The 56489-nt window shown below is 62.6% G+C and carries 48 protein-coding genes and 2 pseudogenes (2 of these 50 cut by a window edge); 15 read left to right on the top strand and 35 right to left on the bottom strand.

Annotated features, from left to right (window positions below):
* Positions 1-6 carry the 3' end of an aldo/keto reductase gene (locus MKD50_RS22555; RefSeq protein WP_252668722.1) on the top strand. 828 nt of this gene lie to the left of the window's left edge, so 6 of the gene's 834 nt are visible here — the last part of the coding sequence; its start codon lies off the left edge, out of view; the stop codon is at positions 4-6.
* A gap of 18 nt (positions 7-24) precedes the next feature.
* Here MKD50_RS22555 and MKD50_RS22560 read toward each other — a convergent pair whose 3' ends face one another.
* Positions 25-438, bottom strand: a complete 414-nt coding sequence (locus MKD50_RS22560) for a hypothetical protein (protein ID WP_115704792.1) — start codon at positions 436-438, stop codon at positions 25-27.
* A 215-nt stretch (positions 439-653) separates the two neighbouring features.
* On the opposite strand from MKD50_RS22560, the gene MKD50_RS22565 reads away from it, so the two are divergent.
* Positions 654-1232, top strand: a complete 579-nt coding sequence (locus MKD50_RS22565) for a BPSL1445 family SYLF domain-containing lipoprotein (protein ID WP_115704794.1) — start codon at positions 654-656, stop codon at positions 1230-1232.
* A gap of 109 nt (positions 1233-1341) precedes the next feature.
* Positions 1342-2241 (top strand): recombination-associated protein RdgC, encoded by a 900-nt coding sequence (locus tag MKD50_RS22570; RefSeq protein WP_115681499.1) that lies wholly within the window; start codon positions 1342-1344, stop codon positions 2239-2241.
* Positions 2242-2301: 60 nt separating this feature from the next.
* Here MKD50_RS22570 and MKD50_RS22575 read toward each other — a convergent pair whose 3' ends face one another.
* The gene (locus tag MKD50_RS22575) at positions 2302-2745 is read right to left on the bottom strand and encodes a thioesterase family protein (protein WP_252668724.1); all 444 of its coding nucleotides are present in this window, start codon (positions 2743-2745) and stop codon (positions 2302-2304) included.
* A 278-nt stretch (positions 2746-3023) separates the two neighbouring features.
* Here MKD50_RS22575 and MKD50_RS22580 point away from each other — a divergent pair, with 278 nt between their 5' ends.
* The gene (locus MKD50_RS22580; protein ID WP_252668726.1) at positions 3024-4016 is read left to right on the top strand and encodes a Bug family tripartite tricarboxylate transporter substrate binding protein; all 993 of its coding nucleotides are present in this window, start codon (positions 3024-3026) and stop codon (positions 4014-4016) included.
* A gap of 37 nt (positions 4017-4053) precedes the next feature.
* On the opposite strand, the gene MKD50_RS22585 is transcribed toward MKD50_RS22580, so the two are convergent.
* Together MKD50_RS22585 and MKD50_RS22590 are read right to left on the bottom strand one after the other, a co-directional pair.
* Positions 4054-4761, bottom strand: a complete 708-nt coding sequence (locus MKD50_RS22585; protein ID WP_252668727.1) for a FadR/GntR family transcriptional regulator — start codon at positions 4759-4761, stop codon at positions 4054-4056.
* Between the two features lie 97 nt (positions 4762-4858).
* Positions 4859-6193: an MFS transporter gene (locus MKD50_RS22590; RefSeq protein ID WP_252668728.1), complete on the bottom strand. Its 1335-nt coding sequence runs from the start codon at positions 6191-6193 to the stop codon at positions 4859-4861.
* A gap of 304 nt (positions 6194-6497) precedes the next feature.
* On the opposite strand from MKD50_RS22590, the gene MKD50_RS22595 reads away from it, so the two are divergent.
* Positions 6498-7034 carry an ureidoglycolate lyase gene (locus tag MKD50_RS22595; protein WP_252668729.1) on the top strand — a complete coding sequence of 179 codons (537 nt, stop codon included), beginning with the start codon at positions 6498-6500 and terminating at the stop codon, positions 7032-7034.
* Positions 7035-7074: 40 nt separating this feature from the next.
* On the opposite strand, the gene MKD50_RS22600 is transcribed toward MKD50_RS22595, so the two are convergent.
* Positions 7075-7596 (bottom strand): helix-turn-helix transcriptional regulator, encoded by a 522-nt coding sequence (locus MKD50_RS22600; protein ID WP_252668730.1) that lies wholly within the window; start codon positions 7594-7596, stop codon positions 7075-7077.
* Positions 7597-8144: 548 nt separating this feature from the next.
* On the opposite strand from MKD50_RS22600, the gene MKD50_RS22610 reads away from it, so the two are divergent.
* Positions 8145-8654 (top strand): GNAT family N-acetyltransferase, encoded by a 510-nt coding sequence (locus MKD50_RS22610; RefSeq protein ID WP_115704806.1) that lies wholly within the window; start codon positions 8145-8147, stop codon positions 8652-8654.
* A gap of 90 nt (positions 8655-8744) precedes the next feature.
* Here MKD50_RS22610 and MKD50_RS22615 read toward each other — a convergent pair whose 3' ends face one another.
* From MKD50_RS22615 to MKD50_RS22630, 4 genes are read right to left on the bottom strand one after another with little or no spacing between them, the layout of a single operon-like run.
* Positions 8745-9548 (bottom strand): enoyl-CoA hydratase/isomerase family protein, encoded by an 804-nt coding sequence (locus tag MKD50_RS22615; RefSeq protein ID WP_252668732.1) that lies wholly within the window; start codon positions 9546-9548, stop codon positions 8745-8747.
* A complete protein-coding gene (locus MKD50_RS22620; RefSeq protein ID WP_252668733.1) occupies positions 9545-10789 on the bottom strand; it encodes a CaiB/BaiF CoA transferase family protein in 1245 nt (414 codons plus the stop codon). The genes MKD50_RS22615 and MKD50_RS22620 overlap by 4 nt, the downstream gene beginning before the upstream one ends.
* 59 nt (positions 10790-10848) lie before the next feature.
* On the bottom strand, positions 10849-11814 hold the full coding sequence (locus MKD50_RS22625) for a Bug family tripartite tricarboxylate transporter substrate binding protein (protein WP_115704809.1): 966 nt from the start codon (positions 11812-11814) through the stop codon (positions 10849-10851).
* Positions 11815-11874: 60 nt separating this feature from the next.
* A complete protein-coding gene (locus MKD50_RS22630; protein WP_252668736.1) occupies positions 11875-12792 on the bottom strand; it encodes a LysR family transcriptional regulator in 918 nt (305 codons plus the stop codon).
* Positions 12793-13812: 1020 nt separating this feature from the next.
* On the opposite strand from MKD50_RS22630, the gene MKD50_RS22635 reads away from it, so the two are divergent.
* Positions 13813-14547 carry a response regulator transcription factor gene (locus MKD50_RS22635; protein WP_252668738.1) on the top strand — a complete coding sequence of 245 codons (735 nt, stop codon included), beginning with the start codon at positions 13813-13815 and terminating at the stop codon, positions 14545-14547.
* Here the strand turns inward: MKD50_RS22635 and MKD50_RS22640 are convergent.
* From MKD50_RS22640 to MKD50_RS22670, 7 genes are all read right to left on the bottom strand, one after another.
* Positions 14534-15634 (bottom strand): iron-containing alcohol dehydrogenase, encoded by a 1101-nt coding sequence (locus MKD50_RS22640; protein WP_252668739.1) that lies wholly within the window; start codon positions 15632-15634, stop codon positions 14534-14536. The two genes, MKD50_RS22635 and MKD50_RS22640, sit on opposite strands and share 14 nt — an antisense overlap.
* The gene (locus tag MKD50_RS22645) at positions 15627-16058 is read right to left on the bottom strand and encodes an FAD synthase family protein (RefSeq protein WP_252668740.1); all 432 of its coding nucleotides are present in this window, start codon (positions 16056-16058) and stop codon (positions 15627-15629) included. The genes MKD50_RS22640 and MKD50_RS22645 overlap by 8 nt, the downstream gene beginning before the upstream one ends.
* Positions 16059-16083: 25 nt before the next feature.
* A complete protein-coding gene (locus MKD50_RS22650) occupies positions 16084-17352 on the bottom strand; it encodes a CDP-glycerol glycerophosphotransferase family protein (RefSeq protein ID WP_252668741.1) in 1269 nt (422 codons plus the stop codon).
* Position 17353: 1 nt separating this feature from the next.
* Positions 17354-18514 carry an MFS transporter gene (locus MKD50_RS22655; protein WP_252668742.1) on the bottom strand — a complete coding sequence of 387 codons (1161 nt, stop codon included), beginning with the start codon at positions 18512-18514 and terminating at the stop codon, positions 17354-17356.
* 76 nt (positions 18515-18590) lie between these two features.
* Positions 18591-20855, bottom strand: a complete 2265-nt coding sequence (locus tag MKD50_RS22660) for a nucleotidyltransferase domain-containing protein (RefSeq protein WP_252668743.1) — start codon at positions 20853-20855, stop codon at positions 18591-18593.
* Positions 20856-20865: 10 nt separating this feature from the next.
* Positions 20866-22263, bottom strand: a complete 1398-nt coding sequence (locus MKD50_RS22665) for an aminotransferase class III-fold pyridoxal phosphate-dependent enzyme (RefSeq protein ID WP_252668744.1) — start codon at positions 22261-22263, stop codon at positions 20866-20868.
* 11 nt (positions 22264-22274) lie between these two features.
* Entirely contained in the window at positions 22275-22694 is a 420-nt protein-coding gene (locus tag MKD50_RS22670) for a hypothetical protein (RefSeq protein ID WP_252668746.1), read from the bottom strand.
* A gap of 401 nt (positions 22695-23095) precedes the next feature.
* On the opposite strand from MKD50_RS22670, the gene MKD50_RS22675 reads away from it, so the two are divergent.
* On the top strand, positions 23096-24808 hold the full coding sequence (locus MKD50_RS22675; RefSeq protein ID WP_252668748.1) for an ATP-binding cassette domain-containing protein: 1713 nt from the start codon (positions 23096-23098) through the stop codon (positions 24806-24808).
* Between the two features lie 485 nt (positions 24809-25293).
* Here the strand turns inward: MKD50_RS22675 and MKD50_RS22680 are convergent, their stop codons facing one another.
* Complete coding sequence (locus tag MKD50_RS22680) at positions 25294-26472, bottom strand: MFS transporter (protein ID WP_252668749.1); 1179 nt, start codon at positions 26470-26472, stop codon at positions 25294-25296.
* Positions 26473-26609: 137 nt separating this feature from the next.
* On the opposite strand from MKD50_RS22680, the pseudogene MKD50_RS22685 reads away from it, so the two are divergent.
* Positions 26610-26807: pseudogene (locus MKD50_RS22685) on the top strand (oxidoreductase dimerization domain-containing protein); the annotation flags it as partial.
* 91 nt (positions 26808-26898) lie between these two features.
* On the opposite strand, the gene MKD50_RS22690 reads toward MKD50_RS22685, so the two are convergent.
* The gene (locus MKD50_RS22690) at positions 26899-27531 is read right to left on the bottom strand and encodes a malonic semialdehyde reductase (RefSeq protein ID WP_115704825.1); all 633 of its coding nucleotides are present in this window, start codon (positions 27529-27531) and stop codon (positions 26899-26901) included.
* A gap of 247 nt (positions 27532-27778) precedes the next feature.
* Here MKD50_RS22690 and MKD50_RS30740 point away from each other — a divergent pair.
* A pseudogene (locus MKD50_RS30740) lies at positions 27779-27868 on the top strand (patatin-like phospholipase family protein); the annotation flags it as partial.
* On the opposite strand, the gene MKD50_RS22695 reads toward MKD50_RS30740, so the two are convergent.
* Genes MKD50_RS22695 through MKD50_RS22710 form a run of 4 tightly spaced genes read right to left on the bottom strand, consistent with a single transcriptional unit; the run spans position 27844 to position 31329 of the window.
* Positions 27844-29229 carry a TolC family protein gene (locus tag MKD50_RS22695; RefSeq protein WP_252668750.1) on the bottom strand — a complete coding sequence of 462 codons (1386 nt, stop codon included), beginning with the start codon at positions 29227-29229 and terminating at the stop codon, positions 27844-27846. The pseudogene MKD50_RS30740 and the gene MKD50_RS22695 overlap by 25 nt on opposite strands.
* A 46-nt stretch (positions 29230-29275) precedes the next feature.
* On the bottom strand, positions 29276-30454 hold the full coding sequence (locus MKD50_RS22700; RefSeq protein WP_240072640.1) for an HlyD family secretion protein: 1179 nt from the start codon (positions 30452-30454) through the stop codon (positions 29276-29278).
* Positions 30455-30946 carry a DUF3302 domain-containing protein gene (locus MKD50_RS22705; protein WP_115704828.1) on the bottom strand — a complete coding sequence of 164 codons (492 nt, stop codon included), beginning with the start codon at positions 30944-30946 and terminating at the stop codon, positions 30455-30457.
* 53 nt (positions 30947-30999) lie between these two features.
* Positions 31000-31329 (bottom strand): hypothetical protein, encoded by a 330-nt coding sequence (locus MKD50_RS22710; RefSeq protein ID WP_252668751.1) that lies wholly within the window; start codon positions 31327-31329, stop codon positions 31000-31002.
* Between MKD50_RS22710 and MKD50_RS22715 the strand changes: the two genes are divergently transcribed.
* A complete protein-coding gene (locus MKD50_RS22715; RefSeq protein ID WP_252668752.1) occupies positions 31328-32044 on the top strand; it encodes a hypothetical protein in 717 nt (238 codons plus the stop codon). The two genes, MKD50_RS22710 and MKD50_RS22715, sit on opposite strands and share 2 nt — an antisense overlap.
* Positions 32045-32137: 93 nt before the next feature.
* Here MKD50_RS22715 and MKD50_RS22720 read toward each other — a convergent pair whose 3' ends face one another.
* From MKD50_RS22720 to MKD50_RS22730, 3 genes are all read right to left on the bottom strand, one after another.
* Positions 32138-32644 (bottom strand): glycine zipper family protein, encoded by a 507-nt coding sequence (locus MKD50_RS22720; protein ID WP_252668753.1) that lies wholly within the window; start codon positions 32642-32644, stop codon positions 32138-32140.
* 306 nt (positions 32645-32950) lie between these two features.
* A complete protein-coding gene (locus tag MKD50_RS22725) occupies positions 32951-35869 on the bottom strand; it encodes a hybrid sensor histidine kinase/response regulator (protein WP_252668754.1) in 2919 nt (972 codons plus the stop codon).
* Positions 35869-36519 carry a response regulator gene (locus MKD50_RS22730; RefSeq protein WP_252668756.1) on the bottom strand — a complete coding sequence of 217 codons (651 nt, stop codon included), beginning with the start codon at positions 36517-36519 and terminating at the stop codon, positions 35869-35871. The genes MKD50_RS22725 and MKD50_RS22730 overlap by 1 nt, the downstream gene beginning before the upstream one ends.
* A gap of 449 nt (positions 36520-36968) precedes the next feature.
* Between MKD50_RS22730 and MKD50_RS22735 the strand changes: the two genes are divergently transcribed.
* Both MKD50_RS22735 and MKD50_RS22740 read left to right on the top strand, forming a co-directional pair.
* Positions 36969-38057: a M81 family metallopeptidase gene (locus MKD50_RS22735; protein ID WP_252668758.1), complete on the top strand. Its 1089-nt coding sequence runs from the start codon at positions 36969-36971 to the stop codon at positions 38055-38057.
* A gap of 73 nt (positions 38058-38130) precedes the next feature.
* A complete protein-coding gene (locus MKD50_RS22740; protein WP_252668759.1) occupies positions 38131-38298 on the top strand; it encodes an MlrC C-terminal domain-containing protein in 168 nt (55 codons plus the stop codon).
* 474 nt (positions 38299-38772) lie between these two features.
* On the opposite strand, the gene MKD50_RS22745 is transcribed toward MKD50_RS22740, so the two are convergent.
* Entirely contained in the window at positions 38773-41475 is a 2703-nt protein-coding gene (locus MKD50_RS22745) for an Hsp70 family protein (protein WP_252668761.1), read from the bottom strand.
* Between the two features lie 527 nt (positions 41476-42002).
* On the opposite strand from MKD50_RS22745, the gene MKD50_RS22750 reads away from it, so the two are divergent.
* Complete coding sequence (locus tag MKD50_RS22750) at positions 42003-42218, top strand: SymE family type I addiction module toxin (RefSeq protein ID WP_252668762.1); 216 nt, start codon at positions 42003-42005, stop codon at positions 42216-42218.
* 362 nt (positions 42219-42580) lie between these two features.
* On the opposite strand, the gene MKD50_RS22755 is transcribed toward MKD50_RS22750, so the two are convergent.
* Both MKD50_RS22755 and MKD50_RS22760 read right to left on the bottom strand, forming a co-directional pair.
* A complete protein-coding gene (locus tag MKD50_RS22755) occupies positions 42581-42916 on the bottom strand; it encodes a hypothetical protein (protein WP_252668763.1) in 336 nt (111 codons plus the stop codon).
* 159 nt (positions 42917-43075) lie between these two features.
* A complete protein-coding gene (locus MKD50_RS22760; RefSeq protein ID WP_252668764.1) occupies positions 43076-44629 on the bottom strand; it encodes an SIR2 family protein in 1554 nt (517 codons plus the stop codon).
* Between the two features lie 167 nt (positions 44630-44796).
* Between MKD50_RS22760 and MKD50_RS22765 the strand changes: the two genes are divergently transcribed.
* Positions 44797-45957 carry an IS30 family transposase gene (locus MKD50_RS22765; protein ID WP_252668765.1) on the top strand — a complete coding sequence of 387 codons (1161 nt, stop codon included), beginning with the start codon at positions 44797-44799 and terminating at the stop codon, positions 45955-45957.
* An 84-nt stretch (positions 45958-46041) separates the two neighbouring features.
* On the opposite strand, the gene MKD50_RS22770 is transcribed toward MKD50_RS22765, so the two are convergent.
* From MKD50_RS22770 to MKD50_RS22800, 7 genes are all read right to left on the bottom strand, one after another.
* The gene (locus MKD50_RS22770) at positions 46042-47229 is read right to left on the bottom strand and encodes a ribonucleotide-diphosphate reductase subunit beta (RefSeq protein WP_252668766.1); all 1188 of its coding nucleotides are present in this window, start codon (positions 47227-47229) and stop codon (positions 46042-46044) included.
* Between the two features lie 156 nt (positions 47230-47385).
* On the bottom strand, positions 47386-50325 hold the full coding sequence (locus tag MKD50_RS22775) for a ribonucleoside-diphosphate reductase subunit alpha (protein WP_252668767.1): 2940 nt from the start codon (positions 50323-50325) through the stop codon (positions 47386-47388).
* A gap of 490 nt (positions 50326-50815) precedes the next feature.
* On the bottom strand, positions 50816-51436 hold the full coding sequence (ampD, locus tag MKD50_RS22780; protein WP_252668769.1) for a 1,6-anhydro-N-acetylmuramyl-L-alanine amidase AmpD: 621 nt from the start codon (positions 51434-51436) through the stop codon (positions 50816-50818).
* Positions 51433-53070, bottom strand: a complete 1638-nt coding sequence (locus MKD50_RS22785) for a sigma-54-dependent transcriptional regulator (protein ID WP_252668771.1) — start codon at positions 53068-53070, stop codon at positions 51433-51435. Before MKD50_RS22785 ends, ampD begins: the two co-directional genes overlap by 4 nt.
* Positions 53071-53094: 24 nt before the next feature.
* A complete protein-coding gene (locus MKD50_RS22790) occupies positions 53095-55257 on the bottom strand; it encodes a sensor histidine kinase (protein ID WP_252668772.1) in 2163 nt (720 codons plus the stop codon).
* Positions 55254-55571 (bottom strand): PP0621 family protein, encoded by a 318-nt coding sequence (locus MKD50_RS22795; protein WP_252668773.1) that lies wholly within the window; start codon positions 55569-55571, stop codon positions 55254-55256. Before MKD50_RS22795 ends, MKD50_RS22790 begins: the two co-directional genes overlap by 4 nt.
* Before the next feature lie 5 nt (positions 55572-55576).
* Positions 55577-56489: the 3' portion of a cytochrome C assembly family protein gene (locus MKD50_RS22800; RefSeq protein WP_115704851.1), read on the bottom strand. It continues 35 nt past the right edge of the window; the window shows 913 of its 948 coding nt (coding positions 36-948); the start codon falls outside the window, past its right edge; its stop codon occupies positions 55577-55579.

Raw genomic sequence — 56489 nt, forward strand, 5'->3', positions numbered from 1 at the left:
CTCTGAGCCGGCGACCGGCCGCGGTCAGTTCTGGCGGGCCAGGTAGCGCTCGCGCTCGACGTAGCGCACCAGGTAATTGCGCGCCTTGTCGCGGGTGTCGGCGGTGACGCGCGCCGCCGCCTGGCGCGCGCTGCTCTTGCCGTGCGACGACGACATCTGTGAGTCGAGATAGCTGCGGAACGACTGGTGCATCGCGTCCAGTTCCGGCTGGCATGCGGACAGAGCCAGGTCAGCCACGTCCTTGGACTGGCCTTTGGCCGACAGGTTGTCGTTGGCCTTCTTCTGCGTGCAATCCATGTATTTGGCGCGCAGCGCCTGCCATTCGCTGCCGGTGTCGGCCGCCGTGGCCGATGCCGCGGCGTCAGTGGAAGCCCCCGGAGGCTGGGAGGCGCAGGCGGCCAGCACAAGCAGCGGCAAGGCAGTGAGAAGTTTCTTCATGACTAATCAAGATGCGGTGACGGCGCAGCGGCGGTCACATGGCAGCCATAAGCCAGCCATGGGACGTATCGGGCGCAAGGCCCATTATTCTTGCCGCGAACGGTCGTCCTGCACCACCTTCGTCACAAATGGAAACGACTCGTTGGCCTGAATCATTTGCCCGGGTGATTTCGGCGCCTATGCTTCAAAGGCGACAACAACACAAAGGAGACGAGATGAAACGTCGAACCTTCCTTTCGGCCAGCGCGGGTCTGGCCCTCGGCACGCTGGCCACCGGCGCGTGCACCACCACCAAGCCCGACGCGCCAGCCGACAAGGCCGCGCGCCGGCGCGAACTGGATTCCGGCGCGGACGCCACGCTGTCGCGCCTGTACAGCTCGGTCAACGGTTCGCGCGAGCTGGGCAGCCGCGCGCGCGGCATCCTGGTGTTCCCGAAGACCCTGTCGGCGGGCTTTATCGTCGGCGGCGAGTATGGCGACGGCGCGCTGCGCTCGGGTGGCGGCACGCGCGGCTATTACCGGCTGGTCTCCGGCTCGGTCGGCTGGCAGATCGGTGCGCAGTCCAAGGCCATAATCCTGATGTTCATGACGCAGGACGCCTACGACAAGTTCGTGCGCAGCAGCGGCTGGACCGCGGGCGTGGATGCCACCGTCGCGCTGGCCACGATTGGCGCAAACGGCGTGCTCGACACCAACACCGCCCAGCAGCCCATCGTCGGCTTCGTGCTGACCAATGCCGGCCTGATGGCGGGCCTGAGCTTCGAAGGCAGCAAGATCACCAGGCTCGACCTGTAAAGCGGGGCTGGCGGTCATCCGCCGCGCGGCCGGTGTGCCGTGCGGCGGCCCACTTTTTCGCGGCCGGGCGCCGCGAGCGGATAGAATTCGTCCCTTTGGCCGAATTCCCATGTGGTTCAAGAATCTGCAGGTCCATCGTTTCTCCGCCCCGTGGTCGCCCAGCGCCGACGAGGTCGAAGCCAGCCTGGCGAAGCACGCCTTCTTTCCCGGCACCAGCCTCGAGATGCAGACGCAGGGCTGGGCCTCGCCCCGTGACAACGGCCAGCTGGTCCATACCGTCGGCCGCCAGATGCTGCTGACGCTGCGCACCGAAAAGAAGCTGCTGCCCACCACCGTGGTCAACCAGGTCACGCGCGCCCGCGCCGCCGAGATCGAAGAGCAGCAAGGCTACAAGCCGGGCCGCAAGCAAATGAAGGAACTGAAGGAGCAGGTCACCGAAGAGCTGCTGCCGCGCGCCTTCAGCATCCGCCGCGACACACGCGTGTGGATCGATCCTGACAACGGCTGGCTTGCCATCGATGCCGCCGCCGCGGCCAAGGCCGATGAAGTGCGCGGCATGCTGTTCAAGGCGCTGGACCCGCTGCCGCTGATCAACCTGCACGTCAACCAGTCGCCGGTGGCCGCCATGACCGAATGGCTGGCCGGCGATGCGGCGCCCGCCGGCTTTACCGTCGACCAGGAAATCGAGCTGCAGTCCGGGGCGGAGAGCAAGGCCACGGTCCGCTACGTGCGCCACCCGCTCGACCCCGAAGACCTGCGCCGCCATATCGCCGCCGGCAAGCGCTGCACGCGCCTGGCGATGACCTGGAACGACCGCGTCTCGTTCGTGCTGACCGACGGACTGGTGGTCAAGAAGCTGGCGCCGCTCGACGTGATCAAGGAACAGGCCGACGGCACCGCGCACGATGAAGACGAGCGCTTCGACGCGGACTTCACCATGATGGCGGGCGAGCTGTCCGGCCTGCTGGTCGACCTGACCGAGGCGCTTGGCGGCGAGCGCAAGGCCTGAGCCGCACCCTCGCAATAACGTGGCGCGGTCAGCGATTAGCGGACCGCGCCACGCCCGCGGTTATTCCACCCAGTTCACCTTCGGGAAGCGCCCGGCGAATCCCGACGGCATCGCCACCACCCGCTTGGCCACGTAGTCGAAGAAGACAAAGCCCGACTTGGCCATCGCGATCAGCGCGCCATCGGCCGGCCGCGTGATGCGGAAGATGATGTCGCCACCGTACTTGTTGAAGTCCATCACGCCCACCTCGAACAGCAGCTGGTCGCGCGCATGGGCCTCGTTGCGGTACATCGTCGCCAGGTCGGTGACGATGATGCCGACGCCTTCCTCGCGCACATCCTCGCTGCCGAATTCGAACAGGAACCGCGCCCGCGCCTCCGAAATCATTGAGATCATCGAATCATTGGCAAGGTGGTTGGCCGAATTGATGTCCGTCACGCGCACAGTGAGGTGCGTTGCGTAGCAAAGCTGGTCGGCGGGCAGGTCTAGTTTGAGGCGGGCCATGAGGGTTCAAGCAGGAAATGGATCAAGCGCCGCACGGACCGGACTGACTGAACACGCCGGCAGCGGCGGCGCCATCATAAGCGATGCCGCGGTTCGGATTGCAGCGCTGCAGCCTGCCCCTGCGCATACCCGATCCGGGTAAGTACTCCCCACCGTTTTCGTCCATCCCGCCGATGCCGCGACGCATCGCGGCCTCGTACGCTGCGCGTTGCCGTGGCCATGGCGCACTGACCCCAGGGCCGCATGCCGACACGACGTCAACCACTGGAGGAAACACCATGCAAGCCGACCGCCGCAAGGCCCTGCACTGGCTGGGAGCCGGATCCCTGGCCGCCGCCGCTTCAACCCTGGGAATCGGCCCGGCCCGGGCCCAGCAGGCCTGGCCGGCGCGTCCGGTGCGGCTGGTCGTGCCCTACCCGCCCGGCGGCGCCACCGACGTGCTGGCGCGCGCGCTGGGCGACCCGCTGGGCAAGCTGTGGCAGCGCCCGGTGATCGTCGAGAACCGGCCCGGCGTGGGCGGCATGATCGGCGCCGACGTGGTCGCCAAGGCGCAGCCGGACGGCTACACGCTGCTGCTCGGCCTGCCCAGCCTGGTGCAGACGCCCTACATGGTGGCCAAGCCGCCGTTCGACCCGCTGCGCGACCTGACCGCGATCGGCCAGCTGTGCACCTCCAGCCTGGTGCTGACCGCCAGCAGCACCATGCCGCGCACGCTGCCGCAAATGGTGGCCCTGGCCAAGTCCCAGCCGGACAAGTTTTCCTATGGCACCTATGGCATCGGCACCGGCGCCCACCTCTACATGCAGGTGTTCCTCAAGAATGCCGGCGCCGAGCTGGTCCACGTGCCGTACAAGGGCGAAGCGCCCATCGCCACCGACCTGATCGGCGGCCAGATCTCGCTGGGGACGCTGTCGCCGATGACGGTGCGCCAGCATGCGCGCACCGGCAAGCTGCAGCCGCTGGCGGTGACCGGCAACACCCGCGCACCGATGCTGCCCGACGTGCCCACCTTCCAGGAACTCGGCTACAAGGGCCTGGACGGCCCGGCGTGGCTGGGCCTGTTCACCACCGCCGGCACTCCGCAGGCCATCATCGACAAGATCTCGGCCGACGTCGAAACGGTGATGGCCGCGCCCGACATCCGCCAGCGGCTGGGCGATCTGGGCCTGATCGTCAAGACCACGCAGCCGGCGGCCTTCGCGGCGACGACCCGTGCCGACCAGGCGTATTGGGGCAATGTGATCAAGGAAAACAATATCCGGCTGGATTGAGACGGCCGGCGGGGACGGCGTCCGTTCGCAGCTGAGCTCACTCTTCCTTTTCGTCGCCGGTGGGGAAATGCACGCCGGCCCGGCGTGCCGCCAGCATGATGTGGCGCTCCATTGCGCGCTGCGCCTGCTCCGGCTGGCGCGCGGCCAGCGCCTCGATGATGGCGCTGTGTTCGGTGAAGGTGGCGTTGCGCGCGCCGCGCCGGTAGTACGGCAGGCGCTGGCTCTCGCGCATTACCTCGGCGCTTTCGCGCAGGATCTCGCGGATGACCTGGTTGCCCGACACCGTGACGATCAGGGTGTGGAACTCATAATCCAGCTGCGACGCCTCGTCATAGGCATCGGCCTCGATCGCCTGCTGCATCGTGGCCGCGTTCTGGCGCAGCTGCTCGATCTCGGCGGAGGAAATAGCCAGCGCGGCCAGCCGCGCGGTCAGGCCTTCCAGCGCAAAGCGCAGCTGGTAGATATCGATCAGCGAATGCGTGGCGGCAAAGCGCCACGGCGGCGTGGCCGCGGCGCTGTCGCCGGTGGCGGTCACATAGACGCCCTTGCCCGGGCGCGACACCACCACGCCCATGCCCTGCAAGGTTGAAATCGCCTCGCGCAATGACGCGCGGCTGATGCCGACCTTCGCCGCCAGTTCCCGTTGCGCCGGCAGCAGCGTGCCCGCGGGGAACGTGCCGTCGCGCACCCATTGCTGGATAAGGCTGACGGCCTGGTTGGCGACGGAGGCGGAAGATCCTGTCATACGTGCGGGGAAAACCAGTAAAGGGACGCTTAACGGAATGCCAGAGCGCTGGGCCGGCTGCCGGAAATTCTAGCCGACAAACCGCCCGCCCCGCCCCTTACTTGTTGACCAGTTTGGCAGGCACCGAGTATGTCAGCAGCGCGCCGCACAGCAGCACCGCCGCCAGCACGAACATCGCGGCATCGGTACTCTGGGTGGCATCCTTGATCAGCCCGATCATGTACGGGCTGATAAAGCCGGCCAGGTTGGCGAACGAGTTGATCAGCGCAATGCCCGCCGCGGCGCCGACGCCCGACAGGATCGAAGTGGGCAGGCTCCAGAACAGCGGCGACGTGGCCAGGCTGCCGCCGGCTGCCAGCGCCAGCGCGGCAAGCGACAACGCGGTGTTGTGGCTGAACACGGCGCTCAGCACGAGGCCCGTGGCCGCGCAGCAGAATGGCACGATCAGGTGCCAGCGGCGTTCGCGCATGCGGTCCGAGCTGCGGCTGACCAGGATCATCGAACACACTGCCACGCCGAACGGGATCGCGGTCAGCAAGCCCACATCCAGCACGCTTTTCACACCGGTCTGCTTGATCAGCGTGGGCAGCCAGAACGTCAGCCCGTACTGGCCCATCACCGTGCAGAAGCAGATCATCGTCATTTTCAGCACGCGCGGATCCGTCACCACGTGGCGCAGCGACATGTGCGCGCTCTTGTGCGCATTCTCCGCGGCGATATTGCGCTCGAGCAGCGCCTTCTCGTCCGCCGTCAGCCAGCGCGCGGACTGGATGTTGTTGTCCAGGTACCAGAGCACCGCCACGCCCACCAGCAGCGACGGCACCGCCTCGATCACGAACATCCACTGCCAGCCGCGCAGGCCGTTGACGCCATGCATGGCTTCCATCACCCAACCCGACAGCGGCCCGCCGAAGATGCCCGAGATCGGGATCGCGGCCATGAACAGCGCCACCATGCGCGCGCGCCGGTGCGATGGGAACCAGTAGGTCAGGTACAGGATCATGCCCGGATAGAAGCCGGCCTCGGCCGCGCCCAGCAGGAAGCGCAGCACGTAGAACTGCGTGCTGGTCTGCACGAACATCATCGCCGCGGAGATCAGGCTCCACAGGATCATGATGCGCGAGATCGTGGCCTTGGCGCCGATGCGGTGCATCAGCAGATTGCTGGGCACCTCGAAGAAGAAATAGCCGATAAAAAACAAGCCCGCGCCCAGGCCGTAGACCGCCTCGCTGAACTGCAGGTCGGCCAGCATGTTGAGCTTGGCGAAGCCCACGTTGACCCGGTCCAGGTAGGCCACCACGTAGCACAGCATCAGGAACGGCAGCAGCCGCCAGGCCACCTTGCGGTACACCGCGTCCTCCCTGGCCTGGGCGTGCGCCTGCGGTACGGCGATGCCATCCGGCCCGGCATGCGCGGTTTCAGTCGGAATCATGGAAGTCTCCTTGGTTGTTCGAGTCATCGACGCAATCCGGTCGCGGCCGGTCCGTCGTCATACCGGTCTGACCAGTAGATGCCGAATGGTAGGGAGGCACCTTGCCGGTGTCAAGGTGATGTCATGTGGGGAAAAGACCGAACGCGCGGTGAATTGGCGAAACGACGGCTGACGAGGCGCTTGTGCTCCGCGGTAACTTGCTGCAGAATCCGGCTCAACTGGTCTGACCAGTTGAGCCATTCACGGAATCGCTCGCGCGGCGCTCAGCCGTTTGCCGGCGATTCCCAGATCTGGAGACTTATTGATGGAAACCACGCTTGCGCGCATGGCAGGCGCCCGCATGCGCCTGCATCCGCAGCCGCTGAACCCCGTCGCCTTTGCGCCGTTCGGCGATGTCATCGAGACCCGCCCCGCAGGCGATCCCGGCGCCTTTCCGATCAACGGCGGCATGGTCACGCGCCACCATGACCTGGCCGCGGTCGAACTCGGCGGCGGCCGTGCCCTGATCAACCTGTTCGAGGCCAGGCCCTACGCCTTGCCGATGGAAATCGCCATGCTGGAGCGCCATCCGCTCGGCAGCCAGGCGTTCATCCCGCTTTCGGAGCGCCCTTTCCTGATTGTGGTTGCGCCGCCCGGCGACACGCTGGAAGCCGGGTCAGTGCGGGCGTTCATCACCAACGGCAGGCAAGGCGTCAATTACCGCGCCGGTGTCTGGCACCACATGCTGCTGGCCATGGACGCGCCCTCATGCTTTGCCGTGGTGGACCGCGGCGGCGATGGCAACAACTGTGAAGAGCGCTGGCTGGCGCAGCCGCTGCTGCTTGAACTGCCAGGCGCCTGACAACGCGAAGGCATGGCGCGGTACCTGCCCCCGCGCTGCCTCAGGCCACCAGCTTGCGAAGCCGTCGCTCCATCGCCGGGACGATGTTTCCGGCGCTCCTGGCCAGATTGACCTGCATCGCGGCCGCAGCGACGTCCCTGAGCGAGGGCTCGATCTCGTAACCCTTGTCGCTCATCCACGAGAGCACTTCCCACAAATGCCAGAGGGCACTTGCACCTTCGTGCACCGGCGGGGGAAAGGAAGCCGGATGGCCGAGCATCAGCTTGCGCATGTTCTGGCGCGACATACCGAGGGTGTCGGCAATGTCCGTCAGGCCAACCAGGTCCGGTGCCGCTTCGATCAGCGTGGCGGACGGCATGGTCCGTCTGGCATCGGTGAGCGCACTGACAATGGCGTCGGCCGCAGATTCCGCTTCCCGGTCGAACGCCAGCGCAATCCGGCCCGCCACGCCCGTGCCCACCGTTGCATCGTCGCATCCGGCTTCGTAGAGTCGTTCGACCAGCGTGTCGGGATCGCTGTCATCCGCCGACAACTGGTATCTCAAGGTGAACGCGTATTCCATGGCGGTGGTTTCTCCTTCAGTTCGACCGATATCACGACTTCGTGCCGATGCAAGCAGTTGTCCACGATCTGGCGGATCCGAATGGCGTGGTTGGATGGGCTCCTGGGTGTGCAATAGATGCTGATGACACAGAATTCCCCAGCACGGCATGCGCTGTCATGGAGCGAACAGTAGATCCGTCCCCAGGCATGGCCCCTGCCTTTCGCTGCCTCGAGGCGCCAGCCGCAAGACTCGGCATGTCTTGAGGCACCTTCAATTTCCTTCTTGGGGTGTTGAGCACGGGCCATCGATTTCTCCAAGGCTAGGGGGTTGGCCTGTGGTTGTCAAGTGACAACCAATGTCGCAAATCACCCTGCGATGCAATTGGAGAATTGTCAGGCTATGCGCAGGTCGTCGCATTAAGACGACTCTGTAAGCAAGATCTCCTGACGCAGCTTCGGAAATCGTCAACCGTTGTCCTGCGTCGGCTGGCCAGGCGCGGCTAAGCCTTGGTCGGCGTACACTGCCGCTGAACAGCGCTCACTTCTGGCCGCCCCAGCTACTTCGCCATGCCTGCCCGCTTCCCGCTGATCCATTCCGATCGCCTGACCCTGTCGCCGTTCTCCGAAAACGACGCGGCCGAGGCGTGGCCCTGCATCACCCCCACGCTAGCCCGCTACATGGACTGGGATCCATCCCCGTCACCCGAGGCGTTTCGCGAGGTATGGCAGGCATGGCTGCCGGCCATGGAAGACGGAACGGAATTCATCTTCACGGTCCGGCGGACCAGCGACGGTTGTTTCCTCGGCCTGGCCGGGCTGCATCATGCCGACACGCCGGCGCCGGAGTTCGGCATCTGGATCCGCGAAGACGCCCATGGGCACGGCTATGGCAAGGAAGCGGTGCTGGCCGTGGCCGCGTGGGCAACGGCCACCTTGCGGCCGGCGCGCTTTGTATATCCGGCCGCCGAGCAGAACTGGAAGAGCCGCCGGATTGCGGAAGCGATGGGCGGCGTGGTGGTGGACCGGCAGCCGGCGCCCAAGTTTGTGCGAGTGGTTTATTCGGTGCCGGTGAAGTAGCCGGCCCGCCGAACGGCAAGAGCAGCCGATCCGTGCCGGCCAGCGAAGTGGCCCGAGGCCTTTATCGATAGCCTCGGGCCAACCGGGGATTCAACGCCCCTTCCACACCGGCGGACGCTTGCCAACGAAGGCTTCCACGCCTTCCCGGAAGTCGTCGCTGCCATAACACTGCCGCACCAGGTCATCGGTATCGGCCACCGCCGCCACGGTCTGGCGGCGCAACGACTCCTTGATGACCGCCTGCGTCACCGGCGCCAGTGCGCCAAGCCGCTCGCACAGCGCGGCGACTTCGGCTTCCAGCGCCTCCGGTGCATGCACGCCTTCAAGAAAACCGCAGGCCAGCGCCGCATCGGCATCGAGCACCTGCGCCAGCAACAGCATGCGCCGCACCGGCTGCAGTCCCCACGCCGCGCCCAGCTTGGCCAGGTTCAGCGCCGACAGCGTATTGCCCAGCGTCTTCGCGATCGGCACGCCGAAGCGGGCCCCGGGCGTTGCCACCCGGAAGTCGCACGCGGTGGCGATGGCCAGCCCGCCGCCCACCGCCCAGCCTTCGATGACCGCAACCGTAGGCATCGGCAGCTGCTCGACCAGCGCGATGCCCTCGTCGATGCGCGCTTCATACGCGACCCCGTCGTCGCCGCAGGAAAACTGCCGGAACTGCGCGATGTCGGTCCCCGCGACAAAGGCCTCGCCGCCGGCGCCGCGCAGCACCGCCACGCGCGCGCCGGCAGTGCCTTCCGCGGCCAGCACGCGGCAGTGTTCGGCGAGCTGCCCGTACATCGCCCACGTCATCGCATTGCGCGCGGCCGGGCGGTCGAACGTCAGGGTCGCGATCCGGCCCTGCCTGGTCAGCGTGACCCGGCCTTCGCCGGCCGCCTGCTGCGGGGCGCTCATGCGCCGAACGCGCCGGCCGCGGCCAGCGACTGCTGTTCGTCCTGCGACATGCCCAGCTCGGCGAGGATCTCGCCGGTGTGCTGGCCCAGCAGCGGCGGCGGGCGCCGTACCTGCTGAGGCGTGCCGCCCATCTTCACCGCGAAGCCGATGTTGGGCACCTTGCCCTCGATCGGATGATCGATCTCGATGCGCATCTGGCGGTGCCTGCCATGCTCGCTGTCGAACGCCTGGGGATAGGTCAGGATCGGCCCGGCCGGGATGCCGACTGCCAGCAGCTGCTCGATCCAGTAGTCGGCGCTGTGCTTGCCAAAGCTCTCTTCCAGCGCGCCGATCAGTGCCTGCCGGTTGGCCAGGCGCAGCGCGACCGTGGCAAAGCGCTCGTCCGCCAGCAGGTCGGGCCGGTCCAGCGTCTTGCACAGCAGCTGCCACAGCTTCTGGTTGGTCGCGCCCATCACGAAGTAGCCATCGGCGGCCTTCATCGCCTGGTACGGGGCGCTCATGCGGTTGGCGGTGCCGAGCGGCTCGGGCTCGCGCCCGGTGCCCCAGTATTCGCAGGTATCCCACACCGAGAACGCCAGCGCCGAATCGAACAGCGACGCATCGACATACTGGCCCCTGCCGGTCTCTTTCGCGCCGATATAGGCGGACAGCATGCCGTAGGTCGCGAACAGCGCGCAGCCGATATCGGCCACCGGCACGCCCGCCTTCACCGGCGCGCCGCCCGGATAGCCCGTCACGCTCATCACGCCCGACATCGCCTGCGCCATCAGGTCAAAACCCGGCCGCGTCGCCCACGGCCCGCTCTGGCCGAAGCCCGAGATGCTGCAGTAGACCAGCTTCGGGTTGATATGGCTGAGGGTCTCGTAGTCGATGCCCAGGCGCTTCATCACGCCGGGCCGATAGTTCTCGACCAGGATGTCGGCGGTTTCCGCCAGCCGGTACAGCACCTCGCGGCCGGATTCGGTCTTCAGGTCCAGCGTGACGCTGCGCTTGTTGCGGTTCATGTTGAGGAAACCCATGCTGTCCGGGCCCTTCATCTTGAACCCCATCGAGCCGCGCGTCTGGTCGCCGCCCTCGGGCGGCTCGATCTTGATCACGTCGGCGCCCAGGTCGGCCAGCAGCATGCAGGCGTAAGGCCCGGCCATGACCTGACTGACATCGAGCACGCGCACGCCGGCAAGCGGCAGGCGCGCAGCGTTGGCTTGGGTAGTGTCGGCGCTTGCGTCGCGGGAATCCATCATCGGTTGCATCCTGGGAAAATGGTTGGTGCTGCGTGCATCGGTGCGTCGGCGGTCGCCCATCAGCTTTCAGCCTTCACGCCGGCGTCCTTGATCACCTTGGCCCATTTGGCCGATTCCGCGGTGATGTAGGCGGCGAACTGCTGGTTCGATCCGCCCGAGTCCTCGGCGCCGAAGCTCTTCAGCCGCTCCGCCACGTCCGGCATCGCCAGCACGCGGTTGACGTCTTCGTTCATGCGCTGCGCCAGCGCCGGCGGCATCCCCTTCGGGCCGACCAGCCCGTACCACGACGCCGCGTCCAGGCCCGGGAAGCCCGACTCCGCCAGTGTCGGCACGTTTGGATGGCTGGCCGCGCGCTTCAGGCGCGTCTGCGCGATCGCGATCACCTTGCCCTGCTGGACGAACGGCGTGGCCGCGGTCATGGTGTCGAAGGCATAGTCGATCTGGCCGCCGAGCAGGTCCGCCACCAGCGGGCCCGAGCCCTTGTACGGCACGTGGACCACGTCGATCTTCGCCTGCATCCGGAACAATTCCAGCGCCAGGTGCTGCGCCGAGCCGATGCCCGACGAGCCGAACGAGATCTTGCCCGGGTTCTTGCGGCACAGCGCCACGATGTCCGAAACCGTGCGCACCTTCTGTTCCGGACGGCAGGTCAGCATATTGGGCGTGACCCCGACCATCGAGATCGGCGTGAAGTCCGCGCGCGGGTCGTACTTGACGTCCAGCAACGCCGGCGCGATCGCATGGCTGTTGACATGCGCCATCAGCAGAGTGGTGCCGTCAGGCGGCTGCTTGGCCACATAGGCCGCGGCAATCGCGCCGGTGGCGCCGGGCTTGTTCTCCACCACCACGCTGGTGTTCCACATCACGCCCAGCTTCTGCCCGATCACCCGCGCCAGCACGTCCGTGCCGCCGCCAGGGGCAAAGCCCACCACGATACGAACCGGCCCCGCCACATTGGCCGCGCGCACCAGGCCGGGCACCGCCAGCCCGGCCGCGGCCGCCAGAAGAAATTGCCTGCGCTGCATTGCGTGTCTCCTCTATCGTTTGGAGTCCATCTTGCGCAATGCACCGGCCCAGGGCTATCGCTATTTTCGGGATTCAGGTTTCGCGTTTTGCGCAAGCACCTGCAGCACGCTCAGCGCCGCCGACGACAGCACCCCATGAGGCCGATGGCACAGCACAAAATGCCGCGCCGCCCACTCCCCCGCGATCGGCAACCGCACGAAGCGGCTCCCCCCCGCCACCTCGCGCGCGATCGCCTCCGGCATCACCCCGCCGCCCAGGTTCTGCGCCACCAGCGCCGCGATACTGTCGAACCCGCTCACCCGCATGCGCATCCGCAACACCCGCCCCGCATCCTCCGCCAGCCGCTCCAGCCCCACGGAAATCGCCGAACTCTCGCCCAGCACGATCAGGTCGCAGTCCAGCACGTCCTCCGTCGTCACCTTCCTGCGCTTCGCCAGCGCATGGCCGCGCGCCACCACCAGCACCAGCCGGTCGCTCCGGTACGGCGCCGTCGGCAGGTCCACCACGCCGAGGCTGCCTTCATAGATACCGATATCGACGGTGCCACGGCGCAGCGACTGCTGGACTTCCTGGCTGTTCATTTCCTGCAGGTCGATCCGGACACCGGGACATTCCGTGGCGCAGCGCTGGATGTCGAACGGCAGGAACTGGATGACGGCGGACTTTGGGGCGGCCACGCGCACCACGCCGAGGTCGCCGCCGACGAAGGACGCGGCGTCATCCTGCATGCGCTGGACGGTGTGGGTAATGCCGCGGGCGTGGGCGAGCAGTGCGCGGCCGGCTTCGGTACAGGCCATGCCGTGGGGCAGGCGCTCGAACAGGGAGACGCCGAGCTGGGATTCGAGTTCGAGGATGCGGCGGGAAGCGGCGGCTGGGGCCAGGTGGACGCGTTCGGCGCCGCGGGTGATGCTGCCCTGGTCGGCTACGGCGATGAAGAGCTGGATGGTGGTTAGGTCGAAATGGAGGCGGGACGTCACGATTATGGCGCCGATGCAGGCGTCTTGTGAAAGCAGTCAACCGATCTGGAGACGCGATATCCGCCAGCTTAGCTGGCCAAGCATTCTCTACCGGGTAGGCGACGTCAACAAGCGGGATTTTCCCCTGCTGAGATGATCGGCTGCTGGACCCCCTAGGTCGTGCGCGCCGAGCAGCTAGCTTGAAAAAAGCATCGATGACGGATTGCTGACAGCCATGTGATTTCCCAATCCATTCTGTCGAATACGTCGTTTGCATGCAGGAGCAGAAACCACGTCAGGTCGGCCGCACATGCTGGTTGCAACCGTATGTTCACTTGAATCTCCAAAGCCGACCCTTGCAATGCTCATGGAGCCTGCCGGTAAATCGCTACATTGCGTCATCGTCAGCTGGCAGCCCGTGCAGGCTGGCTGTCCCAATGCACCAGGGCCGCACGTGTGAGCCGACACAGCATGCTGTCGCTCCCGGGCTTCTACAACATCACGTTAAACGTGATGTACGGCGTGAAAACGCAACAATTCCTCGGCGATGGCGTTGAAACGCGTGACCGCAGTTTCGTCGCCGTTTAGGACGCAGGACCAGAATCCTTCTTCAAGGAAATCCGGCGGTGCCAATCGTACGACGTTGCCCCTTCGGACGTGCGCTATGGTCCAGCCTGGAGGCAACCTCGCATCAACGATTTCACAATCATCCAGTGGCACGACTGCCGGGAGCGTATCCATTGCGTTCCACACCACAGCCAACGGGACGTATGGGGGGTCGTGAAAGATCAGACCAAGAACCACAAGATCCCCGCTGACTTCAGTATCAGTCTGCCTAAGCTTTACAAGCATCGCCGTGCTCCATATGAGCTCACACCAATTGCATGGTATTTTATTCAGAATTTCGAAATAATTAATACATCACAGACTATCCTTGATTTTGAAGGAAATCAAATTTCGCCTTAATTTACGCCAGCATCATGACAAGCGAACGGATTCGATGGAATATGATGAAGTATCCATCAAAGAATGCCTATTGTCATGTTGACCAGCCGATTTCCGTCCGCTGCGGAAGTAATCGACAGACTCGATGAATGCAGGGAAGCCACTGAATTAGCCTCCCTCTCCAGACATTTATCTGAATTTTTAGGCTTTCGATATATTTTGCTTCGCACTGTGCTGAAGGGAGCGGTCACGGCCGATTCATGGATTTCTTTCAATAATCTACCCCCGGCGTTGGACGAGCAATTCAGGAATATTCTGGCTTGCCACCCTCGATATATGCCTGACAGCCTGTATGAGAACAGTGTACCTAGGCTGTGGCTTACACGAGGGGCGCAGGAAAATAAGCTGAACGAACTGATGCGGGCTGCCACAGCCGCTGGAATCGCTGCTGGAGTTACTTGCCCAGTGCATTCGCGCAATGGCGACGCGTCGCTGATTTATTGGATTGTCGGTACTGAAATCGCCGATGCAGATCTGACAGACTATATTGAAGCGCGAGTCGCCATGTGCATCCGCATGTCTCTCCATCTTCACGAGGCACTGCGACGAGTCCATCGATCCGACATGCGGCCAACGATTCGGTCTTTGACCGAGCGGGAAAAAGAATGTCTGTTATGGATTGGCGCTGGAAAATCGACCTGGGAAATTGCACAAATCTTGGGCATTTCAGAGCATGGCGTTATGCATCATGTCAGGAAAGTCATGAACAAGCTGGGCGTCAGCCGGCGGCACGACGCAGTGCGGGCGGCCCGAGCTCTTAATCTGATTTGATCAGATCGGCCACGGTATCGTCGAAAGCCGACGCGAAAGCGCCGGGTTCGTTGACGAGATCAAGGATGCCTGTTCGGTCCGGACGTGTGCCTCGTGAAGAGAGGACGGCTTCGACGAAACGGTCCTTCACTTCTAGTATGGCTTGGCTCAGAAATTCGCCGAGCCCCAGCAGACTTCGGTAGACTTCGGGCGGCAGCGGGGTGTACCCCGCGCGCAGCCGCAAATGGTGGCAGTAAAGGGTGCAGACGCCCACCTGCAGCCCATGAGGCAGAGAAGTTGCCAGGAGTCCGTCAATCGCGTGGCTGATCGTATGCTCGGCGCCGCTGCAAGGGGTGGAGCTCCCGGCGACATGCATGGCACGGCCTGAGAGATACAACGCTTGCGCAAGCAAGCGTTGTCCCTCGTGCGCGCAGAGGTCCACAGGGCGCAGCCCGCAGACGGCCCGGTATGCCGCCGTTGCAAGCGCAGCGGCGACCCCATCGATCCGCTTGGCGCCGTGGCGATGTCCGTCGGCAAGGTCAAGTTGTGCGGAGGCGTTGGAAAGCAGATCGCACATTCCGGACACCGCAAACAGCAGCGGCGCGCGGCGGGTGATCTCCGTGTCGATGACCACGGCAATCGGTACCGCGCCGGATTCCCGGACTTTCCCGCCGCCCGGCTGGGTCAGGACCGAAATGGGCGAGCATAGGCCGTCGCTAGACAATGCGGTTGGTATGACAACAAGCCGGACATCCGCCCGGGCGCAAATACTTTTAGCGGTGTCAATGATCCGACCGCCGCCGATGGCGACTAGTAGGCCGGCATTGCAGGCAATCACACGTTCAGCAAGGGCCTCGCAATCGCGGACATACATGCCGCAGGCCTGCATGTGGAGCAGCCCGCCTCGCATGATGCCGTGCAATCCCTCGCAGAGGGAGGCCGCCAACGCCCCCGTGGGACCATTCCCAGATAGCATCACCGTACAGGCATCACTGCTACGCACGCCGCCGCCCGTTGTGGCTTCGATCGCTTCATATAGTGCCGCCCGCCCATCGACAATCTCCAGCATGCCATAGGGACGGCGGCGATCGTTCTGCAATTCAATCATCGCCTCTCTCTCGGATGCGTGCCAGGATCGCCGACGTGCTATCGCCACGGTAGTACGGCGTGTATTGGAATGTTACCCCGTGACGCAAGGCGAAAGTTTCGGACACGCAAACCTGCTCGAGATAGGACGCATGTGGCCAGTCGTCGCCATGCACCACTACGCCGACATCGTTTGCCACGATGTAAGGCTTGATATCGCGGCTGTTGGATATCCAGGCATCGTCCACATGGCGGCAGGCACGCACTATCTCCAGACGGTCCCGCTCGCTGATGATCGGCACGCGCTTATAGGAGGCCGTGAGCGCGTCGCCGTTGACGACGACCAAAAGCCGATCGCCAAAAAACCTAGCGCAGCGCAGCAGTTCAACGTGACCTCGGTGAAATAGATCAAAAACACCCACAACCAGTACTGAAGAGGTAGTCATGTGGCCCTCGCTGGTGGTGCCGCGTTCAGTTGGTGTCGTGCTGCGCTCCGGCGCTCGCCATCGGTTGTCCCGCGTGGCGCACGCCAGCGTAAGCCTCGATGGCACGCGTCAAGACTCTCTGGCAAGCTTTGCCGTCCTGCTGCGCATGAAAAAAGCGGCTCGCGTCACGCCGTGCTGTGGCGTCGGTCCGCGGGTCCGTCATGTACGTACGCAGCGCGGTAAGGAACTCGGCGAACGTGTGTGCCTTGATGCCAGGCGTGACGGCGTCGTAGTCGTACATGAGGCCGCGCTTTCCTTCATAGGCTTGCTTGTCATATGGCAGGAATACGATCGGGCGGTCCAGCGCGAGGTAATCAAGATAGATCGACGAGTAGTCAGTCACCAAGATGTCCGTGGTACAGAGCTTGCCTGCCAGGCCACCCTGCACGTCGTCACGGTCGTCATACGAGATGACATCAGAGACAATTTGCGAGGCAGCATGCTTCTCCAACACGTGCCGGCGTATGACCAGCCTGAAATCATGGGCGCGCAGAAGCTCTGCAAGCGCGTCGATATCCGTATCCGCAAATGGGAACAACACGGTGTCCGCCTGGCCATCGCGATAGGTTGGCGCGTACAGGATCACGCCTGGCCGCGATGTCTCAACTTCAGTGCTACGCGTATGGAATAGCAGGTCGTTGCGCGGGGTGTTGGTGATCCAGATGTCATCCAGCGACATGTTATTGGACAATGCCATGGTGAACTGCTCGGGCGCCGAACACACCGTCATTGCGCTGTACCGTTGCACTTCGGCCCGCATCAGGCTTTCCCAGGAGTTCCGTGCTAGAAATCCGATCCGCTTGAGCGGAATGCCATGCCAAAGGTTGATGAAACGCTTGTAGGGCGCCACGAACACGTACGGATAGAAGGCGTTGACCATCGCGCCCCGGCTCGTGAAGGCGATCCGCGACGCAAAAAATGCGGACATGCCATCCTTCGATCGCGCAGCAACGACCCGTCCGGCTACGCGGCCTCTCAACCGGGCATACAGTGCCTCGTGATAGACAAACAGGACTGGCTCTAGGTCGGTGCCGCGGTGCTTCACGGCGTACTCATAGAGATATCGCGTGTTCTCGTCGTACTCTTCATAGGGCAGCACAAAGAGCAGCACATTCTTGTCACGATGCCGGCAAGTCGCTTCGAGCGCCACGAACACCAGGCGCAGAAGATAACCGAACGTGAAATGGCGAAGAATGCCGATCCACTTCATTCGTTTTGGCACGTTCTTGGCCCATGAGATGGTCTTGTACCCCATGCTATACGCTCCTCTTGCAAAGAACCGTGGTATGGATCATGACGGCCGCCGCCGAGAATACCCCCATTGCGCAGAACCCGCTCCATCCGAATTTCCTGACGGCGAACTCGGCGAAGTTGACGGCTAAGGCAATGAACACTCCCATGCCGAGTGCAAAGTAGATGGCAATCGCACGGGCATGGAAGCCATCGGGGGACGCTGTGCCAATATGAGCCATTACCGCGGAGGCATTGGCCCCGATGGTGAACGCCTGCAGCAACTGGCAAAGGCAGAGCAGCGGAAACGATGCCGTAGTGGACATCAGCAACCACCGCACCGTGGTCATAGCGGCTGCCACCCAGAGCACTCTGACACTGCCCAAGGACGTGACGAATCTGCCGGCGGTTGCAAAGAACACGACTTCTGCGAAAATGCCCACGGTCCACAGGGCGCCAATTGCCATGGCGGTGTGGCCTTGCTGACGCCACAACTGCCCTGACCCGGAGTAAAGATAGCCATTGCTTGCCTGTACCAGTGCCGCACCCCCCAAGACCAAAAGGAACCGGTGGTGCCCGAATAGCTCCCGCCATGGACGTATCATTGCGCGGCCGACTGATGTAGGTGTCCGTACGCAGGCAGGCAGCCTGCACGCCAGCATGATGGCCATTGCAAGCGCGAGCAGGACGAGTAGCGGGATACAGTTAACGCTCCACTGAGTCACGAACCCACCGGCCAGAAGCGTGCTGGCAGCGAACCCAAGCGAACCCCATAGCCTTAGCGAACCGTAGCTGCCTGACGTGCGTGCGCCGACGTGGATGGCCAGCAGTTCGGCTAACGGAAAGATGGCCGAGAGGGCGAGGTTAAACAGCACGGCAGGAACGAGCATCAGGCAGAATGACGGTGCAGCCTGATAAGCCAGGAAAGTCACAAAGGCGGTACAGGTAAGCACCAGCAGCAGAGAGCGCAGGGCACCGGTCTTGTCTGCAATGCCGGCAACGATGGGGTTCCCGACCAGCTTCGGTAGGAACGAGAGTGAAACCAGCCGGGCGACTTCGGCCGATGACAGTCCCTTTTCGGAGAGCCACAGCGGCAAAAATGGGACCAACGTTCCCTGCGCAAGGAAAAGGATGAAATAGAGCGCGGATACACCCCGCGCTTCGCGAAGGCCGAGAGGATTCGCCATGGCAACATGGGAGGGAGAACGGCGTGGCGCGTGTGACGGCATCCCCGGCTACCGCGCTGCACCGAGGCGGGTCAATTCAATTTTCAGACTTCGCCGACCATGCCGGCTTTCCGGCGGTGGCGAAGGCTTCCTCGTTCTTTCGCCATAGCAAAGGGGCGCGTTCTGACTCGATTGCGGCAAGCGACGCACCGTCATGCAGAACGTTGCCCACAAATCCACGCAGGTACAGGAGTTCGAGCATTCGCTTTGCGGATAGGCTATCGCCCATGGACTCATACCGGCCTACATATTGCTTTGCGGCCAACTTGCAGGCGTCGTCCTGACACAATGCGGCCACGCTCGCCCGATAGCGGCTGGCAAGATCCGGGGGGCCGGCGAGTACCTCACCGCAGAGGAAATCAACGATGCTGTCCGGCGTCTGGGCAGCGTATCCGCCGATAACCTCAATATTGCTGACTGGCAGAAATTCCACTGACAATGTGAGCTCCGTGCCGGCCCACTTGCCGATGGATTCGCGCACGCGCGCGGCCAGTGCCGGATCCTGGCAGAAGACCCCGATGTCAATATCAGAGGCAGGGCCGAACTCTTCGCGGGCCAGGCCACCGTGTAGAACTACCAGTACGTTACCCGCTCCATTTAGTAGACGCGGCAGGCCGTCGCGCAGAAGGGCCAGCGTCGGCGCCGCGTTCAGGCGTTGCAGCCGGCCGCCGTCTTCCGCTGCGTTGCCGACGCTGGCTCGGTTGTATTCGAGTCTATGTCTGATGCTTGCGTTGCGGAGGAGGTTCGCAAAATGGCGCCCATCGTCGGATACCCGATATAAATGCCAAATCAGTGCCGAGAGCTCTGCTCGCCGGGTCGTTATCTCCTCATCGAAGCTGTCGACACGGAAAGCGATGAATCGCAGAAGTTGTCGCAGAAACATCGCGTTCTCCAGCAGCTTGAGCGATTCGTCGAGCACATCCACCACTTCGCAGAGCTGCTGGCGCGACGCGGCCCGCATGAGGATTTCGGTCGTCATCCGATCATGGTTTGCATCGAGGTAGTGGTCCACCCGGAAGCTGACATGCAGAGGGTGTCGTGGCTGGCCGTCTGCCCCACATTGGGGGAAGCGTGCCGGGAGCACTTCGAGTTCGATGCGGTTATATTGCCCAACGGACACGGAATTTGCTCGATATCCAATCAGATCCATGATTTCGCGCTTTGGCTTCAAGAGCGCCAGAGGCGCCTTCGATTCGAGGTCCCAGCCTTCGGGATCGAAGTACGGATGGAATGCTTGTCGTACCTCGTCCGTGCTGCAAATCGCACCGAACTCTTCCACGAAAATCGGGCCTCTAGCATGTGTCTCGCGCAGCGTTGCGGATACTGGGCAATCGACGACGTCTGTCTTTTCGAAGTCCAGGATGTGGAAGGTGGTCGCGCCGGCCGTCTGCTCGACAAGGATATTCCGTGGCGCCATGTCGCCCCAGACGATGCCATTGGCGTAGAGAAAATCTAGCAACAGGCGGGCCTTGCGCAGCAGTGCGCCCCGCCCCGACGCGTTCGTCTGCGTCATTAGCACTGTTTCCAGTGTAGGATGCCTGACGAGCGGCATGACCGAATAGCACACGCCATCGCTCAGTGTACGTATGACCGCGAGTGGCCGTACGACGGCAAACGATACAGCGCCGTTGTCGTCGAGCGGTCGCACTGTCAGATGATCCTTCAGGTCGAGTCGCGCCACGATCTCCGCCACGTTCCTGAGTTCCCTTGCAAGGCGTCCGGCCTTGGCTGGATTATCGCGCTTGATGACTACCGGATTACCGCCGGGCAAACGTGATTGCCGGACAAGGCCTTCGCGCACCAAGGAATGGAGGCCAGGAAGATCGAGCGATCTATCGAATGCCGTGCCAATGTTCCAGCCGATGTTGTCAAGCCACTCGCGGACCGGACCCGCACCTTCCCAGAACCAACCGAGCACCTCGCGTGCGTCGCCATGGCCGTGCAAAAGCTCGTCGAGTTGCTCAACCGGGCGCGGACTCAAGGGCGTGCACGATGTATCGAGAGCAGCGGCCACGGCGATGTCGTAGAGGACAGGATAATGAGCGGGAAGCGGCAACGTTAGGTCATTCATCTTGCCTGGCGCCAAACGCAGCGCGCGCAGGATTTCCAGCGACGAAGCAAGATCGCCTTCCCGCATCAAAGAAGCAAGCAGCGCGGCATTCCACCGCGGAATCTGATCTTCCAGGTCGGCCAGGATGTCGCCTAGGCGGTGGCAAAGGATGTCGTTGCGGTAGTATTCAAAGCCTGGCCAGTTCTGGTTCCGGAGCAGGGTCCTGTAGGCATTCCTGTTCTTGTCATGCATGCTGTCGTCCTTAGCGGTATGCCGCTTCGCCAATGCGTGCCGCGAGTATGTCGCAGCCGCGGTCCAACTCTTCCATCGTGATCGTGAGAGGCACCTTTACGATCAGCGCGTGCCTGGTGATACGGAGGAAAAGGCCTGATCGGAAGCATGACTCCATGACCACGTCTGCTAGCCTTGGAGAGGGTGAGCCTGTAGCGTCCACTAGTTCCAGACCGCACATCAGACCGCCACCCTTGACGCGAGCGATAGTGTTTGGAAACCGTTCCGCCATCGAACAGAGCCTTTCCCACAGGTGGGTCGCCTTTACGTTAACGTCGGCAAGCAGCCCGCGCGCGAGTTCGGCACGCAACTGCGGACCGAGGAAAGCGGGAATGGCTGCCTCCGGAATGCCCACCAGTCGGTCGACCACGGCATGCGCCGCGACCAGTGCTCTAACGTCGGCGCCGTTTGTCTTCGATGCCGTGCCTTGCTCCATATGCCGGTAGCGCCGATTTGCAATAGTCAGTGCGAGGGGGCCATTGCCGGCTGTCAGCGCCTTGCCGAACGCACCGATATCTGGAGGCGCGCCGTGATACTCGGCCGCGCTCATCTTCCCCAGCCAGCCAAATCCCGTCTGGATCTCGTCATAGACCAGGCAGATGTCATGCAACGCGCATACCTGCTGCAACGCCCTCAGGTACGACGAAGAATAGGGCTGAACGCCGTTGTTCATCTGAATGGGTTCGACGATTACCGCGAAGACATTCGGCGCGATCAACTCTAGCTGATCGAGTGCTTGCCGCTCACGCGCGCTGAGGCCGTAGTCCGTGTAAATGCTGTCGGTACCGTCTGGCGCCGGCAGGTAGACGACGCTGTTGCTTTCCGCCAGGAACTTGTGTCTGCGTTGGACGTGCGAGACAGTGTATGCGGTCAGGTTTTGCCCGTGATACGACCCTTCGAAGGAAACAAGTAATCGCCGGTCGGGATGCGCCACACTGGCCGCCTTGATCGCATGTTCCACGGCATCGGAGCCGTTGCATTGCCTATGGCTAACCACAGCGTCCTTGATGCCGCCGACGCCGAGATTGATCAGCCGTTGAGGCAGGCTGTAATAGAGCTCACTGCCGAGCTTCGTGGTGTGGAATGACGGGCGATCGCTTGCGAGATAGGCAATCTGTTGCAGCTTGACCCAGGGATCGTTCTGACCGAGGATGCAGTTTACGGTCATGGATTGGAAGTCGATCAGCGGGCCGGCGTTGGTTAGTATCATTGCACCACGGCCCGAGATCGCCATCAGGTCGCTTGGCACGATGCTGTCCACGAGCATCCCGTTCTTGTTCAAATCCGAGCGCAGATCCGTATGGCTGTGGTGATAGCGTGAACTCAGGTACGAAATGCTCTCAGACGTAAAAAACTCACGGCTATACATCCCATCCCCCTTCAATTGGTTGCGGCTTTGAAGATGACACCGTTGTTAACGTAGAAGCCGTTGTCTGCCAGAAGCTCTTGGACCCGCGTAACGCCCGCCAGGATGGTCTGCCGGACATGCATGTCCTCAAGAACCATGCGTATGTCGTCGACATATTCCTCGGCTTGAGAAATCCAACTCGACCACAACAGGTGAATGTGCGCGCCTGATGACGTGATGGGTGCACTACGCCAGTGGTGCTGGAACCATTGGTTCAGCAACGCGAACTTCAAGATGTCACCCAATGGAATGCCCGGTATCGATAGGGCATGCAGCCGGTCGGCTATCTCTTCCAATGGCACGAGTCTGGCGATGTCTTCAAGCACCCGTATGTCAACATGAAGACTGTCGTCGGTCCTCATCGCCTCGATCAGGCTTTTGCGCTCTGGCATGGCACCCGCTCCTCATGCAGTTGTGGGCGGATTGTGACAGGCAGTGTTTGGATGTGGCTACTACACGATTATGCAGTGGTAGGTGTCATGACATTGAGCGATTCGATGCGGGCAACAAGGCAACAGCAAAGCCGCCTTGCCTTAGGGCCGCCACGCCCGCCGTCAACTCGATCTGTGCGTTGCTCTCGCGATGCGTCCGCATGGATTCTTCACGGCGTCGTAGCCTGCCTCCCCTGCAAATCGCGAATCGACAGAAGTTTCTTCTGCAATGTTCCGAATAATCTGACGATCATTGTCTGGCAACACACCTTAATCTGCGAGCAGGTGGTCTCAATCAGTGTGAAATGAACAAATCTGGTCCAGAGACCCCGCATGACTTCGATCTCCGAAGGTGACCCGCGATGAGGTTTCTGTTGGATTTGTATAAGGACTGGATCTTCGCCTACCGAATCGCGGTCAGAATGTACCCAGCCTTGCCAATCCATTTCTGCGGAGCAACCGTGTTTGTAGCGCTGGCTGCGGCATTATCAACGCTTGTTCCCTACCTCTTGCGTGAGACAACCAATGCTCTGTCTGTAGACGCCACGCTTGGCGCTACCGGCATGCCGGTGATTCTGGCAGCCGCGTACGGACTCGCCTGGACTACCGCGCGCGCCTTTGAGTGGCTGAAAGCGATGATCTTCGCGGCCGTCCTCGCCGGGTGTGATGCCGCATTCCACGGCGCCATCTTTGCCAGACTGATCAGGGCTGACTACCCGCGCCTGAATGCCGAGGACCCAGGCAAGCTGGTCTCAGTCATTGCGCGAAGCCGCGCCGCTTTCAGTGCAATCACGTTTTCGGTGTTCTGGGCAATCATCCCGATTGTTCTCCAGTTGGTACTTTCCAGCGTCGTTCTGTGGCAACTGACCGACGGCGCGTTCGCTCTCGGATTTGCCATCTCCGTGTTGCTTCTCTTTGCCGCGACATGGTTCCTCGCGGAGCAAAGCAAAAGCGCTCATGAAGAGATCTTCAGCGGTGCCGACATGCTGTCGAGCCATCTTGTTGAAAGACTCGGATTCATGCTGGACATCAAGCTCAACAAGGCATACGCGAGAGAAGATGCCGCGTTGCACCGCACGCTTGATGTCTATATCGGCAAGATCACCCGCGGGAACATCAGGCTCGCACTTCTTCTCGCGGCGCAAGCCATCTGCACCGGCCTCTTGCTTACGCTTTTCTCGGTGACGACTGCATACGGCGTCACGCACTCCGTACTTCGCGCGGGCGATTTCGTCATGGTTGTTGGCTACGTCGTGACACTGGCGATGCCATTCACCAACCTCGCAGGATCGCTGTCCGATTTGCGCCGCAACCATCTCGCGCTGCGCGAGGGTTTTGGCCTGCTGGAGATGCCAATCGAGCGCAGTGAATCCAGCGTACACTTCGACCATGCTGCGAAGGAAGTCTGCCGCATCGAGAACGTAATTGTCACGCAAGCCGGAAAGCAGATTCTGCGGGACGTGAATATCACTATCAGGCAGGGCGAGCTTGTCGCGCTCATCGGGCCATCGGGTGCGGGCAAATCGAGCCTGGTTCACCTGATGCTTGGACTCGTGCGCCCCTCGGCTGGCACGGTCCATCTATTTGGTGCGGACGTCAGCAAACTGTCGGTCAGCGATATCGCAAGCGAAGTCGCTGTCGCACCTCAGGCGCCGATGATCCTGACCGGCTCACTCAGGGAGAATCTGACCTACGGCTGTGACAACCTGCTTTCAGACCGCGCGCTGCACGAACTCGTTGCCTTGCTTGAGTTGAATGAGATCGCCGCAGACGGAAACGACGACATCCTGGATCGTCCGCTAGGTATTCAAGGCAGGGACCTGTCAGGAGGGGAACGCCAGCGCGTCGCGCTCGGTAGAGCGCTCGCGCGCCGCCCGGCGGTCCTCATTCTGGACGAACCCACCTCATCGCTCGATCCACAACGCGAGGAGCGCATCTTTGCGCGTGTCCGGGAGCGGGTGCCAACGCTGATCGTGGCTACGCATCGACATGCGCTGGTCCAGGCGGCAAATCGTGTATATCGCGTTGCAGACGGTAGCGTCCAAGAGCTCTCCCTGACGGTTGCAGACGCCTAACTTGAGATGTTTCTTCGGCCGTCTTGGGAAAGTTCTGATTTCTCAAGCCGAAAACAAGAACCACTCTGTAAGTGCGCCCTTCTGGTCAACAGCGGATCCCGTCCGGCGAACCGCTCAGGTTCAGTGACATGCCCATCCGCGGGCCATGGTCCTCAGGGAGGTTCGCAATGCCCGCACTGCAGGGGTTATCCGGCGCACCAGCCGGTACGCTTATCACCATCGCGGAGTTGCATCGTCTGGCAACTCTGCTTGGTTGTGGTTACGACATTGACGCCCACCATGAAGAGAACGGCCACTGGGTGGTTATCTTCACCATCGCCGATCGTCGCTACGGACTTAGTACAGTACGGGGCCAGTTGAGGCGCTGGCGCCGGCTCGAGTCTCTTCTGGCGTTCTTGAGATCACATTGCCAACACCACGACGCTATGCGTTTGCATACTGAAACATGGACTTTTACTCGGTCCGGCGTGCGGAGCACCTGACTGTCAGCGCACGCGCCGCAGTGTTGCAGCAGAAACAAGCGAGGAGATCGTACAGACAACGGCGACCGGCAGTGCTGAATCGTTGTAGGCAAGACCCGCCAGGAACGCGACAGCCCCGCCGGTCAACGTCTGCAATCCGCCCAACATGCCAGCGGCAAAGGCACGATACTCGGCGGCGACATTCATGATCCATGCGTTGGCAACGGGTACGATAAGGCAGTAACCCAGCTGGGCAGCAGCCAATGCTGCCAGGAAAAGGGGCAGCGCGTGCGCTTGGGTGATCGAGAGGAGCAATAGTCCAAGCGCGGAAAGGCCTAGACATAAAATGCCGGCCGCAACAAGGCTGCGCTCAGGTACGCGTGCCATCAACGCGCCGGAGCACAGGTAGCCGATCACGCCGACACCTGCGAAGCCGGCAAAAACGATCCCTATCTCGGTGACTGACATGTTGAAGAGACTAGCCAACAGGAATGGTTTGACCACCAATAAAGTGGTATAGCCGCCTTGAGTCGCACACAGCAGGATCAGCGGGATCCTGGCTGTGATGCAAAGACTAGTCAAATCACGAAGCGACATCGTCCCGCGGGAGGGCCGGAGATCATGAGCAGCCGCGCCGGCCGGAGGCGGAAATATTGCGAATAGCACCGGAACCGCGAGGAGAGGCATGCAGAACGCTGTAAACATTGCGCGCCACCCCCACACAGCGGCGATCCATCCGGCAGCCAATGGAGCAATGATGCTGGTCGCCTCCAATGCGGCTTGCCCGTAGGCAAATAGTTTCCTGTATCGCTCATGGGCCAAGAGGTCACGCATTAGGGCCCGGTTTCCAACTGCGCCTATTGCATTTACCGCAAACAATGCCAGCAGGGCCACCGCAAAGGCCAGGTAGCTTTGGGCAGCCGCACTCAGTAGGCCCAGCAAGCTGGCCCCTACGGCGCTCACGGTTACGCTGCGCAGTCTGCCAATATGATCGACCAGCCATGGCGCGACAAGGAAAACTGCCGCGCCCACCATCAAGGTCGCCGAGAAGAAGGCCTGAAATTTCGCCTCACTGACGGCAAGGTCGGCGCCAATCAGAGGAAGGACGGGGCTAAGCACATCGAATAGCGTCGCCACCAGTATTGTTCGGAAGACCAGGCAAACATAGACTATGGTTGTTCCTATTCTCTGGCGGTCGGTCATTTGCGGTCGGGAGAAGCCATCGCTGTTGCCAACGGCATCGTTCTCAATGGAGCTCCCAATATTGCAGTATGAGCAGTGCCATGGCATGAGGAATCGTCTCAGCGTGCCATGGCCGATCGCCGTATTTCAAGCAGCTCATGAAGGTCGTGGTCGACGCGGACACCCAGACGATCCTGGGTGCCGCGATCCTCGGCCTGACCGGCGACGAGGTGATTCACTCACTGCTCGACATCATGTATGCCAAAGCCCCCTATACGACCATCAGCCGCGCGATGCATATCCATCCCACGGTGTCCGAGCTGGTACCGACGCTGCTGCAGTTGCGGCCAGCCTGACTGGCGCAGCCAGGGCGCTTGATGCCGGGTGAGCAGGCTCGACCGCAGTGCCGCGTTCGCGCCGCGCCCCGGGCGTGCTGTACCACCTGCTTCAGAGCAGTTTGCATGCCTCGTCGAATTCCAGGCGCGGACCGCGCGGGAACAGCTTGGCAGGGTCGCCATAGCCCAGATTGCACAGGAAGTTCGATTTCACATGGCTATCCGGGAAGTATTCGAGTTGAAAGGCATTCTCCTTCGGATCCGCGGGAAAGAATTCGTGATCGACCTTGGCACTGTCGAAGCCGGACATCGGCCCGCAGTCGAGCCCCAGCGAGCGGGCGGCAATAATGAAGTACGCGCCCTGCAGGGAACTGTTCCGCCTCGCGGTGCTGAGCGCGAGTTCCGGCGTGTCGGCGAACCATGAGCGTGCGTCCGCATGCGGAAACAGCTTGGGCAGAAGTTCGTAGAACTTGATGTCATAGGCGATGATGGCGGTGACCGGCGCGGCCATGGTCTTCTCCGCATTGCCCGGCGCCAGCGCGGGCAACAGGCGCTGCTTGGCCTCAGGAGTACGCAGGAACAGTATGCGCGCGGGAGAGCAGTTGGCGCTGGTCGGCCCCCATTTCATCAAGTCATAGAGCTGCCGCAGGGTCTCGTCGCTCACGGGCCGGTTCAGCCACGCATTGTGCGTGCGTGCCTCGCGAAAGATCAGATCCATACCCTCTTCACTCAAGCGCTTGTCCATGGTTGTCTCCTTGAAACGGGATGAGGCCACGCGGCTGCCCTGCCGGGTCACCGCTTCTGTCCAGCATAGGCAACACCGCGCGCCGCTGCGCTGCCGGATTCTGCGTAAATCCGAAGGGCTTGCTTCCGCCATCGGTATGCACCGCCAAGCGCAGGGCTCCGGTATCCGAAGAGCCACTCCTGTGCCACGACAAACTGGGGGAGCAATGGGCGAGAACGCAAAAGCACTACGCGCAGGCCCCGCGCATGCCGATCACGTGATGGCCTCGGCAGCGTTCCCTCCTGGCTTCCCGTCCGTGCTCGAGGGCGAGCCCTACTGGGACGGCGGCATCGCGTCCTGCCAGTCACCGCCCAACGCCAGCAATAGCGCAATGCGCTGGTTAAGATGGTCGGCCTGCACGTTGATGAGATCCATCTCGGCGGCCACAAGTGCCTGCCGCTGCTTGAGGAGGCTCCGCGTATCCGAGGCGCCGATGCCCGCGCGCGCCGCCTCTCGCTGCACCAGTACACGGATTTCATCCACCCGCTCCCGCAGTTGCCCCGTGCGCTCGGTATAACCAGAGTCGGCCTGCAATCCCGCCTCCACCTCGCCCAGTGCCTGCAGCGCGGTGTTGCCATAGGCGATCAGGGCGGCTTTCTCTTCGGCGCTGTAGTAGTCCGCCCTGGCCTTAAGTTCTCCACCCGTGAAGATCGGAGCGAAGAACGAACCATTGAGCCCCTTGACCGGGCTGCCGGCCTGGTTGAGCAAGAACACGTCGCTACGGATGCCGGTGATGGCTGCGCTAATGGAGATCCGCGGCAGGCGCGCTGCCTGCGCCGACTGCCGCATATCGAAGGCCGCCGCAACACGGTGCGCCGACGCCGTCAGGTCGGGCCGACGCTCGATCAGGTTCGCCGGCAAGCCCGCAGCCGGTGCCGGAGGCATGGCCGGCAACTCCGGCCCCGTCGTGATTGCTCCTGCGGGATAGCGGCCCAGCAGCAGTTCCAGCGCTTGCGCCGCCTGGCTCCTGGCGAGTTCGGCTTTCCCGATGGCGTCGCGTTGCGTGCGCAGCGCATTCCGCGCTTCCAGCAGATCGGTCTCCGGTGCTACCCCGATTTCGACGCGCTGCGCGGTGATCCGCAACAGGTCTTCCTGAATGGCGGCGGTCTGCCGCAGGCGATCCTCCAGCTTCGCGTTTCGGATCAGCATGAACCATGCCCTGGCAGTGGTCGCCGCGACCACGCGCTGGGCCCAGAGAAAATCATCCCTCGTGGCCGCATATTGCGATTCCGCGGCGCGCGACTGGGCGCGGATGCGTCCCCAGAGGTCGATCTCCCAGCTCGCGCCGATCGACAGAATCTGCGTTTCCGTATTGCCCGCCCTGCCCTTCGCGCCTGCGCTCGGCAGCAGACCGCTGCGCTGGATGTCGACCAGCGCCTGTGCCTGCTGCACGCGCACCGCGGCCAGCCGGAGATCGCCGTTGTGCGCAATGGCTTCGCGCACCAGCCGCTGCAACTCAGCGTCGTCGAAGCTTGCGAGCCAGCCATTGGCGGCGGCGCCGGCCGTGGCCGCGTTCGCCCACGTGGCCTGCTCTTCCAGCGCCGGCACGGCCTGGCGTCGAAGGTCCGCGCCCTCGGGCGGTGCCTGCAGGGCGCAGCCGCAAAGCATGGCGACCGGAAGCGCCAGCAGCAAGGTCTTGTTCAGTTGAAACGTCGACATGGACTTCCCTCTTCCAAATCTCTGGCAAATCTCAAATCGAGTGAACCTAGTGAAGCTTGAACACCAGGTAGTTCAGCTTGGAACTGACGCGCAGGAAAACCATGCGGATGATGTGAAACATCTCCATATGCTTCGTATAGATCGCCCCCGCCCCGATGGCACCAACTGGAAGCATCAGCCCGCTGGATTCGTCGCGCAGATCGAGCTTGACCGCGAACCGGTTCGGCACCGCATCGGTGGCGCCGGTGTTCGGGATCATGCCGCCCTGCGCAAACTGGCCTTGAGATTGCGCCCAGACGATCGAATTGACTTTCACCTTGATGATTTCACCCGGGCTCGTCGGCAGGTAGATCTCGGCGAGATCGCCGTCCTTGACGTTGTAAAGCTCGTTCTGGTTGTAGAAGGCAACGACCTCCTGCTGATCCTCGACAAAACTGAACGCCGGCGAGAACGGAAACGGCACGAGCATGGTGCCCACGCGCACCTGCAGGTTCACGACCTTGCCATCAGAGGGCGCCCGGTAGACGGTCTGCTCAAGCTCCCAGCGGGCGTTCTCTAGCATGACTTCGGTTTCCGCCCGCTTCGCGCGTGCCGTTGCAATGGCGGCAAACTCCCCCTGGCTTCGGGCCGACAGCTTCTGCCGGGCCTCATCCTCGGTGGCCTGCGCGCTGACCAGCTCGCCCTCCAGTTCACGCTGGCGGGTCAGTGCATCTTCGCGGTCGAACTTCGAGCCGGCCCCCGCCGCAAGCAGCGCGTCATGCTCCTTGACCCGCTGGCGGGCAAGCGACAGCCTGGCCTGCACAGTGCTGACCCGTCCCGCCGCGCCGCGCACCGATTCGCTGAGCTGGCGCGCCGAGGCCTCGGCTTCGGCCAGCGCGGCATCGTCGGCCATCAGCCTGCCTTCGAGTTGCCTGACCGAGGCCTGATAGGGAGTCGGATCGATCCGCAGCAGGACATCGCCCTTCTTGTAGCGCCGGTTGCCTTCGGCCGGCAGTTCGACGATACGGCCGCGGACCTGAGGCACCACCTGCAGGACCTTGCCCACCACCCGTACGTCATGGGAGGACGGGGCCACCACGTTGAGCGTAAGGACCAGCATCGTCATCGCAACCACAGGAATCGTGAACACGATGACCATGGTAGTCGTGTTCCAGGGCAGCCATTTGAACTTGAAGAAAATCAGCCAGACGGCCAGCGCGTAGACAGCAAGCAGCAGCGCATCCATTCAGATCCGCTCCTTTCCGGCGTGCATGCCGCTGGTGATGTCCATCGTGGATGCGCCCAGGGTGACGACGTTCCTCGGCCCGCAAGCGCAATCATGTCCCGCTACCTGCGTCGGCGGAACCTTGCCATTGCCCGGCGCGTCATCGTCTTCGGGTGCCTTGTCGGTGCCGTACGCGGCCCGGTAGAACACGGGCTTCGTGTGCGCCCAGAGCCAGGCCAGCGGCCACAGCAACCCCCCAAAGAAGAGCGATAGCAGGCATAGCGCATGGATGGCTTCCTTTTGCGGATGACGCTTGCGGTGTGCGACCTTCTCGGGCCAGATATGCAGCATCCAGAACAGGTAAAGGCCTGCCACCGGCACGAAGATCAGAACCACCCAGGAGATGGCATTGGCCGCGGTCTCCAGGGCCTTGCCACTGAGTACGGATGCGAAAGCAGGTTCGCTCGATGCCAGCAGGCCGATGCCCGCCAGCAGATAGGGGCGCAATTTCATTGAGTTGCCTTGGGATGGAGCGTTGGCGCTCGATTGCACAATGCACCGGCCGGTCAGGAGCCGGTTGCCTCGTTGCGCGGGCCGCCCCAGTAGGCGTCATCGCGCGCGGGTCCCGCGTGCCGGTGGAATGGGGATTCATCCTCGCCTTCGTCCGCTAACGCATCGTCGGCGTACAGAAGGTTGTACTTGCTGCTGGCGGGCTCGCTGGCAGCGCGGCAGACCGCAGGCGTCGAGGCAGGTCCGGCTTGCGCGCACGCATCGGGCCGATCTCGCAGACCTTGTGGCTCCAGTCCGCGCAAGAGCTGCGCATACGCTTGCCCGGCGCCCGCGATCAGCAGCGCAATGCCAAAGGCCCGGACGGCCGGGCGGCAGTTGTTGATCATGTCTGCAGGTTCCTTCGATTGGATTCGGATGCCGACGACGCGCACCGGCGCGGCCGGTCACGTCTGGATGGAGCGCACACCTTATGGCAACGGGTCGGTCGCGGCTATCAAAGAACTTCGAAAGTCCGGGCGCGCGGCATGGATCCGCGCCCGGTGCAGCGGCGCTTTTCGAATTCCTTTGATAGCCCCCGCGGCGTGCCTGACCTACTCTGTCCGCCGTCGTACATCGCTCGGGTGTAGTCCAGGCTCGCCCGACCTGCTGACCCCAATGAATGCTGTTTCCCCTATCGCTGCGGGCCTCGTCGCCGTCGCAGCCGCGAGCGCCCTGTCCGGGTGCGCGATCCCAAGCGCCGAGACCTTGAGCCCGTTCCAGGAGCCGTGGCCATGGACGAAGATCGTCGCCGTCAATCGGAGCGATCACGATGTGCAGGCAGTGCGTGTCGGCCATTGCGAGACCGGGCCCGCGTTGCGGCAATCGCAATCCACGCCTTCCTTCTGCTTCCTCGGCAAGAAGCCCGAGCGACCCATCGCAATCACATGGAACGATGCCGGCGCCGATGCGCAACACGCCTCCACGGTGCCGCTGCCGCCCCTGTGGCAAGAAAATCCCCGCCCCGGGGAATTGACGGGCGGCTACCTGTGCGTGCTGCTGCGCAATGATGCGCGAGCGAGACTGACCATCACCGCCACCGAAGAAGCCTGCGCTGTTCTGTAGCGATCGCGATTGCAGGATTGCGGGGCGCCACAGGCTGGCGCCTTGAGCCACCGTGGACCGGCTGTTTCAGCACGGTCCACCTGGCAACAGCGCTTACGGCACCGAGTAGCCGCGGCCCGTCATGCAGGCCCGCCAGGCTTGCCAGTACGACGTGATGGCCCAGTCATTGCTGGCTTGCACCTGCGCACTGGCGGCAATGGCCTGACGGCGTTGCTGGCGATGCGCCACGCCACCCGCGATCGTTCCGACTGCCGCGCCCGCCGCGGCGCCCTTGCCCGCGTCGCCGCCGATCGCGCCCACCACGGCGCCGGCAGCAGCCCCGCCCGCCGCGCCACGTACACGCTCACCACCGGGGACGATGACTGCAACCGGCGGGCTTGCCACCCGGTACGGATCGATGCCGGTCTGCTGCCTGGCCCAGCCGTAGCAGACGCCATCGTCATTGGTCTGCTGATACGCCGATTGCCCTCGGGCCGGATAGGCGATGGGCTTCTGCAACATGGTCTGCGCCCGCGCCGTTCCGGCCGTGCCGGGCACCGCGCCCGACATCAGAACGAATGCCATGCACGCGGCAAGCGCAAGGTCTGGACGATTGCTCATGAACTCTCCTGATGAGGTGCCAGGTCCGGGGCGCCCACGGGCGTCGCTCCGTCATGCCCCGGTGATACCGGCGCACGCCCGGGCGTGACGATATCCGGCGGTGGCAGCCGGCGCGGCCGCGCTCGTCCCTGGCCTAAGAAGAAATGCCCGCCGGGGGGCGGGCAAACTGCGAGGTCTTGCTTGGGGAAATACCTGGACGGGTGCCGGCAAGAGGGACAGTACCCGTCCCCTCAATGCTGACTGCGCAGGGTTGCGTTCGCAATCACAGGAATTAGAAAGAGGCAGGTCGGCGTGCCGGCAATGCTGCTAGGCGGCGGACAGGCACTGGCACAACTGCCTGAGGCGTTGTGCGATATACGCGGACTGAAGCTCGATCTCGTCGTCCCAGCCATCCGCATCCGCGGCGTAGTCGTGCAGGTCTTCGCACAGCTCGGCCAGCTCCGACGGCCCGACGACTGCCAGGCTGCCCGCGACGCGGTGCAGAAGGTGAGCCAGGGAAGTCACGTCCCGTCCGGCGCGAATCGCGTCGTACTTGTCGAGATCTGCTCCGGTCTGGGCGAGGAATGCTTTGACATATCCGGCGGAAATCCGTGGCAACTCGGGGAGATCAACGTCACCGGGCGATGCGGCTGTCTGCGCCACGTCCTCATGGCCCACGCCATCATCACCGCGTGCAAGAACCGACGCCAGCGTGGCGAGAGACACCGGCTTGGTCAGATAGCCTCTGAATCCCCTCGCCCGCCCTTCGGCGACATCCTCGGGCCGCGCGCTTGCGGTCACTGCATAGACGGGGATGTCGATACCGGCTTGCCGCATTTCCCGAAGCAGGCCAAAGCCGTTCATGACCGGCATGTCGACATCGGTCAGGACCGCATCCATTCGATGCCCCCTCAGTGCCGCCATGGCCTCGCTGCCATTGCCCGCGACGATTACGCTCGCGCCGAGCGCACGAAGCTGGTCGCGCAGCAGATTCCGGTTCAGCAAGTTGTCTTCCGCGACCAGCACGGCGTGGCGCGCAAGCGGCGATGCGGGTCGCCCGGCAAGGCCGTCCTCGCTCCGCTTCGGTGGCTGTACGCCGGTGATGACCGCCAGCACTGCTGCATGGATGCCAGCGAGGCTATAGCTGGAAACCTCGCGACCGCCATCCGGCCGTGTCGTCGCAACCAACGGCCCCAACTGCTTCAGCCAGACGACCGAAGCCGGCTTCGGCCACCAGGCCATGACGCGCCCGGGATCAAATGCCTCGGTCACCAGCAGACAGTCGTATCTGTCCGCATCCACGGGCTCATCGAGGCTTGAGCGCGCCGACGGCTGGCACGCGCCCCAGTCGAAATGGTTCAGCAATCCCTCGATGCACTCGGGCTCGCGGGACAGCACCAGCGTCCGGTTCGGCGGCAAGCCTGGGCGCACCGCGGGCGGCACCGCGTCGGACACGCCGAGCGGCAAACGAACCGTGACGCGTGTCCCCACCCCCAGGGTGCTGTCCAGCATGATGCGGCCCCCCATCCGTTCCACCAGCCGCATGCAGATCGACAGGCCCAGCCCGGTTCCCCGCGCCTGGGCGATCCGATTGTCGGCGACCTGGGAGAACGGCTGGAAGAGCCGGTCCCGGTACGCATCCGGTATGCCGATGCCGGTATCGGCAATGACGATCTCCAGATTCCCCTCCAGCCATTGCGCGCGCAGGACGATCTTGCCCGCCTCGGTGAACTTGAACGCGTTGGCAAGCAGGTTGTTGACGATCTGGGTCAGGCGCACCGGATCGAGATCGAGCTGCGGGGGAATGCGGCTGCTGTACACCGCCAGGAAGCAGAGTCTGCGCTGCGCGGCAAGCGGGGCATGGGCGATCGCGATGCGGCCAAGAAGCTCCGTGACGGATACGGGCTGTACCTCGATGCTCAATGCGCCCACATCGATCTTCGAGAAATCGAGCACGTCGTTCACGATCTGCAGCAGCCCCTCGGCCGACACCTGCATCGCGCCCACCCTCATCCGCTGCTCCGGCTCCAGAGGCCCCATTGCGACGAGCTCCATATTCCCCAGCAGCGAGGCAAGCGGCGTGCGAATCTCGTGGCTCATCGAAGCGAAGAAGGCCACCCTGGCCCTGGCGGCCGCTTCGGTCGCGAGTCGGGCTTCGTGCAGGAGGCGCTGGGCACGCGCCGCTTCCGCATAGGTGCCGGTCAGGAAGCGATAGTTCCAGTAGCGGTACATCGCGAACAGCAATGCAAGCAGCACGGCGGTGATTGCGCCGATGGCAAGCAGTTCCTGCGCCATCTCCCGAACCTGATGCCCGATCGGGAGCGCAAAGATCAGGTGCCCGAAATCCGCCACGAGTGGCGGGCGGCGCAGTGCCCAGCCATAGTCCGCAACCCAGTGGAATATGCCGTCCGGCCGCGCTTCTAGCCTGGCATCCAGGTGTTGCGCGTTGGCCCGTGCGTCGGCAGCGACCAGCGGCGTGCCAAAGCTGTCGAAAACGATCGGTTCGGGGATCGACAGGTTGGGCCCGGCAGGCCGCAGCAGTGCGTGCAGCGGGATGCGCGTCAGCACGACCGCGTAGAGCGTGTCGCCCTTCGCGACCAGCGATGCACCTATCATCTCCGGATCGGTGCCCGCGGCACTGGCCGCGACGCCCATCCATTCGACGCGCTTCTCCCTTGCTGCCCGCAGAACGTCGATATCGCGACTCCGGAAGCGATCGAGGATCGTTCTGGTGATGAGTGCCGGCGGCATCTGCGGCGGCATCGGCCGCGCCGCCGATCCCGATGCATCCGGCGACTCAAAACGATACGTCGCACCGCTGGCGATCGAGATCATTTCGATCGACGGCCTCTGGCTGGCGGCAATCAGCGTGCGGACCGACTGGTCGCAGCTCTGCTGCAGAACGTCGTCGGCCGGCACGGACGGCAGAACCTGCGTGCAGAGACCGCCCGGCCTGCCCGGTAAGAGCGGAAGCGTGCCATTGGCACGCAACTCCAGGATCAGGTTGCTCGCGGTTAGCGTGCTCCGGCGTTCGAGGACGGCATCGACAACACCTTGCTCATACAGCCGGGCCACCTGCTCCTGCGCGCGCAGCGAGCCATTGAGCCGGACGAACACGCCCGTGGTGGCAATGGCGACAGCAAGCAGCCCCAGCAACACGATCACCATCGAGAAGACCCGGCGTTCCCGCTGCAGGTTCCGTTCAACGGCGCGGAGGTCGGACGAGGGCTCGAGCGTGCCGTGCATCAGGTCAGACCGTTGTCGCGCGCGTATGCAACAAGGTCCGCATTGCATGTGATGTTCAGCTTGCGCATGGCCGAGCGCTTCTGTGTCGCCACGGTTGCCAGGGTGCGGTGGAGGTATCCGGCGATTTCGGTGAGGGTGCTTCCCGCGGCGAACATGCGCACGACTTCGATCTCCTTCGGAGACAGCGGGCTGGCACTTCCGCCTGCCAGCGCGCCGGTACTCGACAGCCTGGCCGATACCCCCGGCGACAAGCGCAGGCCCTGACCGGAAATCGCATCCATGCAGATCTGCCGCAGGATGCCCGGGTCCTCGTTCTTCCCCACGATGCCGGCGACACCCGTCTCCTGGATGCGCGTGAGCAGACCGCCGTTGGTCAGCATCGTGAAGACGACGATCGGCGTATCGGGGCTGGACCGCTTGAGTCGCTGGATCAGGCGAAGCCCGTCATCGCTGTCTTCGGAACGTCCCATCGTGAAATCCGTAACGATGAGATCGGGCCGGTGCACCTCCAGCGCGGCGAAAAGCTCCCTTCCGGATGCGCACATCGCGCAAACCTGGACATTCGGGATCTCGCTCAGGGTGGCCTTGACGGCGAGTTGAATCACGGGGTGATCGTCCGCGATCACGGCGGAAATGGTACGTGGGGGCATGCGCGTTAATTCTCCACTCCGGCCCGGCTCGGGGGGTGTCTGCTTATCGTCCGGCTTTGCGGCGAGAAATGCCTTTGCTCGTTCGGCGGCACAATGGATGAACCGGGGGTGGCACGGCCAGCCGGGAGGCCAGCTTGCATAGGGCTCGCGATTCTACCAATTGGCCTATACGCTCATTTGACGGATTGGGACAGTTGCTTGACTGATCGTCCCAGGGTCCGCGCAGGCGGCAAACCATTGACGGTGCCGACGGCGTCTTCGGGGCAACGCCCCGGTCCAAGTAAGCCGTGCTGCCGCGGCCTGCAGGATTGATGGATGTGCAACTGCCGGATGCACGTTGGTGCTTGCGGTTCAGATGCCTGTCTGTGCTGCCTCCCGGAGGCATTTCCGCGACATCAGACCAATTGCCCGTCCGCCTGGCCGTTGCCGGACTCATCCACGAGACCAACATGTACACCGCCGATTTCGCGGGCATGACGCCGCTGCGCGCGTTCGAGCAGTATCGGGGCGACGAAATCCTGGCGGCGGTCGACAAATCGAATCATCAGCTGGGCGGCTTTATCGAAGGCGCGCGCAGGACCGGCGCCACGCTCATTCCCACCTATGTCGGGCAGGCGACGCCCTCGGGCACGATCGAAGCCGGCGCGTATGCCGCCATGAAGCAAGACATCCTCGAAGGTATTCGCGCTGCGCTGCCGGTTGACGGCGTGCTGCTGGCCCTGCATGGCGCCGGTGTCGCCGACGGCACTGAAGACGTCGAAGGCGATCTGGCGCTTGCCGTTCGTGTGCTGGTCGGGCCGGGTGTCCCGATTGCCGCGGTCTACGATTTGCACGGCAACATGACGGACGCGATGCGCGACGCTTGCGACCTGACGTTGCCGTGCAAGCTGTATCCGCATACCGACTTCCATAACCGGGGCTTCGAAGCCGTCGAGCTGCTGCTTGAGATGATTCGGGGCGGGCTCACACCGGTCACCGCAACGCGACGCCTGCCGATGCTGCCGTACATCGTGACGACACAAGACGGGTTCATCCCGGCGGAAGTCAATGACGTTTGCCGGAAGCTGGCCGCGCAGCCCGGCGTCATCGACTGCTCGTGGTTCCACGGTTTCCCCTACGCGGATATTGCCGCCCCCTGCCCGGCGGTCGTGTGCACCACAACCGGAGACGCCGCGCTTGCGCAGCGTTGCGTCGACGAAGTCGCGCAATGGATCTGGTCGCATCGCGAGGCGTTCCGTCCGACGTTTCCGACCCCCGCACAGGGCGTCGCCCTTGCCCTGTCGGCGGCAGAGGGGCCTGTCGTTGTCAACGAGTGTGCGGACAACCCGGGCGGCGGCACACCCGGTGACGGCACGCATCTGCTTCGCGCGTTACTGGACGCCAATCCGCCGCCGGCACTTGCTGCTTCGCGTCGATCAATGATGCCAGCGTGGTTGCGCAAGCACAGCGCGCGGGTGTCGGTGCCACGATCAGGGTCTCGCTGGGCGGCAAGCAAGGCCGCTTCCAGGGCGCGCCGATCGAGGCCGATGCCTATGTGAAATGCATCACGGACGGTCGTTTCGTGAATCGGCCCGGGTCGATGTTTGAAGGCGTTCGCTTCGACCTGGGACGATGTGTCGCCTCATCATCAACGGTGTCGATGTCATCGTGGGTTCGCGTGCCGAGCAGATCTTTGATGTCGAGCCGTTTGCGCTGCATGGAGTGGATGTTACTGGCTACAAGCTCGTTGCGATCAAGGGGGGCCAATCACTTCCGTGCCGGCTATCGGATGGTGGCTAAGCAAATCATTTCCGTCGACAGTGAAGGCTTGAGTACGACTGCGATTGCCTCGTTTCCGCGTGAAAGGCTGGTCGGGAAGTTTTGGCCTTTGTCGGATGAAGCGCGGTTTGATGGCGGTGCCGAAGTCTTATGAACGGCGGACCAGGTGAAAGGGCACAGATCCATTTTCGAACTTGAAATAGATCCGTCCCCTTTCTCTCTTGAACGACGGCAGGCAATTGACCTGCAAAGGCGCGTTTGGCAGGCCGAGTCCCTGGATCGTCGTGGCCTGTTTGCGCCGAGCGGGCGCGTGGCCGCGTGCGACAACAGCACCAGTCAGTCGACCCTATACGGCTCGGTCGGCATGTCGATCACACCTAGGCTGCCTTCATAGATGCCGATGTCGACGGTGCCGCCGCGCAGGGCTGCGAGATGAATCCTGCTTAGACCGGCGCGTAGCATTGGCAGGCAAACGTGTACATCTACGAACGTTAGTTAGCCGTAGTTGAACACTAGGTTACTGAACATAGCGGTAGAGCAATCCTCCTCCAATGCCCCAACGCAAGCCTCGTGAAGGTCCGCCAATTCGTGAGTGGCCGTTAGTTTCATTGATTTCCCGGTCTCGACGAGCTTGTAAGTGGTCTCTTCGATATTCATCGTATCGAGTACCGCAATCGTTGGATCAATCTCACCATTCACTGAATGCCAAAACATTAATGGAGTAAGGGATATTCCAAGTCCAGCCTCGAGGTCGATAATAAAAGCCTCTGAGTCGGAAAAGCTTTCTGGGCCAGAATAACTTATGGCATGAAGAAATTGACTTCCGGTCCCATGTGCAACCTTGAACAAGCCAGTGTATTTCTTGGCAAATCCGGTCCGCGCAACTTTCTCAAAATATCCAAATTTTCGCCCCGACAGGCAGGAAAGAATTTTGTTGCCGAGTAGATTGAGTGCTCGGTGAAGATCAATCTGTCCTGGATCTCTTCCATGTTTAATATGGTTGGCAGCGGCTATCGCCTCATCAATCCATTTTCGATGCGTATCTGACAATAGTTCGCGAAGCGGCGTGGAAAATCTCGCCTGATTGCCGATGGACTTTAAAGACTCACGAAGAAGAGACCAAATTGGACCGGCTGATCCCTTTTGAAGTGTTTTTAGCAATTTCCCTTTCGAGCGGCCCAGCAACGTGCAATGTTCCGAGTACGCGACCGCTGCAGCGAATCCAAGCATTGATTCCAGAGCAGCCACGTATTCGATATTGCGAGGCCCCACGCCAACGGACGATATGTACTTCGCGAGCGGGTGTGCGACACAAAGCGGAAGCTCATCAGCCATATCGTTAAGGTCCATCCACCCCTTTTCGCCGGCACGCTGCGAATATACCTTTACAGCATTTTGTTCGACATAAGAAATCGACGAGTTGCTGCTGCCAAAATCAAAGCCGAAATACGCTTCGCCCAAAGTAGTTCGCCCGCCGACAGTCATGTCAATATAAAAACGCTCCCCCTCAACAGAGATCTCCGGAATACCCTCTCGCCCCTGCCTATATATGAACCTTGGGCAGGCCGTCCCATCCTCCGAAACAGTTAACTCAACCAAGATGGAAGCGTCGAATTTTGTAGCCGCTGGAGTATTTACTCGATGAGCAACGTTATGCAGACTACTAACGTCGTCTACATTGAGTGAAGAACGGAGGAAGTAGTAGTTGAGTTGGCGACGCGGGGGAGCCTGAAGGCGAACCCGCCATTGTAGTGGTGAGTCGATCTTCTCCTTCAATGCGCTTGCGGAGCGCAAGAGTACACCGTCATCTAACTGGTCCGCCATTCCGCCAATAAACTGTGGCTTGTAGCGATATATGGTCGGATGCCCCTCGTCAGCAGCGAGCAGCAAGCAGAGGCGATTATAGGTAACTGATTGAAAATCCCCTGCTCCCTCTGTAAACGTTCTGCGAGCACACTCAATCGCCAAGCCCTTCGATACAATTTCCTGGAAATTCTCCTCCAACGCTAGAAAATTCGCCTCGGGGAGCTTCTCGGAAAATTGCGACTCTAATAATTTTTCCAACCATCGAATATTTGCCGATCCACCCGACAGCAATACGACTGTAACGGGCTTACCTTCGAGTTCAGATTCCGCTCTCGATAAACATGAAAGAACTTCAGACTTTAGTTTCTGATTCCACACTCGGTCGATGAAAATTTCACGCAACCCGACTGCGTCAAGTCGAACGCTTTTCCAGTCTGGCGTTGCAGAAAATGGATTTGTAGGAATCTGCAATTGATGTGATGGCGGGGTAGTGAACTCGGCATCCAATCGCCAATCTCTGATCAGCCCACACAGCGATATTTTCGCTCGCTCGATCTCATTGGTTAGCTTTCTTACGTTACGAATAAAGTTCTTGAAATCGTCCCTTAGGGCCTGGAATCCCCGTCCGTCCTCATCCGTGGAGTGTTCGTATGCAATCCAAGCCTTAGAAAGAAGATTCCTGTCGACTCCTTTTGCAAGATTATCGGAAATGAGCTTCTTTGCGATAGATCGGTTGATGAAGTGACCACCGACCGGAACTGAACCACCGGCCAATGGCCTCGCATGCCTGCCGCTTTGACTTACATCACCCAGTGCAGTAGTTTCTACAATTGATACGTCGAAGGTACCTCCACCGAAATCAATTACCAGTGCGACGTGCTTTCGACTGGCTGTAACTACGGGATGCTTAATGCCATATCGATAAAATTGAAAAACCGCAAATGGCTCTGGCAAAAAATCTACCTCCTTGAAATGCCTTTGCAGGATTGCACGCATACGGTGTCGATAATTTGCAAGCCATGTACTATCACTCTCGAGATTAAGCGGTTCAGCGACGATGACCCTCTCGGCGGGCTTGTGCTCACGCGCCGAAATCCACGCTGAAGCGTGCTTCAAAAGTGCTTCGACAAAATCCTGCGTGATTTCGTTGGCCGAGCGTGGCTTTCCATCCGCACAGTCAAGTAATGGGGGGTTAACTCGCCCCGGAGTTAGCCTCCCAAGATCTAGCTTGAAGTTTTCATTGATTAACGTAGGGTCTACATCGCTATCCAATGCCTCATAACCAATGAGCGGCTTCCCACCACTATATGCCACGACCGAGGGGACGTTCGTCCGAGAGTCCACGTCCACAAGTTGGAGTGCATTAACAAACAGCTCTTTTCGAATGGCCATTATTTTTTGAATTAGTCTTTTTCGTCGTAAATACAATGCGCCCGGTTCGAGCGTTGTCGCGAGGCGTCTTCCATTATGGACACATGCAGTATATCGGAGCCATGTACAATGCGCAGCAGATCCCGAAATTGACAAGCGGAATCCGCAGCATGAGCATCAGCGCGGATGATTCCCCTTGGCTTTACGAGCGAGCTTGGCCAGGCGGCTAAGTAGCTCATGTCGGGCTCTCTCACGCCACAGTGAACAGCATGTGCCGCTGTTGCGGCAACACAATGCAGAACTGTCTCATTGGCGGCATCATCGGCAACGCATAGCCTTGCTGTCGGTGCTGAACACACCTCTCGTAACGGCCTCACCGCACCCGATAGACTGCGGCGTTTTTTCGTCCATAGCTTCCGCTAAGGCCGGGTAGCGCGCATCGATACAAGACCCGAAAGGGGAAACATGCGGGCCGTTTGCGAGCGGTGTTCACGTACCTGGCCGCCCTCTGAACAGGGGCGAATTTAACAATCTTCGCAAGGATTGTCATGACGAAACGAAACTCGCCGGCGCCCATTCGCACTGTCAAGATTGGCCGCACCTACTTTCCCGTCGCCCCCGACCGCAGTAATGGCTTTACCGGCCTGCGAGCCATTCCTTGGATTCGACTGCGTGGTGTTTGGTTGGAAAAGGCAGGATTCAACGTCGGGCAATCGCTGAAGGTCAAAGTGCTACGCAAACGGGTTGTCATCTGGGTGGCGTAGCGGCAAGGCTAGCCGGCTTGCGCGCGCGAACGGCCGTTTGCGACTTAGCAACCATGGCTCCAGTCGAGTATCTAGCTCCCATAGAGGAGGACTACCGTGAGTTCTCCTTACGTCTGCGATCTCTTGCCAAAGTGGACGAGACTATGGGGACGCGAGACTATGGTGACGGATCTATTGCTGATCTAGATCTTGAAATAGATCTGTCCCTTTTCTCAATAACTTCAACCCCATCCCTCCAACGGTGGCCGTGATCTCGAATGTGGAACAATACAGTTCCTTCCGTCATCGTGAGCTTTTCCCCGTATCAAGAGTGTGACGGGACCGCGGGTCAACCGAGATGAATTTACCCATGGATTACGACTTCAATCGGCCATACTTGGATCAACAGCAGATGTGCCTGTATGAGGCAATAGATCCGGACGCCAGGGAACGGTACGGCAGATTCGTGAGAGCCTTTGAACTATCCAATAGTGAGTACCACGTGCGATATGAACGGCTCGGGAAATCAAACAATATGAAGCCGCCACCGGATAGAGGTCGAATTTTTGCTGGCTATCTAGTTGTGAGGAAACTAGGCACTCATGCTCAGTATGAAACATGGATGCCAGATTACGTATTTGATGAGCTCCATCGACCGGCCACAGATAAAGAGACTCCGCCACCAACCTAGGCAATCCGTTGCATGCGGCATCCTTCATGCCACGTGCTCCTGCGACGCTGGCTGCCGTGAGCACCGGTACGTATCCCTTCGGCCCGATACCCATCCATGGCCGGTCTCGGACGAATGCCCGCCGCGAAGCGGCGATTGTCTCTGACCGACCCATAGCGTTTGGTCGGATAAGTCACTTGAGCCTGAATCAGGTCCATCCCCACCGCAGCCGGTCGTACAGAGCGCCGAGCTTCCTGAAGTAGGTTGCATAGTTAGACACCTTCGGATCTACCTTGTCTTCGTTCTTAATAAGAAACTCTCTCAACAGCGCCAAATCGATCTGCTCCTTTGGCAAGAAAGGGATCAAAGTCGCAGCGTTCTCAGGAGTTGATCCTTCGATTATTTCCTTCATCGTTTCATTGCGGCGCTTGTCGAAGGCTGGCGCATAGACCTTGACCCGAAACTTTGAAGCATCGATACAGACCCATTTATTGAGGTTTAAACCACTTTCTGCATAGGCAGAAAAAGTGGAAATTCCGATTTCACTAAGATACTTGAAGACCGGCAAATATGGGCTATAACGACCAACACGCGGAACCACCGATTCTACGATTTTTTTTGCATCGAATTTTCTATTTTCGTGCAGTAAGTCTTCAATCAAATCCTTTACTTCAATCGCCTCATAACCCACTGCACCGACGTTCTCCGAAGTTGCGGATGCGACTCCAACGCCGACCAGAAATTCAACATCTTCTTTGTTTTCTATCTCATCAATGTCGACGACGCTTAGCTTCTTCTCAGGCTCTAACGATTTCACTAGTTCGTAGAGCTGCTCCTTGCAGTAACGCAGCACCCGAGCTGGAATCTTTCGGCGTGTAGCAGCGAGTGCCCTGTAAACCTCTGCGAAATTGTTAGTCTTGGCCAGCACAAGAGGAATCTGGACTCCGTCGATCGTGAGGTAGGTGTCGGAGATCCCTGGGTCCTCGTCAGCCTTTGGTCGCTGCACGAAGATCAAGTTCTTCCTCAACTGCTCAATCTGCTCCTGTCCGACACATAGCGAAATGGCACGTAATAGATTAGAGATGTTCCGGTCTGATAATGAGTACCCAAGGAATACCACCGGATGTTCAACGAACACTGTAATCAGCTTCGCAGCGAGATACGGATTGCGTTCGCCAAACGTGACGTAGTCGTCAGAGGTGAGAACCAGCGACGAGGGGGCCGAAGCACAGCCGTGTATCTTGTAGATTTCGCCGATCTCCTGGGGATTGGAGAAGAGCAACTCGTTCTGCCCAATATATGTCTTGTAATCTGGGAACAAATGCTCCAAGAACAGGTCCCAGTTCGTCGTAATGATGCCGTCTACATTCAGACTCGAGAGAAGTTCGATCTCTTCGCCGAACCCTGCCTTTGTTGCTGCAACTGGATCAAGAGTTGCCAGGTAGTGAGAAATCTCAATGCGTAGGGCGGACGTTGCGTTCTGAATCATTGATTTGTGCACCTCTACGCTCGAGGCGTACTCTTTCGCGGTCCACCAATGTTCGTTGAAATCGACAGCGAGCAACTTGGCCGCAGTGGGAATGTCCCCGTCCGCAGCGCCACGGTAGTACTCAAATGGCTTTAACCCCACGCAGAAGCGTGACAGAAGCCCCTCCCAATCTTCCAGGCCGAGATAACGCCGCGAAAAGCCGGAGCCGATAAATAGAAATGCGCCTGAGCTTCGCGTTCGGAGAATTTCGGTGAGTCGTTCCTCAATAGTCATAGGATAGTCTCGCGGTTGCTTGGCACGATGATAGCAGCGCGCTCTCTGAAGCTCGTATGCTCACGTTTTGGCAACAAGTTTATCGGGCTGACTGTCGGCTCTTGGCTGCGGATTCAACCGGTCGATGCAACACACTGAAGACTGCGTAAGCAGCGGGAGTGTTGCAAATGAAACAAAGACGGCGGATCTACTATACGGAAAGCCAGAAGGCGTTGATGTGGGAACGGTGGCGCAAAGGTGAAACGCTCCATCAGATCGCACAATTGTTCGATCGGGGTCACTCTTCGATTCAGAGGATCCTGGCGGAGACCGGTGGTATCCAGCCCGTACAGCGCCACCGCTCCCGATTGGCGTTGACGCTTGCCGAACGAGAGGAGATTTCGCGCGCGGTAGTCGCCGGCCACTCCATCCGATCCATAGCAGCCCGGCTAGGGCGGGCGCCATCTACCATCAGCCGCGAGGTCCGGCGCAATGGTGGCAGTCAGGTTTATCGGGCGAATCAGGCGGACCAGCTCGCCTGGGAGCGCGCCCGTCGTCCAAAGACATGTAAGCTCGTCAGGAACCGGGTACTTGCACAGGTTGTGGCAAGCAAGCTTCAGTTGCAATGGTCGCCTGAGCAAGTTGCAGGCTGGCTCAAGCACGCATACGCGGTCAACAAGGACTACCAGGTGTCACACGAGACGATCTATCGTAGCCTCTACATACAGGCCCGCGGTGCGCTGAAGAAGGAACTGCTGGAACACCTGAGGCGCTCTCGGATCATGCGTCACTCCCGCCACTACTCGGCGAAGACTGACGAGCGTGGAAGAATCACCGGTGCCGTTTCGATAAGCGAGCGCCCTGCGACCGTTGAGGATCGCGCGATACCAGGCCACTGGGAAGGCGACCTGCTCTTCGGCAATGCTGACAGCCAGATCGTCACCTTGGTCGAGCGTCAGACGAGGTTTGTGATGCTGGTGAAGGTCGCCAGAAAAGACAGCGAGACAGTCGTCAATGCACTCATCAAGCATGTGCGCAAACTGCCCCAGGAACTCTACAAATCGCTGACGTGGGATCGCGGAAAAGAGATGGCCGATCATAAGCGCTTTACCGTGGCCACGGATATCCAGGTCTACTTCTGTGACCCTCAGAACCCCTGGCAACGCGGCTCCAACGAGAACACGAATGGTCTCTTAAGACAATACTTCCCAAAGGGAACCGATCTCTCGACCTATTCGCAAGCCAAGCTCAATGCCGTAGCGAGGCGGCTCAATGAACGTCCGCGCAAGACTCTAAACTTCGATACCCCGGCTGAACGATTCCATCAAACCGTTGCATCGACCGGTTGAATCCGCAGCCGATTGCAGCCACTTCTTATTTTTAGCCATAAAAAATGGGAGCCATTAGCTCCCATTTTTCATCAATAAAAACCCTCAATCCCAGCTCAGTGCTCCACCCGTCTGATACTCAATGACGCGCGTCTCGAAGAAGTTTCTCTCCTTCTTCAGATCGATCATCTCGCTCATCCACGGGAACGGATTTTCCTCATTCGGGAACAGCTGATCCAACCCAATCTGCTGGCACCGACGATTGCAGATGAACCGCAGATACGACTTGAACATCGGCGCATTCAGACCAAGAACGCCCCGCGGCATCGTATCCTCAGCATAGCGATACTCCAGATCCACCGCCTTCTTGAACAGCTCCGTGATATCGGCCTTGAATTCAGCCGTCCACAGATGCGGATTCTCCAGCTTGATCTGATTAATCAAATCAATCCCAAAATTGCAGTGCAGCGACTCATCCCGCAGGATGTACTGATACTGCTCCGCAGCCCCAGTCATCTTGTTCTGCCGCCCCATCGCCAGGATCTGCGTGAAGCCCACATAGAAGAACAGCCCTTCCATGATGCAGGCGAACACGATCAGCGACTTCAGCAGCTTCTGGTCGTTTTCCGGCGTGCCGGTCTTGAACGACGGGTCGGTCAGCGTGTCGATGAACGGGATCAGGAACTCGTCCTTGTCGCGGATCGACTGCACTTCGTGGTACGCGTTGAAGATCTCGGCTTCGTTCAGGCCCAGCGATTCAACGATGTACTGGTAGGCGTGCGTGTGGATGGCCTCTTCAAAGGCCTGGCGCAGCAGGTACTGGCGGCATTCCGGCGCGGTGATCTGGCGGTAGGTGCCCAGCACGATGTTGTTGGCGGCCAGCGAGTCGGCGGTGACGAAGAAGCCCAGGTTGCGCTTGATGATGCGGCGCTCGTCTTCGGTCAGGCCGTTGGGGTCTTTCCACAGGGCGATGTCGCGGGACATGTTGATTTCCTGCGGCATCCAGTGGTTGGCGCAGCCGGCCAGGTACTTTTCCCACGCCCACTTGTACTTGAACGGGACGAGTTGGTTGACGTCGGTCGAGCCGTTGATCACGCGCTTGTCGGCTGCGTTGACGCGGCGGTTGCTTTGCGCGGCGGCGGCGTTGGGGTTGTTGCCCAGGATGCCGGCTTGCGTGGCGCTCGGCGGCAGCACGCCTTGCTGGTCAGCGGTGGCAGCCGATGCAGCGGGTTGCAGGGCAGGCTGCGGTGCGGCCTGCGGGGTGGCTTGAACGTCGTCGTCCCAGCTCAGCATGGTTTGGTTCTCCGTGATTCGGTTGGGGGGCGCATGTGGTTTCGTCAGGTTTGACGCTTCACTTCGTTGGGGCGCCGGCCCTCTCCCCCGCCCCTCTCCCGCAAGCGGGAGAGGGGAGCAAACCGGGGGTGGTTTTTACTCTTTAGGCTTTTTGCCTTATTGGCAGGCTTCGCACTCTTCGAAGCCGGGGTCGCCCGGGCGCATCGTGCAGACCGCGCCTTCGGCTTCCGGCATGGCCGGGGCCGAGGCGGCCGCTGCGTCCAGGGCGGAGCCGCTGTCGCTGCCCGACGACACCGCGTTCAGCGAGCCGCGCGACACGGTGGACTTCTCCACGTGCGTGGCAGCCATCGTGCGCAGGTAGTACGTGGTCTTCAGGCCGCGCACCCATGCCAGCTTGTAGGTGTCGTCCAGCTTCTTGCCCGACGCGCCGGCCATGTAGATGTTCAGCGACTGGGCCTGGTCGATCCACTTCTGGCGGCGGCTGGCGGCTTCCACCAGCCAGGTCGGCTCGACTTCGAACGCGGTGGCGTAGATGTCGCGCAGGTCTTGCGGGATGCGGTCGATGCGCGACAGGGAGCCGTCGAAGTACTTCAGGTCGGCAACCATCACTTCGTCCCACAGGCCGCGTTCCTTCAGGTCGCGCACCAGGTAGTCGTTGACCACGGTGAACTCGCCCGACAGGTTGGACTTGACGTACAGGTTCTGGAAGGTCGGCTCGATGCAAGCGGACACGCCGATGATGTTCGAAATGGTCGCGGTCGGGGCGATCGCGATGCAGTTCGAATTGCGCATGCCGTGCTGCTTGATGCGGGCGCGCAGGCTGTCCCAGTCCATGGTGCTGGACAGGTCCACTTCCAGGTAGCCGCCGCGCTCTTCGGCCAGCAGCTTGAGCGAGTCTTGCGGCAGGATGCCACGGTCCCACAGCGAGCCTTCGTAGGTGCTGTAGCGGCCGCGTTCTTCAGCCAGCTCGGTCGAAGCCTGGTAGGCGTAGTAGCACACCGCTTCCATCGAGGTGTCGGCGAACTGCACCGCGGCCTTGCTGGCGTACGGCGTGCGCAGCACGTGCAGGCAGTCCTGGAAGCCCATGATGCCCATGCCGACCGGACGGTGGCGCAGGTTGGAGTTGCGCGCCTTGTCGACCGCGTAGTAGTTGATGTCGATCACGTTGTCGAGCATGCGCATGGCGGTGCGCACGGTCTTCTGCAGCTTGGCGTGATCCAGCGCGTAGGTACCGTCGGCCTGCTTGGCCAGATGGGCGACCAGGTTGACCGAGCCCAGGTTGCAGACGGCGATCTCGCTGTCGTTGGTGTTGAGCGTGATTTCCGTGCACAGGTTGGAACTGTGGACGACGCCCACGTGCTGCTGCGGGCTGCGGATGTTGCACGGATCCTTGAAGGTGATCCACGGGTGGCCGGTCTCGAACAGCATGCCCAGCATCTTGCGCCACAGTTGCAGCGCCGGCAGCTTCTTGAACAGCTTCAGTTCGCCGCTGGCGGCCTTGGCTTCATAGCCCAGGTAGGCCTTCTCGAATTCCTTGCCGACCTTGTCGTGCAGGTCCGGGCAGGTGGCGGGCGAGAACAGTGTCCACTCGCCGCCTTCCATCACGCGCTTCATGAACAGGTCCGGGATCCAGTTGGCCGTGTTCATGTCGTGGGTGCGGCGGCGGTCGTCGCCGGTGTTCTTGCGCAGTTCCAGGAACTCTTCGATGTCCAGGTGCCACGTTTCCAGGTAGGCGCAGACGGCGCCCTTGCGCTTGCCGCCCTGGTTCACGGCGACGGCGGTGTCGTTCACCACCTTCAGGAACGGGACCACGCCTTGCGATTTGCCGTTGGTGCCCTTGATGTGCGAGCCCAGCGCGCGCACGTTGGTCCAGTCATTGCCCAGGCCGCCGGCGAACTTGGACAGCAGCGCGTTTTCCTTCAGCGCTTCATAGATGCCTTCCAGGTCGTCCGACACGGTGGTCAGGTAGCACGACGACAGCTGCGAGCGGCGGGTGCCGGAGTTGAACAGGGTCGGCGTGGACGACATGAAGTCGAACGACGACAGCAGCTGGTAGAACTCGATGGCGCGCGCTTCGCGGTCCTTCTCGTTCAGCGCCAGGCCCATGGCCACGCGCATGAAGAAGGCCTGCGGCATTTCGATGCGGGTTTCATCGATATGCAGGAAGTAGCGGTCGTACAGGGTCTGCAGGCCCAGGTAGTTGAACTGGAAGTCGCGGCCGGCGTCCAGCGCGGCGCCCAGGCGGGCCAGGTCGAAGGTGGCCAGCTTTTCGTCCAGCAGCTCGGCTTCGATGCCGCGCGCGATGAACTTAGGGAAGTACTCGGCGTAGCGGGCCGACATCTCCGACTGGGTCACTTCGGTGCCCAGGATTTCCTTGCGGATGGTGTGCAGCAGGATGCGGGCGGTGACCTGGCTGTAGTCCGGGTCCTTTTCGATCAGGGTACGCGCGGCCAGGATGGCGGAGTCGTACACCTGCGTCATCGGCACGCCTTCGTACAGGTTCTTCAGGGTTTCCTTCAGGATCGGCTCGGCGCTGACGGCATCGCCCAGGCCGGAGCAGGCGTTGTCGATCAGGGCGTGCAGCGCGACCACGTCCAGCGGCTTGGTCACGCCGGCGTCGGTCACGTTGATGCTGATGCCGGCTTGCTGGACGCGGGCCACGGCCTCGGCGCTGGCACTGGCGCGCTCTGCCTTGCGCTTTTCGCGGTACAGCACGTAGGCGCGGGCCACTTCATGCTCGCCCGAGCGCATCAGCGACAGTTCGACCTGGTCCTGCACGTCTTCGATATGGATGGCGCCACCGCTCGGGCGGCTGCGCACCAGCGCGCGCACCACGTTGTCGGTCAGTTGCTCGACGATCTCGCGCACGCGCGCGCTCGCGGCGCCCTGCCCGCCGTTGACGGCGAGGAAGGCCTTAGTCATGGCAACGGCGATCTTGGACGGCTCGAACGCCACCACGGCACCGTTGCGACGAATGATCTTGTGATCCGGGTAATTCGTGGTCGCGGCGCTGGGGGTCTGCTGCGTGGTCGAAGCCTGGCTGGCAACGCCGGCGGCGGCGCCACCCGTGGTGATTTCGTTCTGGGCCGTTTGCATGAGAACTCCTGTTTTTACCCTGGCAATAAGAGACAAAAGAGTCCCTGGCGAAATGCGGCGAAAAAGAACGTCCCTCCCGGCTGCATAGCGGGTGCGACAGACTGCCTTTACGTGAACATTTCGCCAGGGACTCTTGATGCCGGCCTTGCGGGGAGGTTTGCAGTCGATGCAGAACTTCGCGGCTGCTGCCTCGCTCCTGGGGCCGGCTCCCCGGTTTGACTACTAGATATAGTGTGTGACGCGGAAAACTGGGCTAAGTATAGTGAAACGAATCCGAATGACCAGTCTTGACAACCGCTATTTCGGGAACGCCGGCGGCTGTGCGGCAGCGCCACATGCCCGCAAGCCTAGTACTCGCAAGGGTTTCGGCGAGACCGTTCGCAACTGCACATTTCGCAAAAATTTTTTTGATTGTTGCTAGGTTGCGATAGCCCCACACGGACGTGGGGCATGTGCGCCGGGATGGGGCGCACAAGTGCGGGGAATGACGTCAGGAATCCGTCACATGCGCTGCTGCGCCCGGGCACTGGTAGGGCAGCATGCCCGCCGCCACGCCGGCCTGCCTGGCAAACCGCGGCCAGTCGAAATGCGGGCCGGGATCGGTCTTGCGGCCCGGCGCGATGTCGCTGTGGCCGGCAATCGCGCGGATCGGATAGGCCGCCATCAGCGCGGGGACCAGCGCGGCCACGGTGTCGTACTGGGCTGTGGTGAACGGCAGGTCGTCGCAGCCCTCGATCTCGATGCCTATCGAAAAATCGTTGCAGCGCGCGCGGCCGAAGAAGTCTGACTGCCCGGCATGCCAGGCGCGCTGCGTGCACGGCACGAACTGCACCAGTTCGCCCGTGCGCGTCACCAGGAAGTGCGCCGACACCTGGACCTGGTGGATGGTGGCAAAGAACGGGTGCTTGCCGGGATCGAGCCGGTTCTGGAAGAAGGCCTCGATGTCGCCGCTGCCGAACTGGCCGGGCGGCAGGCTGATGTTGTGCAGCACCACCAGGTCCACCGGCATGCCGTCCGGGCGCGCGTCGAAATTGGGCGACGGCACGCGCCGGGCGGCGGGCACCCAGCCGTCGGCATCGGGCACATAGGACGAAGACGCGGGCGCGGTCATGGCGTGCCCTCGCCTTCCACGGCGCCACGGTCGGCGGCGTCCATGGCTTCGCGGATGCCGAGCTGCTGGATGCGGTAGCGCAGCTGGCGCAGGTTCAGGCCCAGCAGCGGCGCGGCCGCGGTGCGGTTGAAGTTGGTCTGGGCCAGCGCCTGCAGGATCAGTTCGCGCTCGACGGCTTCCAGCCTGGCGGGCAGGTCGATCGGGAAGACGATGCCGCGGCAGGCGCGCTCGGCGGGGTCGCCGGCAGGCTCGGGTTCAGGCGCGGCGGCAGCGGCCGCCGGTGGCGGCTCGGCCGGAACCGGCGCAGGCGTGGCGGCGGCCGGCGCGGCGCCGCCCGCTGCCGTGCCCCATGGCGCATAAGGGTATGGCGCCACCGGCTGCGGCACCATCGCCGGCGCCGGCGCCGGCGCCGGCATCAGCCCGGCGCGCCCGGCGCCCGCGTCCAGCGGCCCCAGGTCGGCCAGTTCGATGTCGTCGCTCTCGGCAAACGCGTAGGCGCGCTCGAGCAGGTTTTCCAGCTCGCGCACATTGCCCGGGAACGGATAGGCCGCCAGCCGCTGCAGCGCCGCCGGCGACAGCCGCTTGGGATGCGCATCGCCGTAGCGCACCGCCAGGTGGTCCAGGATGGCGCGCGCCAGCACCGGGATGTCTTCGCCGCGCTCGCGCAGCGTGGGCATGCGCAGCGCCAGCACGTTCAGCCGGTAATACAGGTCTTGCCGGAACTGCCCCGCCGCCACCATCGCGGCCAGGTCCTTGTGGCTGGCGCACATCACGCGCACGTCGACGGCGTCTTCGCGGCTGGCGCCGATCTTGCGCACGCGGCGCTCCTGCAGCGCGCGCAGCAGCTTGACCTGCATCGGCAGCGGCAGGTCGGCCACTTCGTCGAGCAGCAGCGTGCCGCCGTTGGCGGCCTGGAAGAAGCCGCCGCGCTCGGCATCGGCGCCGGTGAACGCCCCTTTGACGTAGCCGAAGAACTCGGACTCCATCAGGTTTTCGGGGATGGCGCCGCAGTTGACGGCGACGAACGGATGCGCGGCGCGCGCGCTGGTGGCGTGGATGGCGCGCGCGGCGCGCTCCTTGCCGCTGCCGGATTCGCCGCTGATCACCACCGGCGCCATGCTGCGCGCCAGCCGCGACAGCGAGCGGCGCACCTCCTGCATCGCCGCGGAATGGCCGGGCAGCAGCGCCGCGGCGCGGTCGGCGGCCTGCTCGGCCGCCGCCGCGGCGTCGGCATCGGCGTTGTCGCGCGGCTGGCGGCCCAGTGCATTCAGCACTAGGCTGCGCAGCTGCTCCAGTGACACCGGCTTGGCGATGTAGTCGAAGGCGCCGGCCTTGAGCGCCTCCACGGCGTTGTCGGCGCTGCCGTATGCGGTGATGACCGCCACCGGGATCCGTTCCGGCGCGGCCGACAGCTGGCGCACGATCTCGATGCCCAGCCCGTCGCCCAGGCGCATGTCGGTCAGCACCAGGCTGTAGGGGCCCTGCGCAAGCTTTTCGCGCGCCTCGGCCAGCGAGCCGGCCAGCACCACGTCATGGCCCATGCGACGGATGGAGATGTCCAGCAGCTCGCGCAGGTCGGCCTCGTCGTCGATGACCAGGATGGGATCGGGCGCGCGGGACATTCGGGGTGGCATGGGTGATGGCGGAATGGAGACGGGTCAGACGGCGGCCGCCGCGGCAGCCTCTGCGCTCTCGATGCGCAAGGTCAGCACGAAGGCCTTGCCCGGCAGTGTATCGCGCGCGCTGGAGGCCAGCATGCCGGTGCGCTCGATCAGCGCCGGCAGCGAGATGGTGCCGTAGCGCACCTGCGCGTCATTGGCGCCGCACAGCTCGCGCGCCATGAACAGGCCCAGCCCGGTGCCCTGGGCGTTGCTGGTGAAGAACGGCTCGAACAGGCTGCGCTGGTGTTCGCGCGCCACCTCGGCGCCGTCGTTCCAGACGATCAGCTCGGCATGGTGCTGGTCCAGCGCGTGCGCCAGCAGCCGGATCGAGCCGGGCAGCCGGCTGCAGTAACGCCAGGCGTTGTCGAGCAGGTTGCCCAGCACCTGCTGCAGCTGCGAGGCATCGAACACCACCGGCTGGGCCACGTCGACGGTCAGGCGGATGGCATTGGCGTTGACGTCGGCGCGGCCCGCCGGGCGGGTCTCGCCGGCGCGCGGGCGGCGCTGGCGCATTTCGGCGCGCCAGCGCTCGACGATCTCCGGCAGCGCCTGCGCCAGGTGTACGGTGCTGCGGCCGGTGCGCGGGCGGCGCGACATCTGCAGCACGTCGGACACCACCTGGTCCAGCCGGCGCACGTTGTCGTGGATGATGCGCAGCAGGCGGGCGTCGATATCGACATCGGCGGCGCCCGGCTCCTGCGCGGCCAGGTCCTGCGCGACCGGATGGTGCCGGCCGGAATCGCCCAGCAGCTCGCTGGCCTGGCTGATCGCCGCCAGCGGGTTGCGGATCTGGTGCGCGATGCTGGCCACCAGCCGCCCCATGGCGGCCAGCTTTTCCTGCTGCACTTGCTCGGCGATGCGTTCCCAGCTTTCGATATGGACCAGCACGGTGTCGCGCATCTCGCTGCGCAGCAGCGCCTCATCCTCCTGCGACCACGCCATGGCCTCGTTCTGGGCGATGGCCAGGCGCAGGCGCGCGGCGGCTTCGGGCGACAGCTCGTTCCACGCGGCGGTATCGAGCGCGGCCGGCACGGTGCGGCCATGCGCCATGGTCGAACGCAGCCCGGCCAGGCCCGGCAGCACGAAGCGCAGCCGCAGCCGGGTATGCTGCATGGTGCCGTCGGCCAGCGCGGCGCCGGAGGCCATCGGCAGCAGTTGCAGGATGCGCGGCACGTCGTCCTTGCTGCGCAGCCAGTCGCGCAGCATTTCCATCAGCGGCTGCAGGCGCGGGATGCGGCGCAGGTCGAACAGCACGGTATCGCCGCCGCCCGGACCGGCTCCGCCAGCGGGCGCGCCACCCAGCTTGCGCGAGTAGATGCGCTCGTGCGGCTGCACGCCCAGCAGCACCACCGCGGCGGGATTGGCGGCCACCACCGCGCCGTTGGCACGCACCAGCATCACGCCGTCCTGCATGTCGTTGACCATCAGCCGGTTGACCAGCTGCTGCAGGCGCAGCTCCTGCTCGCGCGCCAGCGCCAGGCGCTCCTGCGCCAGCTGCCGGTTGGCCAGCATGTACATCAGCAGCGCGGCGATCATGAACACCAGGCCGAACAGGCCCGAGCCCAGCAGCCCGGCATCGGCCTGGCGCAGCAGGATGGTGTGCATGAAGGGCCCGCTCATCACCACCAGCGCGGAAATCGCCGCGGCAAACAGCGCGAACAGCAGGCTTGTCAGCGCGCCGGCTTCCAGCGCCGGCAGCAGGAAGATCATGGCCAGGCCCTCGGCGTGTCCGCCCCGGCCCAGTACGCTGAAGACCAGCGCCAGCAGCGCCAGGTCGGCCAGCACCTGCACCCGCACGCGCAGGTGGAAATGCCGGCGCCACAGCGTGCCCGCCAGCATCGCCAGGGCAATGCCAAGGTAAGGGACGGCAACGGCCATGGCCGCCGCATGCTCGATCCCGCCGATGGCCTCCAGGCCGAAAGGCAAGGCGGGGATGGCGGCAGTGAAGGGGGAAGCGGCCGTGCCGGCAACGCCGGCGGGCGGCTCGCCGCGCCGCATCAGCGCAAAGCCGACCAGCAGCAGACCCACGGCGACGCGGGTCCAGCAGAAATAGCGCAGCAGGCGCCAGTGGAAGTCAGGCGGCTCGGGCTGGCCCCACAGCTGCGCCAGGCCGCGCCAGGCGTTCAGCCGCTGCCAGGCCGACGGCGCCGGCTGGGTCATGGGCGCGGGCCGCTGCTGCCGCTGCCGCTCTCGCTGCCGTCGCTATATTCGTTGCGGCTTTCGTCGGGCAGGTGGCTGCGCCGGCAGTAGTGCAGGCCGCGCCAGGCAATGGCGTCGCCCTGTGGCAAGTGTACGCCGCACTGGGCGCACTGGACCATGCGCTCGGCGGCGGCGTCGGGCGTGCCGGCGGCGGCGTGGTCGCTGGCCTCGCGTGCCTGGCGGGCGCGATGCTCGGCCAGCCGGGCCTCGGCGCGGGCGCGCAGCCACCAGAAGACGCCCAGCACCACGGCCAGCAGGATCAGGATACGTGCCATGGAAATCAGAACCGGTGCAGGACGACTTCAATCACGAAACGGCTGCCGACGTAGGCCAGCAGCAGGATGCCGAACGAGGCGATAACCCAGCGCAGCGCCACCTTGCCGCGCCAGCCGCGGAAGATGCGCCCGGCCAGGATGCCGCCGAACATGGCCCACGAGATTAGCGCGAACACCGTCTTGTGGTCCAGCCGGAAGGCGCGCCCGAACAGCTCTTCGGAAAACAGCAGGCCCGAGCCGATGGTCAGCGTCAGCAGCACGAAGCCGGCGCCGATCAGCCGGAACAGCAGCTTCTCCAGCGTCAGCAGCGGCGGCAGCAGGTCCAGCCAGCGCCCCAGCCACTGGCCGGGCTGCGGCGCCGACGGCCGCGCCGGCGCGTGGCGGAAGCCGTGCAGGCGGCGCTCGGCCAGCAGCATCAGGAAGGCGTGGAAGGCGGCCAGCGTGAACAGCCCGTAGGCCACGTTGGCGATGATGAAATGCAGCTTGAACAGCGGCCGCGCCGCGTAGCCCAGGATCTGCGAGCCGGGAAAGGCCAGCGGCATCAGGCTGGCCACCAGCGCCACCGGGATCACGATCAGTCCCAGCCCCGCCAGCGAGAAGAAGAAGCTCTCGATCCAGTAGATGCCCACGCCCAGCCACAGCATGGCCGACAGCGCGAAGGCGAAGCCGAACATCATGCGCTCGGCCGGGAAGATGGTTTCATGCAGCAGCATGCCGTGGCTGGCCAGCGCGGCCAGCATCAGCACGTGCCACCACGCGGGGCGTCCTTCGCCGTGGGCGCCGCCGGCCGGGGGGATGGGGCCGCCGCCCGCCACCAGCACGGCCGCGGCCGAGTTGCCCGCCGGGCCGGTGGCGCCGGCAGCAGCGGCCACGCGCGGATGGCGCGTGGCCCAGCCGTGCCAGGCCAGGCCGCAATAG

Origin of the sequence: Cupriavidus mimosae (genome assembly GCF_023952485.1) — a bacterium.
Lineage (GTDB): Bacteria > Pseudomonadota > Gammaproteobacteria > Burkholderiales > Burkholderiaceae > Cupriavidus > Cupriavidus taiwanensis_C.

What these genes read in the sequence shown, in the direction of transcription:
- MKD50_RS22560 (WP_115704792.1), bottom strand. Translation starts at nt 438, where the DNA reads ATGAAGAAACTTCTCACTGCCTTGCCGCTGCTTGTGCTGGCCGCCTGC.
- MKD50_RS22565 (WP_115704794.1), top strand. Translation starts at nt 654, where the DNA reads ATGAAACGTCGAACCTTCCTTTCGGCCAGCGCGGGTCTGGCCCTCGGC.
- MKD50_RS22570 (WP_115681499.1), top strand. Translation starts at nt 1,342, where the DNA reads ATGTGGTTCAAGAATCTGCAGGTCCATCGTTTCTCCGCCCCGTGGTCG.
- MKD50_RS22575 (WP_252668724.1), bottom strand. Translation starts at nt 2,745, where the DNA reads ATGGCCCGCCTCAAACTAGACCTGCCCGCCGACCAGCTTTGCTACGCA.
- MKD50_RS22580 (WP_252668726.1), top strand. Translation starts at nt 3,024, where the DNA reads ATGCAAGCCGACCGCCGCAAGGCCCTGCACTGGCTGGGAGCCGGATCC.
- MKD50_RS22585 (WP_252668727.1), bottom strand. Translation starts at nt 4,761, where the DNA reads ATGACAGGATCTTCCGCCTCCGTCGCCAACCAGGCCGTCAGCCTTATC.
- MKD50_RS22590 (WP_252668728.1), bottom strand. Translation starts at nt 6,193, where the DNA reads ATGATTCCGACTGAAACCGCGCATGCCGGGCCGGATGGCATCGCCGTA.
- MKD50_RS22595 (WP_252668729.1), top strand. Translation starts at nt 6,498, where the DNA reads ATGGAAACCACGCTTGCGCGCATGGCAGGCGCCCGCATGCGCCTGCAT.
- MKD50_RS22600 (WP_252668730.1), bottom strand. Translation starts at nt 7,596, where the DNA reads ATGGAATACGCGTTCACCTTGAGATACCAGTTGTCGGCGGATGACAGC.
- MKD50_RS22610 (WP_115704806.1), top strand. Translation starts at nt 8,145, where the DNA reads ATGCCTGCCCGCTTCCCGCTGATCCATTCCGATCGCCTGACCCTGTCG.
- MKD50_RS22615 (WP_252668732.1), bottom strand. Translation starts at nt 9,548, where the DNA reads ATGAGCGCCCCGCAGCAGGCGGCCGGCGAAGGCCGGGTCACGCTGACC.
- MKD50_RS22620 (WP_252668733.1), bottom strand. Translation starts at nt 10,789, where the DNA reads ATGATGGATTCCCGCGACGCAAGCGCCGACACTACCCAAGCCAACGCT.
- MKD50_RS22625 (WP_115704809.1), bottom strand. Translation starts at nt 11,814, where the DNA reads ATGCAGCGCAGGCAATTTCTTCTGGCGGCCGCGGCCGGGCTGGCGGTG.
- MKD50_RS22635 (WP_252668738.1), top strand. Translation starts at nt 13,813, where the DNA reads ATGTTGACCAGCCGATTTCCGTCCGCTGCGGAAGTAATCGACAGACTC.
- MKD50_RS22640 (WP_252668739.1), bottom strand. Translation starts at nt 15,634, where the DNA reads ATGATTGAATTGCAGAACGATCGCCGCCGTCCCTATGGCATGCTGGAG.
- MKD50_RS22645 (WP_252668740.1), bottom strand. Translation starts at nt 16,058, where the DNA reads ATGACTACCTCTTCAGTACTGGTTGTGGGTGTTTTTGATCTATTTCAC.
- MKD50_RS22650 (WP_252668741.1), bottom strand. Translation starts at nt 17,352, where the DNA reads ATGGGGTACAAGACCATCTCATGGGCCAAGAACGTGCCAAAACGAATG.
- MKD50_RS22655 (WP_252668742.1), bottom strand. Translation starts at nt 18,514, where the DNA reads ATGGCGAATCCTCTCGGCCTTCGCGAAGCGCGGGGTGTATCCGCGCTC.
- MKD50_RS22660 (WP_252668743.1), bottom strand. Translation starts at nt 20,855, where the DNA reads ATGCATGACAAGAACAGGAATGCCTACAGGACCCTGCTCCGGAACCAG.
- MKD50_RS22665 (WP_252668744.1), bottom strand. Translation starts at nt 22,263, where the DNA reads ATGTATAGCCGTGAGTTTTTTACGTCTGAGAGCATTTCGTACCTGAGT.
- MKD50_RS22670 (WP_252668746.1), bottom strand. Translation starts at nt 22,694, where the DNA reads ATGCCAGAGCGCAAAAGCCTGATCGAGGCGATGAGGACCGACGACAGT.
- MKD50_RS22675 (WP_252668748.1), top strand. Translation starts at nt 23,096, where the DNA reads ATGAGGTTTCTGTTGGATTTGTATAAGGACTGGATCTTCGCCTACCGA.
- MKD50_RS22680 (WP_252668749.1), bottom strand. Translation starts at nt 26,472, where the DNA reads ATGACCGACCGCCAGAGAATAGGAACAACCATAGTCTATGTTTGCCTG.
- MKD50_RS22690 (WP_115704825.1), bottom strand. Translation starts at nt 27,531, where the DNA reads ATGGACAAGCGCTTGAGTGAAGAGGGTATGGATCTGATCTTTCGCGAG.
- MKD50_RS22695 (WP_252668750.1), bottom strand. Translation starts at nt 29,229, where the DNA reads ATGTCGACGTTTCAACTGAACAAGACCTTGCTGCTGGCGCTTCCGGTC.
- MKD50_RS22700 (WP_240072640.1), bottom strand. Translation starts at nt 30,454, where the DNA reads ATGGATGCGCTGCTGCTTGCTGTCTACGCGCTGGCCGTCTGGCTGATT.
- MKD50_RS22705 (WP_115704828.1), bottom strand. Translation starts at nt 30,946, where the DNA reads ATGAAATTGCGCCCCTATCTGCTGGCGGGCATCGGCCTGCTGGCATCG.
- MKD50_RS22715 (WP_252668752.1), top strand. Translation starts at nt 31,328, where the DNA reads ATGTCTGCAGGTTCCTTCGATTGGATTCGGATGCCGACGACGCGCACC.
- MKD50_RS22710 (WP_252668751.1), bottom strand. Translation starts at nt 31,329, where the DNA reads ATGATCAACAACTGCCGCCCGGCCGTCCGGGCCTTTGGCATTGCGCTG.
- MKD50_RS22720 (WP_252668753.1), bottom strand. Translation starts at nt 32,644, where the DNA reads ATGAGCAATCGTCCAGACCTTGCGCTTGCCGCGTGCATGGCATTCGTT.
- MKD50_RS22725 (WP_252668754.1), bottom strand. Translation starts at nt 35,869, where the DNA reads ATGCACGGCACGCTCGAGCCCTCGTCCGACCTCCGCGCCGTTGAACGG.
- MKD50_RS22730 (WP_252668756.1), bottom strand. Translation starts at nt 36,519, where the DNA reads ATGCCCCCACGTACCATTTCCGCCGTGATCGCGGACGATCACCCCGTG.
- MKD50_RS22735 (WP_252668758.1), top strand. Translation starts at nt 36,969, where the DNA reads ATGTACACCGCCGATTTCGCGGGCATGACGCCGCTGCGCGCGTTCGAG.
- MKD50_RS22740 (WP_252668759.1), top strand. Translation starts at nt 38,131, where the DNA reads ATGTGTCGCCTCATCATCAACGGTGTCGATGTCATCGTGGGTTCGCGT.
- MKD50_RS22745 (WP_252668761.1), bottom strand. Translation starts at nt 41,475, where the DNA reads ATGGCCATTCGAAAAGAGCTGTTTGTTAATGCACTCCAACTTGTGGAC.
- MKD50_RS22750 (WP_252668762.1), top strand. Translation starts at nt 42,003, where the DNA reads ATGACGAAACGAAACTCGCCGGCGCCCATTCGCACTGTCAAGATTGGC.
- MKD50_RS22755 (WP_252668763.1), bottom strand. Translation starts at nt 42,916, where the DNA reads ATGAAGGATGCCGCATGCAACGGATTGCCTAGGTTGGTGGCGGAGTCT.
- MKD50_RS22760 (WP_252668764.1), bottom strand. Translation starts at nt 44,629, where the DNA reads ATGACTATTGAGGAACGACTCACCGAAATTCTCCGAACGCGAAGCTCA.
- MKD50_RS22765 (WP_252668765.1), top strand. Translation starts at nt 44,797, where the DNA reads ATGAAACAAAGACGGCGGATCTACTATACGGAAAGCCAGAAGGCGTTG.
- MKD50_RS22770 (WP_252668766.1), bottom strand. Translation starts at nt 47,229, where the DNA reads ATGCTGAGCTGGGACGACGACGTTCAAGCCACCCCGCAGGCCGCACCG.
- MKD50_RS22775 (WP_252668767.1), bottom strand. Translation starts at nt 50,325, where the DNA reads ATGCAAACGGCCCAGAACGAAATCACCACGGGTGGCGCCGCCGCCGGC.
- ampD (WP_252668769.1), bottom strand. Translation starts at nt 51,436, where the DNA reads ATGACCGCGCCCGCGTCTTCGTCCTATGTGCCCGATGCCGACGGCTGG.
- MKD50_RS22785 (WP_252668771.1), bottom strand. Translation starts at nt 53,070, where the DNA reads ATGCCACCCCGAATGTCCCGCGCGCCCGATCCCATCCTGGTCATCGAC.
- MKD50_RS22790 (WP_252668772.1), bottom strand. Translation starts at nt 55,257, where the DNA reads ATGACCCAGCCGGCGCCGTCGGCCTGGCAGCGGCTGAACGCCTGGCGC.
- MKD50_RS22795 (WP_252668773.1), bottom strand. Translation starts at nt 55,571, where the DNA reads ATGGCACGTATCCTGATCCTGCTGGCCGTGGTGCTGGGCGTCTTCTGG.